Annotated in this window: 45 protein-coding genes and 2 tRNA genes (1 of these 47 running past the window's edge); 43 read left to right on the top strand and 4 right to left on the bottom strand. The window is 56.6% G+C overall.

Annotated elements, in window-relative coordinates:
• The 11 genes from thrS to ABG996_RS00360 all read left to right on the top strand — a co-directional run.
• On the top strand, positions 1-1,441 hold the 3' portion of the coding sequence (thrS, locus tag ABG996_RS00410; protein ID WP_215693767.1) for a threonine--tRNA ligase. 323 nt of this gene lie to the left of the window's left edge; 1,441 of the gene's 1,764 nt are visible here — the last part of the coding sequence; its start codon lies off the left edge, out of view; it ends in the stop codon at positions 1,439-1,441.
• Between the two features lie 326 nt (positions 1,442-1,767).
• A complete protein-coding gene (locus tag ABG996_RS00405) occupies positions 1,768-2,358 on the top strand; it encodes a hypothetical protein (protein ID WP_347479321.1) in 591 nt (196 codons plus the stop codon).
• Positions 2,359-2,479: 121 nt separating this feature from the next.
• Positions 2,480-3,145: a sugar transferase gene (locus ABG996_RS00400; RefSeq protein ID WP_271747784.1), complete on the top strand. Its 666-nt coding sequence runs from the start codon at positions 2,480-2,482 to the stop codon at positions 3,143-3,145.
• On the top strand, positions 3,146-3,979 hold the full coding sequence (locus ABG996_RS00395) for a glycosyltransferase (protein ID WP_271747783.1): 834 nt from the start codon (positions 3,146-3,148) through the stop codon (positions 3,977-3,979). It abuts the gene before it with no gap.
• Positions 3,980-3,983: 4 nt separating this feature from the next.
• The gene (locus ABG996_RS00390) at positions 3,984-4,976 is read left to right on the top strand and encodes a glycosyltransferase family 2 protein (RefSeq protein ID WP_195239706.1); all 993 of its coding nucleotides are present in this window, start codon (positions 3,984-3,986) and stop codon (positions 4,974-4,976) included.
• Between the two features lie 194 nt (positions 4,977-5,170).
• Positions 5,171-6,286 (top strand): EpsG family protein, encoded by a 1,116-nt coding sequence (locus ABG996_RS00385; RefSeq protein ID WP_271747781.1) that lies wholly within the window; start codon positions 5,171-5,173, stop codon positions 6,284-6,286.
• The gene (locus ABG996_RS00380) at positions 6,279-7,274 is read left to right on the top strand and encodes a glycosyltransferase family 2 protein (protein ID WP_195239710.1); all 996 of its coding nucleotides are present in this window, start codon (positions 6,279-6,281) and stop codon (positions 7,272-7,274) included. The genes ABG996_RS00385 and ABG996_RS00380 overlap by 8 nt, the downstream gene beginning before the upstream one ends.
• A gap of 529 nt (positions 7,275-7,803) precedes the next feature.
• Positions 7,804-8,838, top strand: a complete 1,035-nt coding sequence (locus tag ABG996_RS00375; protein ID WP_271747779.1) for a glycosyltransferase family 2 protein — start codon at positions 7,804-7,806, stop codon at positions 8,836-8,838.
• A gap of 3 nt (positions 8,839-8,841) precedes the next feature.
• Complete coding sequence (locus tag ABG996_RS00370) at positions 8,842-9,918, top strand: polysaccharide pyruvyl transferase family protein (protein WP_195239714.1); 1,077 nt, start codon at positions 8,842-8,844, stop codon at positions 9,916-9,918.
• Positions 9,918-11,321 carry a lipopolysaccharide biosynthesis protein gene (locus tag ABG996_RS00365; protein ID WP_195239716.1) on the top strand — a complete coding sequence of 468 codons (1,404 nt, stop codon included), beginning with the start codon at positions 9,918-9,920 and terminating at the stop codon, positions 11,319-11,321. The genes ABG996_RS00370 and ABG996_RS00365 overlap by 1 nt, the downstream gene beginning before the upstream one ends.
• Positions 11,322-11,336: 15 nt before the next feature.
• Positions 11,337-12,578 carry a Coenzyme F420 hydrogenase/dehydrogenase, beta subunit C-terminal domain gene (locus tag ABG996_RS00360; protein ID WP_347479326.1) on the top strand — a complete coding sequence of 414 codons (1,242 nt, stop codon included), beginning with the start codon at positions 11,337-11,339 and terminating at the stop codon, positions 12,576-12,578.
• On the opposite strand, the gene ABG996_RS00355 is transcribed toward ABG996_RS00360, so the two are convergent.
• From ABG996_RS00355 to ABG996_RS00345, 3 genes are all read right to left on the bottom strand, one after another.
• Positions 12,575-14,455, bottom strand: coding sequence for a transglutaminase domain-containing protein (locus ABG996_RS00355; protein WP_347479328.1), 1,881 nt, complete (start codon positions 14,453-14,455; stop codon positions 12,575-12,577). The two genes, ABG996_RS00360 and ABG996_RS00355, sit on opposite strands and share 4 nt — an antisense overlap.
• Before the next feature lie 196 nt (positions 14,456-14,651).
• Positions 14,652-15,323, bottom strand: a complete 672-nt coding sequence (locus ABG996_RS00350) for a hypothetical protein (RefSeq protein ID WP_347479329.1) — start codon at positions 15,321-15,323, stop codon at positions 14,652-14,654.
• A gap of 228 nt (positions 15,324-15,551) precedes the next feature.
• Positions 15,552-16,274 (bottom strand): hypothetical protein, encoded by a 723-nt coding sequence (locus tag ABG996_RS00345; RefSeq protein WP_347479331.1) that lies wholly within the window; start codon positions 16,272-16,274, stop codon positions 15,552-15,554.
• 62 nt (positions 16,275-16,336) lie between these two features.
• Here ABG996_RS00345 and ABG996_RS00340 point away from each other — a divergent pair, with 62 nt between their 5' ends.
• The 19 genes from ABG996_RS00340 to ABG996_RS00250 all read left to right on the top strand — a co-directional run bounded on the left by ABG996_RS00340 (position 16,337) and on the right by ABG996_RS00250 (position 40,433).
• Positions 16,337-16,906 carry an SLATT domain-containing protein gene (locus ABG996_RS00340; RefSeq protein ID WP_347479333.1) on the top strand — a complete coding sequence of 190 codons (570 nt, stop codon included), beginning with the start codon at positions 16,337-16,339 and terminating at the stop codon, positions 16,904-16,906.
• Positions 16,907-16,920: 14 nt separating this feature from the next.
• Positions 16,921-18,222, top strand: a complete 1,302-nt coding sequence (locus ABG996_RS00335; protein ID WP_347479335.1) for an SMODS domain-containing nucleotidyltransferase — start codon at positions 16,921-16,923, stop codon at positions 18,220-18,222.
• Positions 18,223-18,536: 314 nt separating this feature from the next.
• Positions 18,537-18,848 carry a hypothetical protein gene (locus ABG996_RS00330; RefSeq protein ID WP_347479337.1) on the top strand — a complete coding sequence of 104 codons (312 nt, stop codon included), beginning with the start codon at positions 18,537-18,539 and terminating at the stop codon, positions 18,846-18,848.
• A gap of 440 nt (positions 18,849-19,288) precedes the next feature.
• Positions 19,289-20,296 carry a retron St85 family effector protein gene (locus ABG996_RS00325; RefSeq protein ID WP_347479339.1) on the top strand — a complete coding sequence of 336 codons (1,008 nt, stop codon included), beginning with the start codon at positions 19,289-19,291 and terminating at the stop codon, positions 20,294-20,296.
• The gene (locus ABG996_RS00320) at positions 20,280-21,221 is read left to right on the top strand and encodes a reverse transcriptase domain-containing protein (RefSeq protein ID WP_347479341.1); all 942 of its coding nucleotides are present in this window, start codon (positions 20,280-20,282) and stop codon (positions 21,219-21,221) included. The genes ABG996_RS00325 and ABG996_RS00320 overlap by 17 nt, the downstream gene beginning before the upstream one ends.
• A 343-nt stretch (positions 21,222-21,564) precedes the next feature.
• Positions 21,565-22,782, top strand: a complete 1,218-nt coding sequence (locus ABG996_RS00315; protein ID WP_347479342.1) for an AAA family ATPase — start codon at positions 21,565-21,567, stop codon at positions 22,780-22,782.
• Between the two features lies 1 nt (position 22,783).
• Positions 22,784-23,452: an RloB family protein gene (locus tag ABG996_RS00310; protein ID WP_347479344.1), complete on the top strand. Its 669-nt coding sequence runs from the start codon at positions 22,784-22,786 to the stop codon at positions 23,450-23,452.
• Between the two features lie 345 nt (positions 23,453-23,797).
• Positions 23,798-25,936, top strand: coding sequence for a DUF4118 domain-containing protein (locus tag ABG996_RS00305; protein WP_347483840.1), 2,139 nt, complete (start codon positions 23,798-23,800; stop codon positions 25,934-25,936).
• A complete protein-coding gene (locus tag ABG996_RS00300) occupies positions 25,933-26,838 on the top strand; it encodes a tetratricopeptide repeat protein (protein WP_347479348.1) in 906 nt (301 codons plus the stop codon). Before ABG996_RS00305 ends, ABG996_RS00300 begins: the two co-directional genes overlap by 4 nt.
• Positions 26,835-28,715 carry a DUF2194 domain-containing protein gene (locus ABG996_RS00295; RefSeq protein WP_347479350.1) on the top strand — a complete coding sequence of 627 codons (1,881 nt, stop codon included), beginning with the start codon at positions 26,835-26,837 and terminating at the stop codon, positions 28,713-28,715. The genes ABG996_RS00300 and ABG996_RS00295 overlap by 4 nt, the downstream gene beginning before the upstream one ends.
• Positions 28,712-30,139 (top strand): GT4 family glycosyltransferase PelF, encoded by a 1,428-nt coding sequence (pelF, locus tag ABG996_RS00290; RefSeq protein WP_347479351.1) that lies wholly within the window; start codon positions 28,712-28,714, stop codon positions 30,137-30,139. The genes ABG996_RS00295 and pelF overlap by 4 nt, the downstream gene beginning before the upstream one ends.
• A gap of 3 nt (positions 30,140-30,142) precedes the next feature.
• Positions 30,143-31,687, top strand: coding sequence for an exopolysaccharide Pel transporter PelG (gene pelG / locus ABG996_RS00285; protein ID WP_347479353.1), 1,545 nt, complete (start codon positions 30,143-30,145; stop codon positions 31,685-31,687).
• On the top strand, positions 31,677-33,446 hold the full coding sequence (locus tag ABG996_RS00280; protein WP_347479355.1) for a CotH kinase family protein: 1,770 nt from the start codon (positions 31,677-31,679) through the stop codon (positions 33,444-33,446). Before pelG ends, ABG996_RS00280 begins: the two co-directional genes overlap by 11 nt.
• The gene (locus ABG996_RS00275; RefSeq protein ID WP_347479357.1) at positions 33,433-34,224 is read left to right on the top strand and encodes a polyphosphate polymerase domain-containing protein; all 792 of its coding nucleotides are present in this window, start codon (positions 33,433-33,435) and stop codon (positions 34,222-34,224) included. The genes ABG996_RS00280 and ABG996_RS00275 overlap by 14 nt, the downstream gene beginning before the upstream one ends.
• A 3-nt stretch (positions 34,225-34,227) precedes the next feature.
• Entirely contained in the window at positions 34,228-34,893 is a 666-nt protein-coding gene (locus ABG996_RS00270; RefSeq protein ID WP_117745996.1) for a DUF4956 domain-containing protein, read from the top strand.
• A 248-nt stretch (positions 34,894-35,141) separates the two neighbouring features.
• A complete protein-coding gene (locus ABG996_RS00265; RefSeq protein WP_347479376.1) occupies positions 35,142-36,113 on the top strand; it encodes a LacI family DNA-binding transcriptional regulator in 972 nt (323 codons plus the stop codon).
• Positions 36,114-36,295: 182 nt separating this feature from the next.
• Entirely contained in the window at positions 36,296-37,696 is a 1,401-nt protein-coding gene (locus ABG996_RS00260) for a PTS transporter subunit EIIC (RefSeq protein WP_347479359.1), read from the top strand.
• A gap of 107 nt (positions 37,697-37,803) precedes the next feature.
• The gene (locus ABG996_RS00255; RefSeq protein ID WP_343001445.1) at positions 37,804-39,345 is read left to right on the top strand and encodes a glycoside hydrolase family 32 protein; all 1,542 of its coding nucleotides are present in this window, start codon (positions 37,804-37,806) and stop codon (positions 39,343-39,345) included.
• 95 nt (positions 39,346-39,440) lie between these two features.
• Positions 39,441-40,433: a PLP-dependent transferase gene (locus tag ABG996_RS00250; protein WP_347479360.1), complete on the top strand. Its 993-nt coding sequence runs from the start codon at positions 39,441-39,443 to the stop codon at positions 40,431-40,433.
• Here the strand turns inward: ABG996_RS00250 and ABG996_RS00245 are convergent, their stop codons facing one another.
• The gene (locus tag ABG996_RS00245; RefSeq protein WP_271748275.1) at positions 40,434-40,781 is read right to left on the bottom strand and encodes a winged helix-turn-helix domain-containing protein; all 348 of its coding nucleotides are present in this window, start codon (positions 40,779-40,781) and stop codon (positions 40,434-40,436) included. It lies immediately after the preceding gene.
• A gap of 193 nt (positions 40,782-40,974) precedes the next feature.
• Here ABG996_RS00245 and ABG996_RS00240 point away from each other — a divergent pair, with 193 nt between their 5' ends.
• The 13 genes from ABG996_RS00240 (at position 40,975) to ABG996_RS00180 (ending at position 57,670) form a co-directional block, all read left to right on the top strand.
• Positions 40,975-42,486 carry an IMP dehydrogenase gene (locus ABG996_RS00240; RefSeq protein WP_035138103.1) on the top strand — a complete coding sequence of 504 codons (1,512 nt, stop codon included), beginning with the start codon at positions 40,975-40,977 and terminating at the stop codon, positions 42,484-42,486.
• 370 nt (positions 42,487-42,856) lie between these two features.
• Positions 42,857-45,433, top strand: coding sequence for a leucine--tRNA ligase (gene leuS, locus ABG996_RS00235; RefSeq protein ID WP_347479363.1), 2,577 nt, complete (start codon positions 42,857-42,859; stop codon positions 45,431-45,433).
• A 258-nt stretch (positions 45,434-45,691) separates the two neighbouring features.
• A complete protein-coding gene (locus tag ABG996_RS00230; RefSeq protein ID WP_347479365.1) occupies positions 45,692-46,186 on the top strand; it encodes a ribosome maturation factor RimP in 495 nt (164 codons plus the stop codon).
• 1 nt (position 46,187) lies between these two features.
• Positions 46,188-47,435 (top strand): transcription termination factor NusA, encoded by a 1,248-nt coding sequence (gene nusA / locus ABG996_RS00225; protein WP_347479367.1) that lies wholly within the window; start codon positions 46,188-46,190, stop codon positions 47,433-47,435.
• Positions 47,436-47,526: 91 nt separating this feature from the next.
• Positions 47,527-50,241 carry a translation initiation factor IF-2 gene (gene infB / locus ABG996_RS00220; protein WP_035138110.1) on the top strand — a complete coding sequence of 905 codons (2,715 nt, stop codon included), beginning with the start codon at positions 47,527-47,529 and terminating at the stop codon, positions 50,239-50,241.
• Between the two features lie 11 nt (positions 50,242-50,252).
• The gene (gene rbfA / locus ABG996_RS00215; protein ID WP_006234038.1) at positions 50,253-50,663 is read left to right on the top strand and encodes a 30S ribosome-binding factor RbfA; all 411 of its coding nucleotides are present in this window, start codon (positions 50,253-50,255) and stop codon (positions 50,661-50,663) included.
• Entirely contained in the window at positions 50,656-51,699 is a 1,044-nt protein-coding gene (locus tag ABG996_RS00210; RefSeq protein WP_347479370.1) for a DHH family phosphoesterase, read from the top strand. The genes rbfA and ABG996_RS00210 overlap by 8 nt, the downstream gene beginning before the upstream one ends.
• A 15-nt stretch (positions 51,700-51,714) precedes the next feature.
• Positions 51,715-52,647: a tRNA pseudouridine(55) synthase TruB gene (gene truB / locus ABG996_RS00205; protein WP_347479372.1), complete on the top strand. Its 933-nt coding sequence runs from the start codon at positions 51,715-51,717 to the stop codon at positions 52,645-52,647.
• Positions 52,644-53,651 (top strand): riboflavin biosynthesis protein RibF, encoded by a 1,008-nt coding sequence (ribF, locus tag ABG996_RS00200; RefSeq protein WP_347479373.1) that lies wholly within the window; start codon positions 52,644-52,646, stop codon positions 53,649-53,651. Before truB ends, ribF begins: the two co-directional genes overlap by 4 nt.
• A complete protein-coding gene (dnaG, locus tag ABG996_RS00195) occupies positions 53,644-55,752 on the top strand; it encodes a DNA primase (protein WP_347479374.1) in 2,109 nt (702 codons plus the stop codon). Before ribF ends, dnaG begins: the two co-directional genes overlap by 8 nt.
• Positions 55,753-55,862: 110 nt before the next feature.
• Complete coding sequence (rpoD, locus tag ABG996_RS00190) at positions 55,863-57,212, top strand: RNA polymerase sigma factor RpoD (RefSeq protein ID WP_055286388.1); 1,350 nt, start codon at positions 55,863-55,865, stop codon at positions 57,210-57,212.
• A 275-nt stretch (positions 57,213-57,487) separates the two neighbouring features.
• Positions 57,488-57,562, top strand: a tRNA-Asn gene (locus ABG996_RS00185).
• 33 nt (positions 57,563-57,595) lie between these two features.
• Positions 57,596-57,670, top strand: a tRNA-Asn gene (locus ABG996_RS00180).
• Position 57,671 lies beyond the last annotated feature (1 nt).

Genomic DNA, 57,671 nt, shown 5'->3' with positions numbered 1-57,671 from the left:
CAAGGTCGAGCACATCGGCGACCTGGACGACGACGCCCGCATCACCTTCTACCAGCAGGGCGACTACATCGACATGTGCGTCGGCCCCCACATCTGCTACACCAAGGCGCTGAAGGCCTTTAAGCTCACCGGCGTCTCGGGCGCCTACTGGAAGGGCGATAAGGACAATAAGATGCTCACCCGCATCAACGGCGTCGCCTTTGCCACCAAGGAAGAGCTCGACGAGCACATGCACATGCTGGAGGAGGCCAAGAAGCGCGACCACCGCAAGATCGGCCGCGAGATGGACCTCTTTATGATGCGCGACGAGGCCCCCGGCTTCCCGTTCTTCCTGCCTAACGGCATGATCCTTAAGAACACGCTGCTGGACTACTGGCGCGAGATCCACCACAAGGCCGGCTACGTGGAGATCTCCACGCCGCTCATCATGAACAAGCAGCTGTGGAAGACCTCGGGCCACTGGGACCACTACAAGGACAACATGTACTCCACCGTCATCGACGACGAAGAGTACTGCATTAAGCCCATGAACTGCCCGGGTGGCGTGCTGGTGTACGCCTCCAAGCCGCACTCCTACCGCGAGCTGCCCATCCGCGCCGGCGAGATTGGCTTGGTACATCGCCACGAGCTTCGCGGCGCCCTGCACGGCCTGTTCCGCGTGCGCTGCTTTAACCAGGACGACGCCCACCTGTTTGTGCGTCCCGACCAGCTGACCGACGAGATCGTGGGCGTGGTCAACCTCATCGACTCCGTGTACCAGAAGTTTGGCTTTAAGTACCACGTTGAGCTTTCCACCCGCCCCGAGGACTCCATGGGCTCCGACGAGGACTGGGCGCGCGCCGAGGAGGGCCTGCGCACCGCTCTAGAGAAGCTGGGCATGGACTACGAGGTCAACGAGGGCGACGGCGCCTTCTACGGCCCCAAGATCGACTTCCACCTGGAGGACTCGCTCGGCCGTACCTGGCAGTGCGGTACCGTCCAGCTCGACTTCCAGATGCCGCTCAACTTTGACCTTGAGTACGTGGACGCCGACGGCACCAAGAAGCGCCCCATCATGCTGCATCGCGTGTGCTTTGGCTCCATCGAGCGCTTCATCGGTATTCTGATTGAGCATTTTGCGGGCAAGTTCCCCACCTGGCTGGCTCCCGTGCAGGTCAAGGCGCTTCCTGTCTCCGAGAAGAGCCGCGACTATGCCCACGAGGTGTGCGCCAAGCTGGAGGAGGCCGGCATTCGCGTTGTCTGCGATGACCGCGACGAGAAGATCGGCTACAAGATCCGCGAGGCCCGCAGCATCGACCGCGTGCCCTACATGCTCATCCTGGGCGAGAAGGAGGTCGAGGCCGGCAACATCTCCGTCCGCGATCGCTCCAATGAGACCGTTCAGATGAGCGTTGACGAGTTTGTTGCCAAGGTGACCGAGGAGATTAAGACTCGCGCCTAAGGCAAACTTCACAACAATTAACAAAGGCGACCGTCCACACAGGGCGGTCGCCTTTTTTCATGCCGAAATAAGAAAAGCCGCTGGTTGAGCGGCTTTTTTTGTTGCACAAAAAGGTACAGGTTTTTATAGAGGGGTATGGAGATGCACCTACTAGCAGTACATTTTGCGCAATCTGGGCAAACGCTGATTAATTGCTCGTATAATGTCATCAGTTGAAAGATACAAAAACCTGTACTTTTGCGACTGCGCCTAGCTGCGAGCGAGAAGCCTGTTCTAAACGCCCCTGCATTTGCGTGCATCGCAAAACCAAAAGAGGGGGCGAAAACATGGAACAGACGGCACGGCGCCAAGAGCAGCTGCCGGGCGCATTTAACGGCGCTACCACCAACAGCCAGCACGGCCGCGTCCGCTGGTATCTGGTCCACACCCCCAATGGAAAAGAGCGCGAGACCTGCGAAAAGGTCCGCTGCATTATCCCGCACGAGTTGATGCAGGACGCTTTTGTGATGCAAAAGGAGTTCTGGTTTAAGCGGGACGGCGCCTGGTCGCTCCAAACCAAACCCATGTACAAGGAATATTTCTTCGTCGCTACGCACGATGCCGCCGCGCTCGATAGGGCTTTGGCCCAGTTGAGCTTTGGCTGTCGCATCGCCGGCAGTAGGGAGCGGGCGTACATGCCCATGCCGGACGATGCACAGGACTGGTACCGCAGCGTGTTGGACGACGACGGTGTTGTGCGCAACAGCGTAGCGCGCATAGAAGACGGCGTGCTGCACATAGAGCAAGGGCCCTTAGTGGGGCAAGAGGCCCGTGTAAAGAAGATCGACCGTCATAAGCGCTGGTGCCTGGTGGACGTGGGCGAAGGCGACTCCGCTTTTAGGGAGCTGCTACCGCTTGACGTTCCCAGCAAAACGTAAAGGGAGACGTTGTACCGGCTGTTCGTACGCTTTTTTGAATTTACCGATTGGGGGATCCCTGGGGAACGGGGACGTAAGTTTGACTGTGGCTGCTAAGGAAATGACAGAGAGCTGTGCATCAATGGGGGATGCACTAGCTATTAAAGAGATTAAGCCGAGCGGTACGCTTGGTTACCGCTTTATTAAGAGGCTGTTTGATCTGGTGTTCAGTCTTTTGATGAGCGTACTGCTGCTTATTCCTATCGCCATCGTGTGCGTGCTCATTAGTCTCGAATCGCCCGGCAGCCCCATGTATACGCAAGAGCGCGTCGGCAGAGGCGGAAGGACTATCAAGATTATTAAGCTTCGTAGTATGGTCGCCGATGCTGGCGATGTACAGAAGTATCTGAGTCCCGAGCAGCTACATCAGTGGGAAGTCGAACGCAAGGTTGACGATGACCCTCGTATTACCAAGATTGGTCAGTTTATTCGTAAGTGCTCTATCGACGAGATGCCTCAGTTCCTGAACGTGCTTAACGGCGATCTTTCCGTTATTGGACCGCGTCCCATTACAAGGGATGAGCTTGAACAGCACTTTTCCGACGAGGAAAAGGCTGAGCTGCTCTCTGTTCAGCCCGGTATTACTGGTCTGTGGCAGGCAACCGATCGTAACGAGGCAACCTTCGAGAGCGGCCTGCGCCAGAAGATTGAGCTTCGCTATGTCCAAAACCGTTGTTTTGCGATGGATTGGAAGTGCTTTACTGGCACTTTTGGTGCCATGTTTGGAAAGAAGAGAACGGGACGATAGATGCAGACTAACTTTTCTTCTTCTTACAGTGTGTTGATGAGCATTTACAAAAAAGAAAATCCTGCCTTTTTAATTCAAGCTTTAGACAGCATGCTGAATCAAACGGTTTCTCCTGCCGAGATTGTCATGGTCAAGGATGGTCCGCTTACGCATGAGCTTGAAGACGTGCTCCAAGATTATGACTTCCTGCATCCCGGACTGTTCAATTTTGTTTCGTATGAAAAAAACCATGGACTTGGGTATGCACTGCGCCAAGGCATCCTTGCTTGCTCTAACGAAATTGTTGCACGCATGGACACTGATGATATAGCTCGTCCGGATCGTATGGAGAAACAGCTTGCCGCTATTGATAGTGGTCTCGATATGGTCGGAAGCGATGTTATCGAATTCGTCACGACTCCCAATGAACCTGTTGCGGCCACAGATCTTCCCAAGGGCATCGACGCTATACGTTCTTATTCCAAAAGGCGAAATCCCTTTCGTCATCCTCCTATGACGTTTAGAAAGTCGAAAGTCATGGAGGCTGGTAACTACAGTTCCGATTTTCTCTACTTTGAGGATTGGGACCTTTTTAACAGGATGCTCGCATGTGGCTGCAAGGCGGATAACCTGAAGGAACCGCTTGTTGCGATGCGCGTTAGTGGGGATTTCTATGCTCGCAGGGGGGGCTCGCAGTATCTTAAGTACGCTAAAGCATTTAAGCGTGCTCAAGTTGAGCGTGGCTATTTCACAAAATGCGATTATATCTGTTCTTATTTACCGCATGCCGTCGTCTGTCTGATGCCAAATTCCGTTAGAGCGTTGATATATCGTTTTGTTCTCAGGAGGTCTTAGATATATGGCTTCTGATGTTGCTAAGCCTCTGGTTAGTGTCATTGTCCCCATGTACAACGTGGGTATGTTCGCGCTTCCTTGCGTAAACTCATTGCTTGGTCAGACTTATTCGAATATCGAATATATTATTGTGGATGATGGATGTACTGATAATACTATTGATCTTATTGAAGATGCCGTTGGATCAGACACGCGATTTAAGATTTTGCATAAGGAAAACGGCGGTCTTTCTTCTGCTCGTAACTTTGGTACTCAAAGGTGCCACGGCGATTATGTCATGTATGTTGATGGGGACGATTTGATTGATTCGCGAACTGTTGAGTTGATGGTCGAAGCGGCTGACAAGTATCAAGTTTCGCTCGTTATCGGCTCCTTTGCGAAGACGCCTGTTCTTGATAACTATAAGATGGGGCAGAATGTAGAATTCCATGTTGAATCTGGAATTGAGCATTTACGAAAATTACTTTTATTAAGCGGTGAGAGCGGCTCTGCGTGCGGAAAGCTCTTTGAACGATCTCTTATTAACGACCTTGTCTTTCCTGAGGGGCAGCTCTTCGAAGACATGGGCGTAATTGCTAAAATTTGTTCCAAAATTCAAAAGGTTGCATTCTCTGATGCGTGCTTTTATGCATACGTGACGAGACCTGGTTCCATTACAACGCTCAGAAAGCAGGGTTCCAAGCATGCTAAAGACATGGACAGGACTATTGAGACTGTTCGACGATTTGCCGGGTCTGAATTTCAGGGCGAGTTTGAGTGTTTTCAATCATTCTGTACGCTCCGCGTTGCAATGAGGGTTGATCCGGACGGATTTGATAGTAAGGCTGACGCCCAGAAATATTTGAGGAATGCTCGAGGGCTTGCCTGGAGGGCGTCGAGGAACCCATATGCTTGTTCAAAATGGAGGTTACGCTGTGCTCTCTTTTCTATCTCTCCTAGGGTTCATAACGCTTTCTATGCGTTATATGCTGCAATTTCTGGTAAGGCTATCGGGTAACTCCCGTGATAAAAGGTTGATAAGGTGAGTTTTTCTATTAGCGCGCATCTGTTTAACGTTACTGAATGCCATGGCAGCTTTTTGTATAACATCTATTTTCAAGATGTGTTTAACTGCTGTGTTGGTGTTTTCGACGTGGTTTCGACCGGAGGTAAATCGACGGTTTACAAACGATATGCAAAGCAGGTGTAGAGATGCCAATCTATTTCATTGCCTTTGTGTCCCATATTGCATTGCTATATTTTTCGGTAAAGATACCTAATAAGCGCGTCAGTTTTCTTCTAGCGGTTATCGCGGTTCTCCCCCTTTGTTTGGTGGCGGGGCTGCGCGATGCATCTGTCGGTACCGATACCTCGGCATATCCTCTCAGGTGTTTTTACGCCTCGCAGTATTATTCGCTCACAGGTGCTATGGGTGCTTGCTCAGATCAAGAGCCGCTATTCGTAATTCTCTTCTGGATCCTGGGGAGACTGACTGGTGATTTCCACGCTGTTCTTTTTCTTTGTGAAGCCATCGTTCTCCTTCCCTATATTTTAGTTGTTAGGAAGTTGTATCCTCGCGGGTATCCTGTCGTAGGTTTCTTTCTTTGTTTCGTTGTGTTCGGTTATACGTTAAACATAATTAGGCAATGTCTTGCTACTAGTATGCTCGTCATGATGCTCTATGAGCTGTTCCGTGAGAAGCGCGTCCCCGCTATTGTTTATTTGGCTCTTGCAGTTGGCTTTCACAAAATGTCTATCATAGGACTTTTAATTTGGATTATTTATATTTCATGCTTCAACCGCAGACACGAACGTTCATACAAGACCGTTGCACTTCTTGCATGCGTTGGCGTTATCATTTTTGCTATTTGTGTGATTATGATTGGACCGGATGTAATGGAGCTCGTGTCTCTATTTACGTCGTCATATAGCTTTCAGATCAAACACGCTGGAATGGGCTCATTTAATATCACAATGCTTATTTATTTTCTATTTTGCCTTGCTATATGGATGTTGGGTAGTAAGGGTTTGACCACGAGCATTGATCGATGGACACTTAATTTTTATACGAGCTGTGGCATAATTTCTTCCTTATTCGCTCAATTTGCGAGCATCAGTCCTGAGCTAATTCGACTCAGTTTCCCTTTTCTTTTCATTTCAGGTTTGGTTTACCCCTTTTTATCTGAAAACCTTGGTAGAGAGCGGTTTCTAACTGGAACTCTGGGCTTTTTATTTTTCGTGTTTTATTTTGTCATTACGTTTGTATATGGCGGCAGCTGCGATCTTTTTCCGTATTCGTCGGCGCTATTAGGAGTTATTTATGCATGACGAAACGCCTGACATCAGTATTGTTGTACCGGTATATAACACCGAGCGTTTTCTTCCCGCTTGTCTGGAATCTATTGATATTCAAGGGACCGGCTCTTTTGAGGTGATTCTTGTGGATGATGGTTCCACCGATGGATCTCCCGAGATTTGCGATGCTTATTGCGATAAGCGTGAGAGAGCCTTCGTTATTCATAAGGACAACGAAGGTCTTCTCGCTGCACGTCGAGACGGTCTTCGTAAGGCGAGTGGGCGTTATATTCTTTCGCTCGACTCCGATGACGCTCTTCTTGAAGGCTGCATCAAAAAGGTATGCGATGTAATTGCCTCGACTGGTGCTGATATCATTTCATTTGACTTTACCATGGGATTGATGCCTATTAAACCCTCGTTAAAAGTTGATATCTGTTCTGGTATGCATACGGGCGAATCTTTTGATGCTGTTAAAAACCTGTTGTGCGGATGCGATTTCAATAGCGTTTGGAATAAGGTCATTCGGAGAGATTTGTTTGCCAGTGATGAGTGGTACTCGAAACGAGTTGGCCTTATGCACGGTGAGGATCTTTGTCAACTTCTTCCTGTTTTCGATATTGCAAAGAGTTTATTTCACATTGACGAGCCGCTTTACTACTATCGTCAGCATGGCGCTAATAGTACGAAGCAGTTTAAAGAGGATCAGATAACTGATTGGAGCTTTGTAAGCGACGAGTTGATTCGTTATGCGAGTGAATGGTCGAGCGATTCAGTAAAAAATGCCAAAAGGGGTATCTGTCGACACTATTGTGATCTTGATGAAGTTCTTTGGCATTGTGAAGTGGATAAAGAGGTGAAAAGGCAATTTGATAAAACAATTAAAAGCGAGTATCAGAGTCGAATCAGCAATTGTCCGGACTTAGTTCATAGTCTTGTTTTGTCAAATTGCAGTATCGTTTCTTTTTCTGCTCGGCACTTACTAAGCTGCTTTAAATGTCTCCGTCGTCTATTTGTATAATGCAGGTCATTATTGCTTTTTTCTAATATATTTAGTTGGAGCATTATTAGTCCTGACCGAGCTTGTCCTTAGCTTTCAATTAAGTGACAAGAATTTACGATTGAACCGATATCAAAGGTTCAGTCTTGTCGTGCGGTGTATTCATTCCTTGGGCTTTAGTTATTTCGGTCGATGCTTAGAAGCTGGTCTTTGCACGTTTTTTCAAAGAAGTTCTTCAACGCCCCCATGGTCTGGGTGAGTCAATAGACGCTTTCGTTTGTGATTTATTGTTTGTAGTCTATTCCTCTATGGGGTGCCGTCTGCGATTGGTCTTGTTGATTGCATGTTGGGGCATCATAACTTAAATGTCCGAATTGATGGAAGCGCATATTTATTCGACTTTGAAGATGGGAGGAGTCAGTTGTTGCATATTCTTTATTTAATTAAGAAGGCTATAAAACTTCTACTTTCTAGCCCTATTTATGATGGCTTACTTAGGTTATGTCGTCGTTCCGATGCTATATCCTATGCGTCTAAGGCGAAGCTTAGCATGGTTTCCAAGAGACCATCCAATATGTTCATGCCTATTGTTTTTAAGGAAGGCATATCTTACGACATTTCTATTATTGTGCCTGTATACAACGTTGAAAAATACCTCAAACCTTGCCTTGATTCCATTGTGACACAGGAGTTTTCTGGCAAGTTTGAGGTTATTATTGTAGATGACGGGTCTAAAGATGATTCTGGCGTTATAGCCGATTTGTATGGACTAATGCCTAATGTTCTTGTAATTCACCAAATAAACGGCGGCCTTTCCGCAGCACGTAATGCGGGTCTTAGAGTTTCTCGCGGTAAGTACATCATGTTCGTGGATTCTGATGACATGATCGGGCCAGGGTATCTTGAGGATATGCGGAGCAGACTCGATGAAACATCTGCGGATTTCGTTACATCGACTTTTAGATATATGTCTGATGATGGTTTGCTTGGCGAGATAGAGAACGATAGAGCTAGTTGGATGGTGCCGTGGGGCAGGCTATATCGTCGTGAAGTCTGGAATCGACTAGGTTTTCCCGTTGGTGCATGGTACGAAGATCTGATTCATCCGGTATGGATAGATTGTCGCTTTAACGATGAACCTTGTTATGATTTGAGTGGTTATTATTACCGAATCCGTCCTGGATCCATAATGCAGTCTACCCCTACGAATGTTAAAGGGCTTGATTCGTATTGGGTTCTTGATGAGTTGATTTCTTTACGTGCAGAGCTGGGGATTAATTATAGTCAGGAAGACTTCAATCGCATTTTTCCTTTGTTCGGACCGCTCTTGCTTGGGAGAACTGTCGCTCTGGACAACTGCGCTCGTAAGATTTTATTTGCTTGTTGTTGTGACACGTTCAATTCAATTGATGAGTTCAGCAGAGTGAGTACTTCGATGAATGGTAGATGGAAGGATATTGAGAAGGCTCTGCGCACTTCGGATTACAGCCGCTATCTTCTCGCATCGCTTTCTCTAGCTGCTGATGGGGTAACTGGACTCAGCCTTTCAGATGCTATTCATATTTGGGTGAACAGGAACAGATAAATAATGAAGATTGGAACGATTACTTTCCACGGTGCTTTAAATTTCGGGTCTGCACTTCAGTCTTATGCGCTTCAAGAAGTCTTGAAAGGCATGGGGCATGAGGTGCGAATAATCGACTATCGTTCTCGTGACTATGAGCAATATAGGTTTTTCCAACCTCGGCACCCGAAGATGACGCTGCGCGCAATGCGCTGTTGGCGTAAGCAGTCGTCTAGAAAGGCTGCATTCGCGGAATTTTCTAAAAAGTATTTCAGGCTTACAAAGAGACCGTATTTCTGGAAAAAAGAAAGTGATATGTACGAACTCGCTGAGCAGTTTGATTGTTTTATTTGCGGAAGCGATCAAATTTGGAATCTCGATTGCACACAAGGTGTTGTTGGCCCCTATTTCCTTTCATTTGCCGGAGATAGTCGACGAGTTGCTTACGCTCCCAGTCTTGCTCACACTTTCTTTAGACCGGAGAATTTTGATGAGCAACTTGTATCCGATTTACTTTCAAGGTTTGATTTTTTGTCTGTTCGCGAGGAGGAGACGGTTCCGCTATTTCAGCCACTTGTCGATACGCCTATCGACGTTGTTTTAGATCCCACACTTTTGTTGGAATCCGATGACTATACCGACATGGCATCTAAAGATGTCTTGCAAGGTGAATATATTTTCATGTATCTTTTGCGTGAATGTCCTGAGCTTATCGAGAGCACCGTCGCGATGACGGAGGCAACAGGCATGAAGGTGGCTTATATATCTGAGAATAATCTAGATATCCCAAATTCAATTAACCTGTTTGGCGTTGGCCCTGAAGAGTTCGTTTCTCTTATCGCACACGCAGACCTCATCGTTACCAATTCCTTTCATGCAACTGTATTCTCTGTTCTCTTCCATAAGCCCTTCCGCGTATATGCAACAGATAAGTCTGGTGCGCGTATGCGCGACTTGTTGGGCAATATCGGGCTGTCTGACCGTTGCGTCAACGTTATGTGTGCCGACGATGTTCCCCCTTGTGACTGGGGTGATGTGGACTCTCTTCTTGATTCTCTGCGTGAGCATTCGTGGGCTTATCTTAGAAAGGCGCTTTCGTAATGGGAGAGACAAGCCGACTTATCAAAAATACCGGCATTATCGCAGTTGGCGGCATGGCAACAAAGCTCGTGTCGTTTCTTCTGCTTCCGCTCTATACATCGGTTCTTTCCACTGCTGATTACGGCACCGTAGACTACATCAATACTATTGCTTTATTTTGCGTTCCTGCGGTTTCGCTGCTTATGGATGAAGCGCTGTTTCGGTTTCTCATTGACTGCCGTACCGATGAGGATCGGTCTACAGCCGTGACAGCGTCATGCGCTGTACTTCTTGCCGGATGCGTATGCTTTGCAGTCATGGCGATTCTGGTATGGTTGCTTTTTGAGCCTGAAAATCTTGGCTGGGTCGTGGGACTTGTTGTTGCTGGCGCGCTTCTGCAGATGGCTTCTGCTGTCCTTCGTGGTTTTGGGGATACCGTGGGATATTCCGTCATGAACTTTGCCGCGAGTGCTTTTACCATTTTGCTCAATGTTCTCTTTATCGCCGTTCTTCGCTGGGGCGTTGTGGGTATGCTATCTGCAACGGTCATTGCGCAGGGCGGTGTTGCTCTCGTGTTCATGGTAATGCGGAGGCTCTGGCGTTATATCGATCCGTCGGCTCTCTCTATCTCCTATGCTTTAAACCTTCTACGGTATTCATTTCCGCTCATCCCTAATAAGGTTTCCTGGACTATTAATAACTTGCTGGACAGGCTCATTATCATGAGTACGCTTGGGCCTTCTGCTGCCGGCGTGTATGCAGTGTCGTACAAGTTCCCCGGTATCATGGATCAGGTGTATGGCTTTTTCTATCAGTCTTGGAAGGAGAGTTCAGCTCGAGCCCTAAACTCTGATGAGGATGAGTCGGCTTTCTATAACTCTGTGTATCGGGCGCTAAGGCGTTTCATGATGAGCGTCGTTCTGCTTATGTCCGCGCTTATGCCTCTTGTGTATGGCGTCCTGATTAAGGGTTCATTCGGCGAGGGCATGTTGTATGTACCGATATTGCTCTTGGCGACGTACTTCAGCAATATTTCCGGTTTTTATGGCGGTATCTTCACCGCACATAAAGAGACTGGAATTATGGGAACCACTACTGCGGTGTCTGCTGCTCTTTGCGCCCTGCTGTGTGTCTTGTTGATTCCACGCTTTGGTCTATATGGAGCGTCTTTTGCAACCCTCTTGGCGATGATCGTGGTGAATGAGTACCGCAGGATTAAAGTCGCTAAGTTTGCGAAGCTTGTCGAAGACCGGGCTGAGCAGATTCTGACTTTGGTTTCAATTCTTGGAGTGTTCGCCTTTTATTATCTGTCAGCCTACGGTGCTGGCTTTTTGAGCGCTATTGCCTGTCTTGCAATTGCGTTGGCTTTTTTCGGTTATATGAATGCGGACATTCTGCGCAAGTTGCTTTCGGTTCATAAATAGGGGGGGGGTAACTGCATGTCTACTGTGAAAAGGGGAGAAATTCCCACGCTGTTTGAGTCGCCATCGCATTGCTGCGGTTGTGGAGCGTGTGCCGCTAGTTGCCCTAGAGGCGCCGTTACCATGTCCGAGGGTAAGGATGGGTTCGTTCTTCCTGTAATTGATGGTGATCTTTGCATTGGCTGCGGCGCGTGCATTAAGGCGTGCGGTCTTAACCGAGGGATAGGCTCTAATTCCGCCGGACCGTTCTTTGCCGCCGCCGGTAGGGACGATGTCTCGGAGTCCGCCTCCGGTGGCGTTTTTGGTGCATTTGCGCGTGAGCTTATTGCTTCTGGTGGGGTCGCATATGGCGCTGCCTATGAGCGCGAGGGGAGCATCCTTCGGGTGCGGCACCGTCGCGCGGCGAGCGTTGACGGGCTTCGTCCACTGCTTAACTCAAAATATGTGCAGAGTGATGCAGGAGCTTGTTTTGCCGACGTGAAGGCGGACCTTCGCGAGGGGAGGCGGGTTCTTTTCTGCGGTACGCCTTGCCAAGTCGCCGGCCTTAGGGGCTTTCTCGGAGGCGATTATGAGAACCTGACAACCGTTGACCTGGTCTGCCACGGCGTCCCTTCCGGCCGCATGTTCGCGGATTGCGTTGAGGGCTATGGCAGACAGCTTGGGTCTCCCGTGGTTGATTTCCGGTTTAGGTGCAAGCGCGAGGGGTGGGACAACTCTCTTCTTCTATTTCTTCTTCTTGAGGACGGAAGAGAGGTCACCATTCCTGCGGCGAAATCCCCCTACTACGACATGTTCCTGAACCTCAAGACTCTTCGCGATAGCTGCTATAGGTGCCCCTATGCAGGGAGATTTCGCGCCGGCGATCTTACCATCGGTGATTTTTGGGGCGTCGACGTTAATAGGCCCGACGTTTTGAAAGATGCTGAGAAGTTTAATCAGATGAAAGGTGTCTCCTGCTTGCTGGTGAATAACGACCGCGGCAGGGAGTTTATTGAATCCAGCAACGCTCTGGACTTGTACCCTGTCGAATTTGACGATATCGCTAAAGGCAACGATCAGCTCCGCCGCCCGAGCACCCTTCCAAAAGACAGACAGCTCTACATTGACGCATTTGTCGAAGGTGGTTGGCATGCCATTGAGTGTATGTATAAAAGGCGTGAGCGGGGAATATTTTTTTATACTAAGAAAATAGCACGAAGGCTTCTCCCTGAATCATTTCGGGAGATTGTCAAAAAGTATTTGAAAGATCTTGCAGACTAGGTAAGGAGCCACGCCTGGGCGGGCCCCCCGTTGGGCTCGTAGAGCCATACCGTGTTGCCCTCCGAGGTCCGCTGCCCCCGGTCGTCCAGCGCCAGCCCGGAGGCGGACGTGAATGAGTAGCGGCCTCCGCCCAGGGCCGAGACGCGCCACAGCTGCGAGGCGGAGCCGTCCGCCTCGGCCAGCACCGCCCGGTTGCCCGACTCGGTCAGCATCAGGCCGCCCGAGGAGACCCTGTAGAGGCCCGTCGCCCCGTCGCGCTCGAGGGAGAGGGCGCCCGCGCCCGAGGACAGCGAGCAGCCCGATGCGAAGGCCGACACGGCCATCCGGGCGTCGAGGGCGGCCGCGAGGCGGTAGGAGCCGTCGTCTATAACTTTCTCTAATGTTGCGATTCGGTATTTTGCTGCCAGGTCGTACCTAGCGCTCCATTTGCTGTTCGATTCCTTGGTGACGTTTGATGCCGCAGTAAGCTCAACCTTGGCGCCTTGAACTTTCCATTCCCTCTGGTTCATTGCGTACGCAACAGTCCCGTTCTGAATCCCCGAGATGCTCGGCGGGAAGGACTGGTTGTCGGCATCGATGGAAAAGCTCTCTTCCTTGGCATCCAAGTGCTGTTGAATACGGTCGGCATACTTCTCTGCCCATTCATCGGCCTTGCCAGTTCGCACAAAGTAATTGTTGGATAGGTCGGTCGAGCGGTAGTCGTAGTCGTCCTTTTGGTAATTTGTCGTGTGGTCGGAGTGGGCGATTGCCATGAGCTCGTCGGTCAGGCCAAAGTATAGATGGCGCTGGTCCAGGTCTCCGTACCAGTTGTCGCTGGTGTCGTCCCAGGTTAGGTCCATCTGGCACCATTTGCCGTCGATCTTTACGGCGTTCCAGGTGTGGCCGTTGCCGGTGACGCGGCCGTTGGCGATGCCCGCGGCGTCAAGGAGCTTGGAGTAGATGCGCTGGTAGCTCTCGCAGGTGCCCTGGTGGCGCGTGAGGCCGCTTTCGGCCGAGCACCAGTTGAGGCTGTGGTCGTACTCCAGCTGGTCGAGCGTCCAGTCGTGGAGCCAAAGCGCCATGTCGTATTCCGAGCCGTTTGTCTCTTGCCTGCACAGGTCCACGGCGTTGTTGACGATCTGCGTGACGCTTGGGCGGGCGGCATCGTTTACGGTCACCTCCGCCGTTGTGCGCAGGTAGTAGATTCCCTTGTCGTTTTGGGGGTCGTATCTGTCGTTGTCCATAAAGTAGAAGTAGATGCGGTACGTGCCCGATGCCGTGAAGTCAAAGGTAAAGTCGTGGCCGGTGGCGCCCAGGTTGTAGTAGCTGCCCCATGTCGCGCGCGACGGGTCGCAGACGCTTTCCTGGCTGCCGCCGTCCCAGTAAGTGGGCACGTCCATGCGCGCCTTGGCCTGGGACGAGCCGTTGGTCTGGGTTACGTGGAAGGTCGTCGCGGTGCCCGCGGGGGCGTCGTTCCACGAGACGGTGAAGGTGACGCCGTTTTGGGTTGCGGTGGCGGAGTGGGCGTAGGCGGTTTGTGACGTGGTGGAGATTGCCTCGGGAGTGCCGTTGGTTTGGGCGCGGAGGGATGGGGCGGGGGTGGTGGTTGCGGCGGTGGTGCCGGGGGTGGCAGTGTCTGTGGTGTTGGCGTCCGCGGGGTCGGTCTGGCTGGTGCCAGTAGATGTTGCGGTGCTGTCCTCTGCGGAATCTGCTGTCGCATTTGTGTTGGTGCCGTCTTCAGCCTTGCCTGTGCCGCTGCTCGTGGCGTCGGCTTGCGCCTGCTGCGTGGCTGTTGCCTGAGGCTGGATGGCTTCCGCAATGGCTGCCATGGGCATCGTCGCGCTGACCATGGACGTGCACGCGATCGCGCAGAGCAGGTGGTAAAGGGATCGTTTCATAGCGGAGCCTCTCGGTGAGCAGCCAATAGGGTCCGAAGGCAGCTCCAGGCCAGCACTCCGCACATATTTTGTTGCGGCTTATTTTACGGGAACCCCGGTCAACATCAGCGAACTTTCTGGGGAATGTTGGGGAGGGGGGATGGTTGTTGGCTTTCTGTTTCCCCATCTGGCGGCTATGCGGCATGCGTTGGGTTGTCTATGCGTGCTGCGGAAGTTTCAGCGCGAGTCTGTGTTGTTCCTCCGTGAGGCTCGACACGGGCGTCTTCCAGGAAAAGCCTGTGAGTTGGCTACCCAGATCCAGCTCTGCGTGGCCATATTCTTCGATTTTGCATCCAGGGTGCTTGGTATCGGGCCTCAGGCGGCACTCGACCGGGTTCGACCCGATGATTCGATATTCCTGCTGGTAAGCGTACTTGGGCGTTTTGATAAGTAGGTTGCAGATCGTGCCTTGGAAAATTTCCTCGATCAGCTTTGGTCCGGGGATGCCATAGGAGATGGCGCCGTGGGCGTATACCTCCTCGCCGCCGGTGGTGTGGCTGTCTATAAGGCGCGCGAAGCTGTCGTACCGCACTATGCCGATCCATCCGTCTGCACATCCGAACTCCCGGATCATGCGCTTCGGGATTTGGACAGAACCGTCGACGATGTCGTTCTCGCGGACCGTGTACATGCAGTAGATGGGCAGGCGGTAATTGCCGTAGATGCATGCCGGGAGGACCATGGACGCCTCGAGCGGATCGCCCTGTTCGCCAGGCAGGCCATGATAGTAGTCGGCTGCATTCATATAGAGATGTCCGTTCAGCAGGTCGTCGATGTACACCTCCTTGGATGCGAACTTTAGTAGGTATGCGATGTTGTCTTTGAGCATGGCAGCTCCTTTCATGGGTGGTGCCCCGGGCCGCTTTGTGCGTCCGGGTTGCTTGCCACCAAGGTAAGGGCGCTTGGTGGGACCCTCGTGCCGGATTGGCGTGGATTTGCGACGCTTGGGTGTGCTGGCTCATTGGGACTCTGAGGCTTGTACAGCAAAGAACTCTGGGGGCTTTATTCCGACCTGCTGCGAAATGGTCTGCTAGTTGATCGGTTATAGTAACTCAGCTCAGCTTGACTCTGCGATGTTCACTTCCTTGTTTGCTTCAAGAGCAATTCGATACTGGTCTGCGTATCCGAATTCAAGGGATACGCATGTCGATGCATCGAGGTCGAAAACGTAATTGTATCCTGGGACCGAGACGATAACAGATACGAAGTGCCATGAGTGATCTCGGGATTCTTTTTTCATGTTGGAGAGCGCTTCGCGAAGCATTTCCTCGTCAGCAAGAATATTGGATCTGACAAACAACTCGTTTCTCCTAAAGAGTTCGTAGTCACCAGAGTCGAGTCTGTCCAGCTTTTTTCGAAGAGCTTCAATAATCGGCTCGAATGAATCCGTACCATTTGGACCAAACAGGACTCCTTTTTCGAAATGCGCTCCACATTGCTCAATAAGTTCGATTCGGCGTTTTTCCTGAGAAGAATCATTCTCGTATAGGAGTTTGGAATAGAGGGATTCTGCCTTTCTGCTGTCTTGCGATTGGGAAGCTGTTACCTCGATGCCTAGGGACTGCGCCCGATCGATCAGATCCGGTTTGTCGCTGTAAGCCAAATTGCCATATTTGTTGCTATCGATAAATTGCAGAACATGTCTCGCATAACACTCCCAGATATCAATCTTGGTCCTACCAAGGATGGGCTTGACGTAGCTTTCGCTATCAATGGGGCTATGCATATGGCTCACTTCTGGTACTCGAATCTCGGGGTTAATGTCTGCCTTATTGTGCAATATTTTTTGTCCTCGCGGCGTCCTATCCTTTTAGAAAAACACTGACTGTTTGGAGGATAACAATGGAAACAACCGCTGAAGAGTTTGAAGAAAGGCGCAGGGTCTTACTGCAAATAGCTGAGGCTTATGCAAATCTTTTATATACGTATAAGACGCAGCTCGTTGCGGCAGACAGCGCCAACGGACTCAACAACCGTTTATCCGTAATGCAGACTGTTTTGACATCGGTTTCCGCTTGTGGCTTTGTAAGTATCTGGCTATCTGGAATGGAAATTGCGGCGCTGGTTGCCGCCGGGCTATCTGTCATCAGTCTAGCAATAACAATTTATCTTAAAGGGGCAAACTTGAGCGAGAGGGCAAATTGTCATGGCGCTACCGCAGATGCAATTTGGGTGATTCTTCAGGGGTATCTATCACTTCTTGCCGACAGCCGTTCATTTGATTTGGCGGAAATCAGATCTCGTCGCGATTCTCTTCAAAAGGAAGTTGCTTCAATTTACGCAAAAAGCCCTATGACAAATCCCAAAGCCTATTCAAAGGCCCGTGAAAGGATTAAGGCGGGCAACTGTGGGTTTTCTCCGGTAGAGATAGAACAGATTCTCCCTGTTGGATTGAGGGATCTGGTTAGATAACTGAAGGGACCAACATGGACGAAAAGCAATCTTTTGAGAATTTCTTCGAATCAATTTCGCTTGATTCATTGAGTGAGTATCAATCGTCGATTGAGTCATTGACGAAATTATTGAACAAAAAATACTACGATTTGGATTCTGTCGATGATCATTGTCTTGTGGTTGGATCAGTTGGTCGGCAAACTGCTGTTTCCGAAACTAGCGATCTTGACCTTTTGTTTGTACTGCCGCAGGAAGTTTATACGAGATTCAATGCCTATGACTCTAATGGGCAGTCGGCGCTTCTCCAAGAAGTCAAAAAAACAATTAAAAGCCGTTACCCCAAGACTGACATAAAAGGTGACGGACAAGCTGTAGTGATTAACTTCACAGATAGGTTTTATTCGATTGATTTGGTTCCTGCTTTTGAGCAGGACGACGGATCGTTCAAATATCCCGATTCAAATGATGGTGGGTCTTGGAAAAAGACGGATCCTATTCCTGAGCAAGATGCCTGTTCTACTCTATTTGAAAAGACCGATGGAGATGGCAAAAGCCTCTGCAATGCTTTAAGGGTTTGGAAAAATACTCTCGGATTCCATTTCAAGGGACTGCTCATCGATACTCTTGTTAATAATTTTTACAGCCAGGATGACCGCTCAGGTGAACCTTATGATCTTTTGGCTGATCTCTTTGAATTTCTGTCCGAGCAAGATCGCGAACAATCATTTTGGCATGCCCTGGGTAGTAACCAGCAGGTTACAAATGATGATGGCGGGGCGTTTGTGCCAAAAGCCAAGAAAGCTCATGGAAAACTAATCGATGCCACTAGCTCTGATGAAAAAGAGCAAGCTCTCATTGATTTATTTGGAAAGTCATTCTCCGACGCTGTTGTCGATGGTTCTTCCGATAGTGAAGAAGCCCAATTTGCTTCCAAGTATGGCGTGGCCATTGAGGAGCGATTTGTCGAGGATATATTTAAGGTTGACATTCGTCGTTCGATGGATATCGATTGCGAAGTTATACAGCGTGTATTTAGACCCTCATTACTTAGGGATATGTTGTCTAGGCATTGTCCTTTGCTACGAAGGCGTTCGCTTCACTTCTTTGTTGTCAATGCTGCTTCTTTTAGAGATTGCGTTTTTTACTGGAAAGTTCGCAACTGCGGTGAAGCTGCATTTCAGAGAAACTGCATCCGAGGCGAAATTCAACGTGGCAATAAAGATGGCTTTCATGATGAGAAGACTGATTTTGTTGGCCCACATTATGTTGAGTGCTATGCGGTTAGGAGCGGCGTTTGTATAGCACGATCTAGAATTGAAGTTCCTATCAGTTAGCTCAAAGCACGAATTGCGTTCTTTGATCTGGTTTGATTATCGCCCAGCTGGGTCGATAAGCGTCGCTGTAAGATGTTCTCAGTGATATAGCCGTCGTGGACTCTACGTGAGGCGATGACAAAGAAGGGTCGTTGTTCGGTTTTCCGGCAACGGCCCTTTGACGTTTCCGCGACAACTGGATGTTGTCGCGGGCTATCCGCAATTACTTTGCGCCATTTTAGGGGGACTATTGTGGAACGAGATTACTTAATACTAACCGCGTCTTTTGCGATGTTCTGGAATTTGAGGAAAGGCAGCGCTACGGTTTGCGTCCAATGACGGTTTCTGTGACCGGTTCGATATGTGCCATCGAGCTTGGATGGCTTTCTGGAGAGTACTGTTATTGGTCCGATTACAATACAGTTGTATCCTGCCTGAGTGAAAATGATGCCAATGGCGCTAAACTGGTCAGCAAAAATGATGTGAATAAAACTCGGATAACCGAGACGACCTCAAGGCTTAAGGAGCAAGGTGTTTCCGTTCTTGAGGCCAAGTATGTGCCCGGCGCTTCGGCGACCATCGTGTGTATTGGCGATTCCTCTAAGATTTCGAGTACAGCCGGTAGTGACTGGATAGTTGTTGGCTAGGGGATTTAACTCCGCTTTTTGCAAATATTGAAATCGCTTTTGTGGACAGGGCGCATAAATGTGACGTTCACTTGATGATGGAACTTGGTACAACGTTGCGGCTCTGCTGATGTTTGATTCGGGTCTGGTTTAGGACTGTCGCTATTTGTGGTGACGACAAATATAGTCAAGGGCGAGTGCGTATGTCTGCCATGGTATTTAAAGACGGCCAATATCAAGCCTAAGACACATATTGATGGTAAAGTTACTTGAGACAAGGTCGCAGCTAGTCATTGATTGCCCCGATTGGAGCAAGTCCTCTGTTAAAGATGGACTGAGACGTTTTTACCAATTCGGGTCCGTGCATATGGTTATTCCATAGCCACGGACCCGAAACCGTGCCTACGGAATAACCATATGCACGGCCTGTGCGGCCTTGTCCTTATTGGAATCGAGGTGCAATGCTCTGCGACTGTATCAGTAAAACTGATTTGAATATCCTGAGAAATCATCTGAGGGTTTATCGTGACGTCAATAAACTGCCCTTGTTTATCTTTCCCTGCGGCGGTGATCAGAGCCTGCATTCCTCTCGACGATTCTTTAGAGCTTATGTGTCCAACAATCACACCGAGGCTTTAAAAAACGTTTTTTGTCTTACTGCCGAAGACGTAGCGGCGGAAATGGACGGTTCGAGACTTAATTTACTTCAGCAAGAGGCCATGCTTGCCGACATATCTGACTGGATATTGATTTTTGCAGAGAGCTGTGGATCTTTTTGCGAGTTGGGTGCTTTCTCCGCTTTGCCTCATGCTGCTTGGATTACCTCTGTTGCCGTTGGAAAGCAATATAAGGGCTCTCGGAGCTTCTTGATTGATGGGCCAGTGAAAGAAATAGCCACGGGCGACTCTTCGCTTAACAAAGTCTTTTACTTAGACTTAAATAACCCGATGTCTTCGCCTGACTTGTACCGCTTTGTTTCTGAACTAAGACTCCTTATTGGTGTTAATGCTACTAAGCGGGGCAAGGCTGGCTTAAAGGCCGCTAGAAAGAAGATCAATCGAGACGAATCCGAGATTAACGTGGGCTCACTCGTCCATGAGTTACTTGATTTGCTTCAAATATTGGGGCCCATGTCAGAGACCGATTTACGAACGATATACTGTGCGGCCAAAGGTTTCCGTGCTAGTAAGCTCAAAATATACTCACCCATTTTAAATGCGGATATGAAAAATGCCGGCGTTCCGATATCTTGGTCGGATGTTTGCTGCATGATGAGAGCTACCGGTCTTGTTTCTAAAGTGGGATGCAACAAGGGTTCGGACTCCCTGATTAAAAGCACGATACACCTCGATTCCTATTTCATGTTTAAGGGAAGCGAAGACCAAGATTTCTCAAACATGAGGGCGCGGGTAATCCTTCGCAAGAGATCAATGTGGTATGGAGGCGTTGCCGGTGTCTATTGCGGATAGAATTTGCTTCGATCTTGGAATGACAAATCGCCAGCTACTGGACCTTGCGAGCTCAACGACAGATAAGTATCACTGTTTTTCTGCCGGCGGGAGAAAGATCGTTGCGCCTCAACCAGATTTGAAGCTCGTTCAGTGTTGGATATCGGACTATATAAATACGGAGTTTGATATAGATCTTCCTTACGCTACAGCCTACGAAAAGGGCTCAAGTGTCTGCCGTAATGCCGGGCTCCATGCTAAGAGCAGTCATTTTCTTCTGCTTGATATTTGCCATTTCTTTGAGTCCTGCACTCAGCAAATGGTCAGGAATTTGTTTTCAGGGGGAACGTATCGGTCGACAAACGCTGAATCTCGCTCGCGTCTTACTGCAGACGATATCGATCTTCTCGTAGCTTTATCATGTTATCGGGGTTCTCTTGCAACGGGTTCTCCGTGTTCGCCCTTTATTGCCAATCGCATAATGGCTTCGTTTGACCAAGAGATTGCAGCTAGACTAGGCGAAGGATTCGTCTACTCACGATACTCTGACGACATCTGCATTTCATCATCTGAATGGATAAACTCTGCGGAGATTTCAACTTTTGTTGGTAATCGCCTACGGCAAAAGGGTTTTGATTTGAATAATGACAAAACTCGTTGTTTTGGGCGAGGGCACCTTCGTAAAATCACGGGTATCTATCTTGACTGCGATGGCGTCCTTCGACTGGGGCCTCAAAGAAAAGCAGAGCTAAAGCGCTCGTTATACCAGGTGCTTATGCGCGAGTGCGATCCTAATCACGCCCATCGCGTTTTAGGCCATCTGAGCTTTTGCAAACAGGTTGAACCGGATTATTGCAATGCACTTTTAGCCAAGTACGCGAGCTATGGTAAGGCTGTGTCCAGCGGAGGCGTTATGCCGGCGTTAATAGAGCTCGCCTATGGGTAACTGTTGGGTGATTTGCTGGGGGTCACGTGACGGTTGTGTCGGTTTGCTTTTTGAATCACTCTCGAATTGGTTGCATATTCTATATAGCAATATACAAAAGCTCTTTGGGAGCTTTAAGGGTGACGCCTTCTGTTAGAGAGTGTTGCCCTTATTTCATGCATGTAATGTGTGACGTGCTAGCTAAACGCCATTCCGGCAATGGGATGGTCGAGTATGGGCGGTTTGGCACCGTGCGCTTGCTGTCATTGGTGTAGCAAGCACTTGATTTAGACTACTTAAAGTCTATAATCAAAGAAAAACTCTGATATATCTTTTCAAAATAATGAAAGGAATGTTGAGTACCATGCTTTGTCAGTTCACCTTTAAGAACTATCGGTCCTATCGCGACGAGGCTGAGCTTTCCATGCAGGCGACGCCGATGAAGGAGTTTGAGCGTTCCCTCATCGAGTGCTCCGACGGGCAGAGTTTCCTTCCGGTGGCTGCGGTGTACGGGCCCAACGCTGGCGGTAAGTCTAACCTGCTCGAGGCTCTTGATTACGTTCGTTCGGCGGTGGCCAGACCAATTAGATTGCTGTCTGCCAGCGCTGATGCGCCAGCGGGTGATCGCCCTTTGATAGCCCGTTGTTCGGCGTTTGAATTTGATGACGTGTCTGCTGCCGAGCCCACCGAGTTCGAGCTCTATTACCGCGCGGGCGAGCATGAGTACCGCTATGTTCTGTCTGTACACGCCGATGAGATCGTGTCCGAAGGGCTGTGGCGGCGTAAATTGGGAGCGTCGCGTACGGCGATGCTGTTCGAGCGCGAGGATACAAAGGTTGAACTCGGCCCCACACTGCGTAAGCTTGTGACGGCTGCGAGGTTCAACCCGAGCCTGCCGTACCTATCGTTCCTTTGCATCAACTTCGATGCGCCGGTGGTCCAGGAGGCGGCCAGCTGGTTTCTCGACGCTGTGTTTCTCAACTACAACAGTTCCTACCTTGAGCGGATGCTCGAGCAAATGCTCGACGAGGGCGACTCGCGCGAGGTCACGCGTTTTTTGCGCGCCGTTGATGTGCGTATTGATGGCTTCAGAGTGGAGAGGGCGCCGGAGTGGCGCGGCCAGCGCGTCTTCGTGAGGCACAAGGTGAGCGGCAAGGCGTACGAGCTGCGTTTATCCGAGGAATCTGCCGGTACCCAGAAGCTCATGGGGTTGGCTGCGTATCTGATGACAGCGCTTGAGCGTGGTGGCACCGTTGTGGTAGACGAGCTCGACGCCAAACTGCACCCGAAGCTTCTTCGCTATGTGATTCTGCTGTTTAAGGATCCTGAGGTCAACAAGAGTGGCGCGCAGCTCATCTTCTCGTCCCAGGATGTGTCAACCATGCGAAACGATGTGTTCCGCCGTGACGAGATATGGTTCGCTGCACGCGGCGAGGGGGAGGCGAGCCAACTGTGGTCTCTCGCCGATATCCACGAGGCAAACGGTAATCTGGTAAGCAAGAACGCGGCTTTCGACAAGCAATACCTGTCCGGTCGCTACGGCGCCGATCCGTACCTCACCCGCATCGAGGAGTGGGATTAGCATGGTGGCGAAGAAGTCGAAGGGCTGGCGTAGCGGCAAGCGAGAGGGCCGCTCGCGCATGGTTCAGATGACGCGTCATCTTGTAGTGAGCGAGGGCAAGGAGACCGAGCCTCGCTACTTTGAGGGCGTGCGTGCGGCGTTGGGCGCGGCGAACGAGCGCAAGGTTGCCATTGTCGTTAAGGGGACCGGCAGACACACGCTTGACCTGCTTGACTTCGCCGTCGAACACTGTCGCTATGCGCCCGAGACGTTCGATCACGTGTGGCTCGTGTATGACAAGGATGACTTTCCTGCGTCCGACTTTGATGCGATGAAGCGCAAATGTGACGAGCTCTCCGATGGTTCGAGGACCTTCCATGCGTTGTGGTCGAACCCCTGCTTCGAGCTGTGGCCGCTTTTGCACTTTCGCTACACGACCGCGCATATGTCCGCGTCCGACTGCCAACATGCCCTCGCGCAGGAGATGTCGAAGAACTTGGGCATCGAGTACCGCAAGAACCTGGACGGGATGTTTGGGGCAGTTGATGATAGGCGAGGCGAAGCATTGCAGCGTGCTGGGCGCCTCGTCGCATACCATAGGGAACTGGGTAACATTAAGCCATCTGCGCAAAACCCTGCAACTAAGGTGGGCGAAATTTTCGATGTAATCGGGCCGTATCTGGTTGGCTAGGCGAGTCGCTGGATTGGCTTTCCGGTTAGTGCGATTGGCGGATTGTACTGCGCTATTGCGAGTCCGGTGCGTAGGAGAAGTGCGGGGAAAATCGAAACTCGCCGAGCGCACACCGATTTTTGCCAACAAAACTGCAGGTCGCGGATGCTCAAAACAGGGGCCTGTTTGACAGATCTCGGTTTTTCACCGCACTTCTGGATTGGGTGCTCATTTAGCACTCTCGATGTCCCCACATCCCCTAAAAAAGTTCTTAAAACAGCCTTAAAGGCGTTCCAACTCGCGTTGACAGCGTAAAATACGCATGTTAGACTATGACAAATGTGGAATTAAGGGGAGGGGTGCGCCATGGAGGTGCTGGTTGTTGGCAACACCGCATATGTTGACGATGACTTTTGTGCCAAGGCGTTCCCCGGGGACCATGTGCAGGTCGTAGCCGCGCAGGACGCGTACCGCGACGAGTCGTCGCCCCATTCCTCGTGGAAAGAGCTTCTGCAACACCTGGATCAGGCCTACGAGTTCGACCGCATGGTCTACCTGTCTAATTACCTTACCCCGCATACCGATACCGTGGGCGATATCGAGCTGTTGCGCTCGGTCTTTCGTGCGTGCGCGGGTCGCCGGGTCCAACTGCTGTATGTAGCGGGGCCCGCGGGTGCCGAGGGTGCCACCGACGCCGCGGGGCGAACGGGCAAGGGCATTATCGCCCGCGCAGCCAACGACCTGTGCCGCTACTACGCTGCTCGCGAGGGCGTTCAGACCAAGATCCTGCGCGTGCCCTTCCTGTACACTGCCTCCGCCGCGCTGGAAGATCCGTTTTTGGTGCCGTTGTTCGACGCGTGCTCAACCGGATCGGTCGCTCTGCAGGGCGCGCAGGATGCGGCGTTTCCCCTGCTGTGTGCCGAGGAGCTTGCGGTGCTGGTACGCCGTATCTTCGATAGCTGGGATGGTAACTTTGAGACGCTCGACGTAGCCGATACCTTCCATCACACGGCGGGTGAGGTGGGCGACGCCCTCAGGGCGCTGTTCCCCGGCCTTGCCGTTGCCTATGGCGATTCTGCCGGCTACGCCCTGCCCGCCAGCGACGTCGCTCGCGTGCGCTATGGCTGGTTTCAGCGCTACGACTTGCTGCGCGATCTCTCGACCATTCAAGCTCGCTGGGGCGCTGGACGCATCAAAAAGATCAACCCGCTGCGTGCCGCCATCGACCGCATCCAAATGCGCACGCTGCCTATTAAATGCCTAGAGACGGGCGTTGCCTGGGTCCTGTTCGAGGTGCTGGAGCATCTGTTCTCCCAATCGGCCCAGCTCAACGTGCTCGATTATCGCCTGCTCTACGTGGTGCTGATCGGCACGCTGTATGGCTTGGACTTTGGCCTGGTTGCGGCGCTGCTGGCGTCGGTGGGTTTGGCCGCGAGCTACTTTACTCAGTACGGCTATACCTTCCAGGGCCTGTTCTACGAGCCGTCCAACTGGCTGCCGTTTATTGCGTACTTTGTGGTGGGTGCCGTGTGCGGCTATGTGCAGCTGCGCAACAGCGAAGCCATTAGGGCAGAGCGCGATCAAAACGAGCTCGTGCGCAACCGCAATACGTTCCTTACGCAGCTCTACCACGACGCGATCGAGGACAAGCGCGCGTACAGGCGCCAGATCGTGGGTCGCCACGACAGCTTTGGCAAGATCTTTGCCGTGACGCAGGAGCTCGACGTACTCAACCCACGCGACATCTATCGCAAGTGCTGCGAGCTTCTGGGCGAGATTCTCGAGAACGATTCGGTGGCGATCTACCATGTTTCGGGCGGGGCATTTGCACGCTTGGTGGCAGCAAGTCCCGCGATTGCCGAAGATGCCGCACGCTCGCTCACGCTTGAGCAGCTTGCACCTCTTTTGGGCGACGGGGGTCGTTCGAACCTGTGGGTGAACCGCGAGCTGACGCCGGGGCTTCCCATGTTTGGATACACGATCGAGCGCGACGGGGCACCCGCCGTGTTGATCTTTGTGCGTAGTGCGGCCGAAAACCAAATGACCCTCTATTATCAAAACCTGTTCCGCATCTTGTGCGGGCTGGTCGAAAGCGCGCTGGGCCGTGCCTTTGACTATGAGGCGGTGGCGCAGGATAAACGCTGCGTTGACGGCACTTGCGTGCTCAAGCAGGCGGCCTTTGGCCAAGAGCTCGCGGCGGAGCAGGCGCTGGCAGATAGCAAGATGGGGAGTTTTTTGCTCCTGCGCGTGGTACCGGGCATGGAGCCTGTCGGCGAGCTGGTGGGCGCAATTGGGTCGGCAATCCGCGAGAGCGACGCGGCGGGCTTGGTCGACGGCGACGTGCTCTACCTGCTTATGCGCCAGGCAAAGGCGTGCGATCTGCCCATTATCCGCGAGCGCCTGAGCGCAAAGCATATTGCGGTGGAGCCCGTCGACGGCGAGGACATCGTGGCGCTGCTGCAGCACATCGCTTACACCGGTGACGGTGAGGGGGGTGCCGCTTGATCTCGCTTGTCGTTGCTGCCGTCTTGCTGCTGATTCATGCGCTGGTTTGCCTGATGCTGTGGACGCTCATGAAGCTGGGCCTGCTGCCGGTGCGCGGGCACATGCTGGCTGTGATAGTGCTGGTGCCGCTGTGGGGCCCGTTGCTGGTGGTTCTGCTATCGGTCTGCAGCGCGGTGTTTGGCGAGGGGCTGAAAGAGTCTGCGCTGGAGTCGCTGCGCTTCAACGACGACCTGCATCGCAGCATCCTGGTGCACGACCGTGACACCGATGCGGGCGTGGTCCCGCTCGAGGAGGCGCTCATCGTCAACGACCCGGCATACCGGCGCCGCCTAATGCTCTCCATGCTCACCGAGGAGCCCGACGCGTACCTGGCGCAGCTGCAGGCGGCTAAGCTTAACGACGACGTTGAGGTGGCGCACTATGCCGCGACGGCGGTGGCGCAGATCTCCAAGGAGTCCGACCTTAAACTGCAGCAGCTGGAGCGTTCCTTTAAGACGGACCCGAGTGCGCAAAACCTCAACGAATACTGTGATTTTCTTGGTGAATACTTGGGCTCGGGCTTGGCCGAGGGGCGCGTGGCTCAGATTCAGCGCCAACAGTACGCGCGCCTGCTTGCGCGTCGCTGCGAGCGCGAGGATACCCTTGAGCTGCGCATTCGATACGCGACGGCGCTGGCCGATGTCGGACAGATCGACGAGGCGCAGGCCGTGACCGACCAGCTGGTGCTCGACGTGCCCGACGAGCAGGAGGTTTGGATGCTTTGCCTGCGGCTGGCCGTGATGCGCCGCGACGGTGACGAGGTTCACCGTGTGATCGATGCGATTGACAAGCAACATGTGTATTTGAGCGCCGACAACCGCGAAAAGTTGGCGTTTTGGCGCGACGGGGAGGAGGCCAGATGAGCGTGGTGCAACATATCCGCGACCGTGCGGGCCGCTTTCGTTGGATGGGACTCCTCGTGGTGTGGGCGGTCTTTATTGCCATGGCCGCCGTGCTGCTGGTGGAGCGTGCCGGCGTGCAGTACAGCGCTGGACAGCACAAGCTGGGGATGCTTGCTGCCAACGATGCGGTGCCGGCCTCCTCGGCAATCTTTGGCCAAAAGCCCACGTGCCTGGTCATTACCGACTCGGACCAAGATAGCGTCGACGACGTTAAAGACCAGTTCGACCAGATTTTGCTGGACATGAAGATCGCCCATCGCGATGTTGATATTGCCACCGACGGTGCGGACGCGATCCCATCGCTCACGTCGTTTGATCGCGTGATTGTGCTTATGCCCTCGCTTGACGGACTGGGTGCGCATCTGACCGATCTGATGAGTTGGGTGAGTGCGGGCGGCTCACTCATGCTGGGCATGACGCCAGATAACTCGAACTATCTGCAGGCCATTGCTTCCAAGCTTGGGATCGAATCGGCCGGATATGACTATGCGACAGCCGAAAGTATCGTTCCGAGCGAGGACTTTATGTTGGGCGGAGGAGAGCGCTACGAGTTCTCGGGTCCCTTCGATTCTTCGCTCTCGGTTTCATTGCGCGAGACGGCGCACGTGTGGGCTAAGACCGGCGACACGGGCACGCCGCTCATTTGGTCTAACGATTGCGGCAGTGGTCACACCGTGGTGTGCAACATTGGCATCTACGACAAGGTCATGCGTGGGTTCTATGCTTCGGCCATAAGCTTGCTGGGTGATGCCACGGCCTATCCAGTCATCAACAGCGCCGTGTTCTTTTTGGACGACTTTCCTAGTCCCGTGCCCTCGGGCGACGGCACCTACATCAAGCGCGACTACGGGCTTTCCATTGCCGACTTTTATACCAAGGTCTGGTGGCCCGATCTGCAAAAGCTTGCGCAAAAATACGGCATTCGCTATACCGGCGTGATGATCGAAAACTACGAGGACGCGGTCAACCAGACCGAGCCCGCGCGCCAAGCCGATACCACACAGTTCCGCTACTTTGGCGGCATGCTGCTGCAGATGGGCGGAGAGCTGGGCTTTCACGGCTACAACCATCAGCCTCTGGCACTCTGGGACACCGACTATGGCACGCTGTACGACTACAAGACGTGGAAGAACAAGGAGACGCTCGTCGCATCGCTCAACGAACTTATCGCGTTTCAGGACGAGGTCCTGCCCAATGCTCATGGCTCGGTTTACGTGCCGCCGTCGAATATCCTTTCGGCCCGCGCGCGCAAGCTTATCGGTACCGATGTTCCGCGCATTAAGACCATTGCCAGTACGTATTTTAAGGATGGCACCGACCTGCCGTACGTGCAGGAGTTTGGCGTGGCGAGCGATGGCATTGTGGAGCAGCCGCGCATTGTTTCGGGCGGCATGGTCGACGATTCCTATATGCGCCTGGCAGCCGTGTCCGAGCTCAGCATGCACTACGTGAGCACGCACTTTATGCACCCGGACGACCTTTTGGACCCCGATCGCGGAGCCAAGGAGGGCTGGGAGGTCTACAAGGGCGGCCTGGTCGACTACCTGGAGTGTCTTACCAAATCCGCGCCCGACCTGCGGCGCCAGACGGCGTCGGAGTGCTCCGGTGCCATCCAGCGCTTTTCGTCGGTTACGGTAAGCGTGGATACCAGCGCGGATGCCTGGACGCTCAGCCTGGGCAATTTCCACGACGAGGCGTGGCTCATGTTCCGCGCCAATAATGGCGAGCCGGGTGCGGTGACGGGTGGCGAACTGACGCACCTTACGGGCAATCTGTATCTGCTCAAGGCAAATGATAAGACCGTGACGATCGAGCGCAAGGAGGGTGGCGATAAATGAGAATCTGCTTGGTACTCGAGGGTTGCTACCCCTATGTGCACGGCGGCGTATCTACCTGGATGCATGGCTACATTACGGCCATGCCCGAGCACGAGTTTGTGCTGTGGGTGATCGGCGCGCATGCTGCCGACCGTGGCAAGTTTGTCTACGAGCTGCCCGGCAACGTGGTCGAGGTGCACGAGGTGTTCCTGGACGATGCCCTGCGGCTTTCGGGCGAGCAGCATGAAGCCAGTTTTAACGACCGCGAGCGCGAGGCGCTACGTCGTCTGGTGTCGCTCTCCAATCCGGACTGGGACGTGCTGTTCGATATCTTCCAGCGCCGTCGCGTGCACCCGCTCTCGTTTTTGCAGAGCCGCACGTTTATGGATATCTTTCGCGACATGTGCTTGGCCGAGTACCCCTACACGCCCTTTGCCGATGCGTTCCACACCATGCGCTCAATGCTACTGCCCGTGCTCTACCTGCTGGGCAGCAAGGTGCCGGTGGCCGATGTGTACCATGCCATCTCGACCGGCTACGGTGGCCTGCTCGCCTGCCTGGGCTCAAGCGTTCACCATGCGCCGGTGCTGCTGACCGAGCATGGCATCTATACCCGCGAGCGCGAGGAAGAGATCATTCGCGCCGATTGGGTGGTGCCGTCGTTTAAGGACCGCTGGATTCGCTTTTTCTACCTGCTTTCGGAGGAGATCTACCGCCGCGCCTTCCGCGTGACGAGTTTGTTCCATAATGCCCGCAAGACGCAGATTGATATGGGCTGCGATGCGGACAAATGCCTGGTCATCCCCAACGGCATCCAGTTCGATCGCTTTAAGGGCATTCCCTTAAAGCCCGATGACGGCTGGGTGGACATTGGCGCGGTGGTGCGCCTGGCGCCCATAAAGGATGTTAAGACCATGATTTATGCCTTCTTTGAGCTGCACGAGCGCCTGCCCAAGGTGCGCCTGCACATCATGGGCGGCGTGGACGACGAGGAGTACGGCGCCGAGTGCCACGCGCTGGTCGAAACCCTGGGCGTGCGCGACCTGATTTTTACCGGCCGCGTCAACGTGGTCGAGTACATGGAAAAGCTCGACTTTACCATTTTGACGAGTATCTCCGAGGGCCAGCCGCTCAGCGTGCTGGAGTCGCTTGCAGCGCGCCGTCCCTGCGTGACGACCGAGGTGGGCTGCTGCCGTGAGCTGCTCGAAGGCGCCCCGGGTGATGACTTTGGCGTGGCAGGTTTTGTGACGCCGCCTATGTATCGCAAGGGCTTGGCCGATGCCATGGAACGCATGTGTGCGAGCCGCGCCCGGCGTATCGAGATGGGTGAGCGCGGCCAGCGTCGCGTTGCCACGTACTTCTTGCACGAGCAGATGCTCGCCAACTATCGCGCGTTGTACGACGAGACGGCGCAAGCGTTTGACCTGCCCAGAGAGGGGGAGTAGCCGGTGGCCGGAATCGGTTTTGAGCTCAAGCGCCTGTTTAGGCGCAAGGGTCTGTTTGCCACGATGCGCGCCTATGGCTACGCCGGCATTGTGTGTACGGGCCCCATGCTGCTGGGCGTGCTGCTCCAGGTGGGTATCTTGGTGCTGTGCGGTCTGTGGGGTGTGGGCCGTGCCAACCAAGATCTGCTGGTGTGCATGGTGACCTATACGCTGCTGGCGTCGCTCACGCTCGCGAGTTTTTTCTCTATGCCGGTCACGCGCTTTTTGGCCGATATGCTTTTTGCCGAGCGCGAGGATGAGATCCTACCTTCGTTTTGGGGCTCCAACGCCATTATGCTCGTTGCGGGCACGGTGCTCTACGGCGTCTTTTTGCTGTTCTCGGGCGCCACGCTGCTGCAGGGGCTGCTGTGCCTGTGGCTGTTCAACATTATGATCGTCAACTGGAACGGCATGAGTTACCTCACGGCCATCAAGGATTACCGCGGTATCCTGTGCAGCTTTGCGGCTGCCATTGGCGTGGCGTGCCTGTGCGCCCTGGCCGCGCTGGCGCTGGGACTGCCGCCGGTCGAGGGGCTGTTGGCGTCAATTGCCCTGGGCTACGGCGTCATGCTCGTCTGGGACGTGGTACTGCTGTACCGGTATTTTCCGCAGAGTGACCGCAGTCCCTGGCCCTTTTTGCAGTGGCTCGATCAGTTTATGCCGCTGGCGCTCACGGGCCTGTTAACCAATCTGGGACTCTTTGCGCACCTGGTGATTATTTGGGCTGGTCCCATTGGCGTTCAGGTCAAGGGCTTGTTTTATGGTGCGCCCTACCACGATGTGCCGGCGCTCATCGCGTTTTTGACGATCCTGGTCACGTCCGTCAACTTTGTGGTCTCGGTCGAGGTCAACTTTTATCCGCGCTACCGCGACTACTACAGCCTGTTCAACGACGGTGGCGTGGTGGGCGACATTGTGGTGGCCGAGGAGGAAATGCTTGCCACGCTCAACCGAGAACTGCGTTTTTGTGCGCTCAAGCAACTGTTTGTGACGGCGGCGGTCATCTCGCTCGAGACCACGGTGCTGTCGGCCCTACCGTTGGGCTTTAACAACCTGATGCACGGGTATTTCCGCACGTTATGCGTGGGCTATGGCCTGTATGCCGTGGGCAACACGATCCTGCTGATCTTGCTGTACTTTACCGACTACAAGGGGGCCGTGCTGGCTTCGGGACTGTTTGCCGGTGTGGCCGGGCTGGCGACTGCCGTTTCTCTGCTCTTGCCGCAGCAGTTTTACGGCTTTGGCTTTTTGTTGGGTGCAGCGGTGTTTTTTATCGTGGCGCTGCTGCGGCTCGATACCTATACCGCCAACTTGCCGTATCGTATCCTGAGCCAGCAGCCCATTGTGGCTACTGACCAAACGGGCTGGTTTACCGAACTTGGCCGGGTGCTCGACCGTGTTGAGCAACGCTACGAGGACAAACGCGTGGGCGGTGAACCGCGCAGTGCGTTTGAACGTATGGTGGTTCGCCTGTACCAAAAACATTGGGGAGGTTCTGATGATCGATAAGTTGATGTCTCGCCGCTGCCTGATCGAGGTGGCTGCCGGCGCGCTGTTGCTTTCGGGCTGCTCGTCTCAGGACGAATCCTCGACTAAAAAGGTCAAAAAGCAGGACAAGATTAAAAAGGCCGAGGCCTCCGACCAGTCCAAGCACCTGCGCGATAAGGACGAGCTGTACGAGGTCTACGACGACTCGGGCATTGTGACCATGTACCTGACGGTCTCGCGCGGCAACAGCTCCGAGAACACCGACCACAGCTGGGCCGAGATCAATACGTACTCGGTGTATGACTATGCCGACATGGGTGTGACGCGCTATCAGGTTATGGGCCTGCTGCAGCCGGGCGACGAAGACGGCCCGGTGGCCGGCGAGGTTGGCTATGGCGAGGAAGCGCCCAATGCTACCGTGCAGGTGCGCGGCCAGACATCGAGCATGAACTCGCAAAAGAATTACAAGGTGGAGCTCAAAAAGGGCAAGGGTACCTGGCGCCAACAGCGCGCGATTGCGCTCAACAAGCACATGGGCGAGGGCATGCGTTTTCGCAACAAGATGGCCTACGATCTTATCCGCGGGATTCCCCAGATGATGGGCCTGCGCACGCAGTTTGTGCATCTGTGGGTGTGCGACCAGACCGAAAAGTCCAACGATACCTTTGAGGACTATGGCTTGTTTACACAGGTGGAGCAGCTTAACAAGACGGCGCTTAAGGCACATGGCCTGGATAAAAGCGGGCACCTGTACAAGGTGAACAGCTTCGATTTTCATCGCTACGAGGACACCATTAAGCTTGCCGATGATCCCGACTACAACCAGGCAAACTTTGAGGGCATGCTCGAGATTAAGGGCGATACGGACCACACCAAGCTCATCGAGATGCTCGATGCGCTCAACGACGAATCGCAAAAGATAGATAACGTGCTCGACACCTACTTTGATACCGAGAACCTGGTCTATTGGCTGGCGTTTCAGATCCTTACGGGCAACTGCGATACGCAGAACCGCAACTGTTATCTGTACAGCCCGCTCAACTCAAATACCTGGTACTTTTTGGATTGGGACAACGACGGCATGCTGCGCAAGCTGGAACTTTCTCTTACCGGGTTTTCGGACTACGCGAGCTGGGAGCGCGGCGCAAGCAACTACTGGGGCAACGTGCTGTTTAACCGCGCGTTGCGCAGCAAGGCGTTCCGCGGTGAGCTCGATCGCGCCGTCAAGGACCTGCGTACGTATTTGACCGAGACGCGCCTGACCAAGATGATCAAGCATTATCGCGAGGTTACCGAATCGCTAGTCTTTGCTTCGCCCGATATCGATAATCTGCCTGTCACCAAGGACCAATATGAGCAGATCGCCGCGGCGATTCCCTCCGAGATCGAGGAGAACTACAAGAGCTTTCGCGAGAGTTTTAAAAAGCCCATGCCTTTCTACATCGGCGTGCCGCAGATCGATAACGGCAAGCTGCGCATTAACTGGGATGCGTCCTACGATTTTGAGGCGCGCGACATTCGCTACACCGTTGAGCTTGCGCGCGACTATGCCATAAGCGACGTGGTCTTTAAGGCCGAGGATGTGCTGCTTCCCGAGGTGACCTGCGATGCGCCCGATACCGGCCAGTATTTTGTGCGCGTGCGTGCCACCAACTCCGACGGCTATACGCAAGATGCGTTTGACTACTATGTGACCGACGACGGCAAGCACTACGGCATGAAGTGTTTTTACGTGCAAGACGGCGGTAAGGTCGTGGAGGATACGTATGAGGAGGGCTAGCGCGCTGCTTGAGCGCCTGGCGGCACCGCCTGTGCGTGCCACGCAGAAGCGTTACCGCCACGAGCTCAAATATCTCATTAACGAGGGCGAGCACGCCGCGCTTGCCTGTCGCATGGCGCCTGTATTTAAGCTAGACAAACATGCGCGGGCGGGCGGTTACACCATTCGCAGCCTGTATTTTGACGACTACTGCAACTCGGCCTACGAGGAAAAAGACGCCGGCATTCTCATGCGCAAAAAGTATCGCGTACGCATCTATAACGGCAGCGACAAGGTGATTAAGCTCGAGCGCAAAAAGAAGTACGGTAGCTGGATCTATAAGGAGGACGCGCCGCTCACACGTGGCGAGTTTGAGCAGATTCTGGCTGGCGACTACGGCTTTTTGCTGAGGAGCCCTTATCCGCTCTGTCGCGAGTTCTACATCGAGTGCATCTGCAACATGATGCGCCCACGGACCATTGTGGACTACGAGCGCGAGCCGTGGGTGATGGACGAGGGCACCGTGCGCATTACGTTTGACATGAATGTGCGTGCCGCGGTGGGAAGCTTCGATATCTTTGACGTGACGCTGCCCGCGTTGCCGGTCCTGGAGCCCGGTAAGCTGGTGATGGAGGTCAAGTTTACGGAGTTTTGCCCGCAGCTGGTGCGCGATATGGTGCCGCCGGGCGCGGCCGAACTCACGGCGGTCTCTAAGTACTGCCTGTGTTATGACAAGACCGCCTACCTGCGCGGATTTAATTACTGGGAATCGGATTTTGGGAACCGAGGGGATATTTAGACCATGAGCACCAGGGACTTTTTTAAGAACTCCGTCTTGGAGGCGTTCGGTCAGGTCGACCCTGCCAAGATTGGCCTTTCGCTGCTCGTGGCGCTCGCCATGGGCATCCTGATCTATTACGTGTACAAGCGCTTTTTTACCGGCGTGGTGTATTCGCGTAGCTTTGCCGTGACGCTCGTGGGCATGTGCGTGCTCACCTGCATGGTCACGCTCGCGATCTCGACCAACGTGGTCATCTCGCTCGGTATGGTCGGTGCTCTGTCCATCGTCCGCTACCGTACGGCGGTCAAGGACCCGCTCGACCTGCTGTATCTGTTTTGGGCCATTACCACGGGCATTACGGCAGGCGCCGGCATGTATGCGCTCGTGGGGCTTACGGCAGTGGTGATCGTGGTGATGATCGCCGGCTTTGCGAGCCACCAGGACAAGGCGCGCGTGTACATGATGGTCATCCACTACACGGGCCAGACCACCGGCGACGATATCGTGCGCGCGTTTGGGCGCACCAAGTTCACCGTCAAGTCTAAGACGATGCGCGGCGACAAAGTCGAGATGGCCGTCGAGCTCTTCTCGGACGGCGTTGACATGCCCTATGCGGACGCTATTCGCGCGCTTGACGGCGTGGAGGACCTCACACTCATCCAGTACAACGGCGAATACCACGGCTAATTATGTTCCGGCGTTTTAACAAACGCCGGACCGCTCGACGCTGCGCGGGCATCTGCCGGGCGATCTGCCGCTCAAACCGTCGCTCGCGTACATAAAGTACGCTTCGCTCCTCTTTCGCGGCACCTCGCCACGGCAGTTGCCCGCTCGCTGACGTTTGCTCGACCTGGGTGGGCCGATTTTGTTCGGATGCCGTCTTCACGGGTATTATGGTGAAAGCGATTTCAATGACAGGGGTGCTCGTGGTAAAGATGAAAGATGTGGCCGAGTTGGCCGGCGTTTCGAGCGCCGCCGTCTCGCGCTACCTCAACGGCGGATATATCTCGGCGGACAAGGCCCAGCGCATTAAGCAGGCGATTGAACTGACCGGATACGTGCGGTCCAGTCAGGCTCGCGCGCTGCGCACCGGCTCCACCAAGCTCATCGGCGTCATCGTGCCTAAGATCAACTCGGAATCCGTGAGCCGCATTACCGCCGGCATTGGCCAGGTGCTCGGTCGCCGTGGCTACCAGATGCTGCTTGCCAATACCGATAATGCGGCCGATCGCGAGCTCGAATACCTCGATTTATTCCAAAACCATCCGGTTGACGGCATTGTGCTGGTGGCAACCATGATCACCGACGAGCACCGTCGCGCGATTGACTCGTGCCGTGTGCCCATTGTGCTGATCGGTCAACATGTCGAGGGCGCGGCGTGCGTGTATCACGACGATTACGAGGCCGCTTTTGAGCTGGGCCATGCGCTTGCGGGTCGCGTGGACGGCAAGATCGCTTACATTGGGGTTACCGAGGAGGACCGCGCGGCTGGTTATGACCGCCGTCGCGGTTTTGAGGCCGGCTTGCGCGCCGCGGGTAACCCGCTCGATGCCGCCTTGATTCGTCTGGGCTCGTTTACGCTCGACTCGGGCTATGGTGCGGCGCGTGAACTGCTTTCTGCCGCTCCCGATGTTTCGTTTATCGCGTGCGCGACCGATACCATGGCGGCGGGCGCGCTTCGTGCCATCGATGAGGTTCGCGGCATGGGCGAGGGTATACACCGCGTGAGTGGTTTTGGCGACAACGCGTTTTTGCGCGCGCTGACGGGCGGCATTCCCACCGTGCATTATGGCTACCTGACCAGTGGCGTCGAGGCGACCAATATGTTGCTCAACACGCTCGATGGCGTGGAGGGGGAGAGCGGTCTAAAGACGCTCAAACTCGGCCATCAGCTTGTGAATGTCTAGGCCTTGGACGTCTGCCTGCCTCTGAGTCGTCTGTTTTTGCCTTAAAACTACCATTCGCCGGCCTATTCCTACCGTTCACCCTAAAGTGAAAACGATTACAGACATATGAAACTGAAATCGTTTACAGTGTAAGTATCAAAGATGGCCGGGTGTACATGCGCCCGTTGGAGGAAAGGGAAGTCATGGACTACCGTAAATCAGCCCAAGAGGTGCTCGACAACGTCGGAGGCGCCGGCAACGTTGTTTCGGCCGCACACTGCGCCACGCGTCTGCGCCTGGTGATTGCCGATAACGCCAAGGTCGACACGGAGGCCCTCGAGAATATCGACGGCGCCAAGGGCGTCTTTGAGGCCCAAGGCCAGCTCCAGATTATTTTTGGCACTGGCACCGTCAACAAGGTCTACGACGAGTTCATTGCGGTCAGCGGCGTCGAGGCTGCCACCAAGGCCGAGGTCAAGGAGGCCGCGGCGCAGCAGCAGAACATCTTTATGCGTGCCATTAAGGTGCTCGGCGACGTCTTTGTCCCCATCATCCCCGCCATCGTGGCTTCGGGCTTGCTGCTGGGCATTATGAGCGCCCTCAACTTTATGGCCTCCAACGGCTTTATCGCGCTCGACACCAATAACTTTATCTACAAGATCGCCGACCTGGTCTCGGGCACGTCCTTCGGCATTCTGCAGATCCTGATCGGCTACTCCGCCGCAAAGGCCTTTGGCGCCAACCCGTATCTGGGTGCCGTCGTCGGCGGTGCGTTCATCAACTCCTCGCTGCAGAGCGCCTACACGGTTGCCTCCGAGGGCGTGCAGACCATGGTCACCGTCATTCCCGGCGTGTACAGCTTTGAGTGGGTCGGCTATCAGGGGCATGTGATCCCCATCGTTATCGCCTGCGCCATTCTCGCCTTCCTCGAGAAGCGTCTGCACAAGATCGTTCCCGAGATGTTTGACCTCTTTGTGACCCCGCTCGTCTCGGTGTTCGTGACCGTGCTCGTGACGCTCGTTGCCGTCGGCCCCATCTTTGTCTGGGCCGAGAACGCCATCCTCGGTCTGATCCAGGCCCTGCTGACCCTGCCCTTCGGCATCGGTTCCTTTATCGTCGGCCTGTTCTATGCCCCCACGGTCGTTACCGGTATCCACCAGATGTACACCGCCATCGACCTGGGCCAGCTCGCCCAGTACGGCGTGACCTATTGGCTGCCCATCGCCAGCGCCGCCAACATCGCTCAGGGTGGTGCCGCGCTCGCCGTTGCCTTTAAGACCCGCGATGCCAAGATCAAGGGACTGGCGCTTCCTTCGGCCCTGTCCGCCTTCATGGGCATTACCGAGCCTGCCATCTTTGGTGTGAACCTGCGCTTCTTTAAGCCCTTCATCGCCGGCTGCATCGGCGGCGGTTGCGGTGCCCTGGTCTGCGCGCTCACTTCGCTGGCTGCCTCCGGCACGGGCGTTACCGGTATCTTCGGTATCCTGCTGTGCCTGGCCCAGCCCGTGCAGTACGCGATCATGTTTGCGGTCGCCGCGCTGGTTTCCTTTGCTATCTCGTTTGTCCTGTACAAGGACGAGCCCAAGGCTTCCGAGCAGGCCTAAGAGCTTTTGATTGAGGGGATGCCCGCGGGTCGTATGCTCGCGGGCGTTTCTCGTATCTGGTGCCGATCTCTGGTGCCTTGTTGCTTTCGATCCGTTAGGACTTTGATATGTCTAATGCACTTGGTCGCGACCTTGCAAAGCTGGTCGCCGCTGTTGACGCCGCCGCCTCTGAGTGCGGCCATGGCGCGTATGGCCAGCGCTTCCATATAATGCCGCCGGCGGGCTGGCTCAACGACCCCAACGGTCTTTGCCAGGCAGGCGGCGTGTTCCATGCCTATTTTCAGTATGCGCCGTTTGATGTCGAGGGTGGCGTTAAGGCCTGGGGCCATGCGACGAGCCGCGACCTTATGACGTGGGACTATGTTGGCGCTCCGTTGCTGCCCGACGAGCCGTTCGATTGCCACGGTGTGTATTCGGGCTCCGCGCTTGCCGAGGACGGTCGCATTCGCGTGCTCTATACGGGCAACGTTAAGCTTCCCGATGCGGACGGCACGTACGACTACGTCAATACCGGCCGCCGCGCCGATACTGTTTATGTCGAGAGCGTTGATGGCCTTGCCGGTCGGGAGTTCAGCCAAAAGCGCGTGGTGCTGGCGTCCGAGGATTATCCCGAGGATTTGACCTGCCACGTGCGTGACCCCAAGGTGTGGCGCGATGATGATGGGCGTTACCACATGGTGCTGGGCGCGCGTCGTCGCGTGGACGGTCCGCATGTCGATAGTCGATTTTGCGCCATGCACGGCGAGGGTGCCGGGCGCGATGTGGGTGAGATCCTGGTGTATGGCTCGGCCGATATGCTGAGTTGGGAGCTCGAGAGCCGTGTGTCTACGCCCGAGCGCTTTGGCTTTATGTGGGAGTGCCCGGGATACCTTGAGCTTGAGGCGGATGGCGGTGTACCGGCGAAGTGGCTGTCCTTCTCGCCCCAGGGCCTCAAGGGCGGTCGTTGGGACCGCGGCAATGTATATGCAGCGGGCTACATGCCTGTAACGGGCGACATTACGGGCGGCAATGACGCTTATGAGCTGGGCGAGTTCCGCCTGTGGGACGCCGGTTTTGACTTCTATGCTCCGCAGGAGTTCACGGCCGAGGACGGTCGCCATATTCTAATCGGCTGGATGGGCATGCCCGATGAGCCGACCTATGGCAACGACCCCACCGTGGCGTGCGGCTGGCAGCACTGCATGACGGTGCCGCGTGAGCTTACAGCCGGTGCTGGCGGCGTGGTACTGCAGCAGCCGGCGCGCGAGATCGAGCGCCATTATGCCTCGGTGCGTGTGGGGGAGGGCTCGTTGGAGGTTGCCGGCGATACCTGTTTTGACGTTGTTGTTGACGGTGTCGACGGCGCGTTTACCGCGACCGTTGATGGCGAGCTAAAGCTGGTGCTTGTTCCCGCCGAGGGCGAACTGCCCTCGCGCTTTGAGATGCGATTTACCGATGAGAGTCGCGCTTCTGCCGGCTGCGGTCGTACCGTGCGTTGGGAGTCCGTCGACGAGGTTAGTAACGTGCGCATTGTTGGCGATGTTTCCTCGGTCGAGGTGTTTGTGAACGATGGTGCGCTCGTGTTCTCGACGCGCATCTATCCCGAGGCCTATGGCGTGACCGTTGACGCTCCGGGCGCGAATGTGACCTACCACGCGCTCAACATCTAAGCGATTCGTCGCATATCGGCGCTATACTGCAGCCGTAGCCCACGATGCGGGAAACATCCGCATCGTGGGTTTTTGTTATGGAGGGAAGGTGCCGTATGGGCGTACAGCAGCTAGAAGAGGCCTGGGCTTTGAGGGCCAGCGCGCGTGAGGCGCGGTTGCTTGCGGCGTCGCATGTGCCGGCAGCGCTGTCGTTGCTGGGGATTGTACGGCCCGGCGATCGTCTGGTGGCCTTTGCGGATGACTTTGCCGATGCGTTTGCGAGCGGCTTTGATGACTGCGATGTTGTGCTCGTGGGCTCGCCGTCCGCCGAGGCGTTTGCCGCCGCATCCGAGGGCTTTGATGCTGCGTTTGATGCCGAGGGTCCGCACCTGTGGTGGTTCGTCAACTCCATCGGCGGGTTTGGTCTGCGTGTGCCCGATCTGCGTGCGCTGGGTCGGGCGGCGCGTGAGGCCCATGCGCTGCTGGTTGTTGACAACACCGTGGCGTCGGCTTTTGGCTGCGATCCGCTGCGGCTGGGTGCTGCGCTGTCGTTCGAAGCGCTTGACCGTGTGTGCGCCGGTGAGGCTCCACGCAAGCTCGTTGCTGCTTCGGTGGCGCGCTCGCAGCTCAAGCGCCATCGTGTGGATGCCGCTGCCGAGTGCGCGCACGTATTGTTTGCAGGCTGCGGTGCGTCGGCGCTCGACCTTTCTGCCGAGGAGACCGACGTGCTGGAGCGTGGGCTTTCCTCGCTCGACGCCCGCATGCAGGCACACTTCGATCGCGCGCGTGCACTGGCCGAGTATCTGGCCGCCAACGAGATGGTGTGCAACGTGTGCTATCCCGGACTGAGCTCGCATCCCGACCATTCGGTTTCAACGGGAATCCTCGAGCACGGCTTTGGTCCGGCAGTTGAATTTGACCTTATCGAGCGTAGCGCGGATGATCTGTTCGACGCTTTGCCCGACGAGTTCCGCATATCGCCCGCCGGCGGCGCAACGACGCGCCTTTCGGCCCCACGCGGCAAGCAGGGGAGCACCGTCCGCCTCTTCGCCGGCACCGACAATCCCTTGATAGTTGCGGCCACCCTGGACAACGCCCTCCGTAAGTAGCTACTTTTTGGTGATGCTGGCGATGAGGTCGTTGGCCTTTGCGGCAATTACTTGGTTGATGTCGGCCTGCAGCTCCTCGTAGACCGCTATGGCTCGCTCGCCGGCGGGGGTGAGGCTGGACCCGCGGGCGCCGTCGCGCTCGATGAGCTTGCAGCCCAGCTGTCCTTCGGCCTCGTTCACAATGCGCCAGGCTTTGGAGTATGCCATGCCCATGCTCTTGGCGGCGCGGTTGAGCGAGTGCTCGCGGGCGATGCCCTGCAGCAGCAAGACGCAGCCGTGGCCGAACACGCCCGGCAGATCCTTGTCGCACGCTTGAATGACCAACTTTGCCGTCGTCTTGTACTCCATGTGCTCCACGTCTCCCCGCTAAAGTGTTTGCTGGGCAAACGCAAAGCCTGCGTCAAACCCTCGTGTGCTCTTCTTAAATCATGCATTGTAGCAGTCAAAGTGCGTTAAGATACTTCCCCAGTATTGGGCGCCCAAGGTTGGGCTGGGTCCTACGAGGCCTGCAGCCGACCGGTCGCATGGAAAAAGGAGAAACATGGCTACGTTCTTTCCCGGTGAGTCCCACACGTTTTCGGAGTATCTGCTGGTCCCTGGTTACTCGTCCTCGCAGTGCATCCCCAACAACGTCTCTCTTAAGACGCCGCTAACCCGCTTTAAGCGCGGTGAGAAGCCGGCAATCACCTTGAACATCCCCATGGTTTCCGCCATCATGCAGTCCGTCTCGGGCGTCGACATGGGTGTCGCGCTCGCTACCGAGGGCGGCCTGTCCTTCATTTACGGTTCCCAGAGCGCCGAGTCCGAGGCCGCCATGGTCAAGGCCGTCAAGGATCACAAGGCCGGTTTCGTTCAGTCCGATTCCACGCTGACCCCTGACATGACCATGGAGCAGGTCATCGAGCTCAAGGAGAAGACCGGCCACTCCACCATGCCGGTCACCGACGACGGCACTCCCAAGGGTAAGCTCCTGGGCATCGTCACCAGCCGTGACTATCGCCCCAGCCGCGATGACCACCAGACGAAGGTCTCCGAGTTCATGACCCCGCGTGAGCAGCTCATCGTGGGCGACAAGAACATCAGCCTTAAGGTTGCCAACGACGTCATCTGGGACAATAAGCTCAACGCCCTGCCCATCGTCGACGACTACGATCACCTCATGGGCATCGTCTTCCGCAAGGACTACGACAGCCACAAGACCAACCCCAACGAGCTGCTCGACGGCGACAAGCGCTACATGGTCGGTGCCGGTATCAACACCCGCGACTATGCCGAGCGCGTGCCCCTGCTCATCGAGGCCGGTGCCGATGTCCTGTGCATCGACTCTTCCGAGGGCTTCAGCGAGTGGCAGAAGCGCACCATCGAGTGGATCCGCGCCAACTACGGCGAGGACGTCAAGGTCGGTGCCGGCAACGTCGTCGACGCCGAGGGCTTCCGCTTCCTGGCCGACTGCGGTGCCGACTTCATCAAGGTTGGTATCGGCGGCGGCTCCATCTGCATCACCCGTGAGACCAAGGGCATCGGCCGTGGTCAGGCCACCGCGCTGATCGACGTCTGCCGCGCTCGCGACGAGTACTACGAGGAGACCGGCGTCTACGTGCCCGTGTGCTCCGATGGCGGCATCGTCTACGATTACCACATGACGCTCGCCCTTGCCATGGGTGCAGACTTTATGATGCTGGGCCGTTACTTCGCCCGCTTTGACGAGAGCCCGACCGAGCGCGTCAACGTGAACGGTCAGTACATGAAGGAGTACTGGGGCGAGGGTTCTGCGCGTGCTCGCAACTGGCAGCGCTACGACCTGGGCGGCGCCGCGAAGCTTAGCTTCGTCGAGGGCGTCGACTCCTACGTTCCCTACGCCGGTTCCCTCAAGGACGGCGTGGGCGGCACGCTCTATAAGGTCAAGTCCACGATGTGCAACTGCGGTGCCCTCTCGATCCCCGAGCTCCAGGAAAAGGCACGCCTGACCCTGGTGAGCTCGACCTCAATCGTTGAAGGCGGCGCCCACGACGTAGTCGTCAAGGATTCCCAGCAGAGCGTCAGCTACCGCTAAGCGGCTTTCCCAAGCACCGCACCTTGCCGTTCAAACCGTCGCTCGCGTACCAAAGTACGCGTCGCTCTTCTTTCACAGCAATCTGCGGCACTTGGAAAGCCCGACCATGCTTGGGCGGGTGACAATTTGTGGTTGATTCAAAACCACGTTATTTAGATAAAGCGAGATGCCCGCAAGTCGCAGGCATCTCGCTTGTCGTATTTGCTATCATCAGTCAAGTTAACCTTAGGGTCGGTCGGCTTAGCTTTGTTCGCTACAAGTTCCGCACGCAAAGAAGAGCACTAAATGTGCTCTTCGTCTTGCGCAGGACTGTCCTCAGTAGCGAATAAAGCTAAGCCGACCGACCCCAGCTAAGATTAAAGGAGCTGATATGTGCGATTGCACAGATCATAAGGACGAGATTCCTGCCTACGACGCGCAGGCCATTGAGTCCAGGTGGATGAAGGCCTGGGAGGACTCCAACCTCTTTGCCGTTGACACCGACGACAGCAAGCCCAAGAAGTACGTGCTCGAGATGTTCCCGTATCCGTCGGGCGACCTGCACATGGGCCACGCGCGCAACTATACCATCGGCGATGCCATGGCCCGTCAGGCCCGCATGCGCGGCTACGACGTGCTGCATCCCATCGGCTTTGACGCCTTTGGCCTTCCTGCCGAGAACGCCGCTATCAAGCACAACACACAGGCTGCCGCCTGGACGTATAAGAACATGGACCAGGCGCTCGCCACGATGAAGCGCATGGGCTTCTCCTACGATCTGGATCGCATGGTCAAGACCTGCAGCCCCGACTACTACCGCTGGGGCCAGTGGATCTTTGAGAAGATGTGGGAAAAGGGCCTGGTCTACCGTAAGAAGAACCCGGTCAACTGGTGCCCCACCTGCAAGACCGTTCTGGCCAACGAGCAGGTTACCGAGGGCAAGTGCTGGCGCTGCGGCACCGAGCCCGAGAAGCGCGACCTGGAGCAGTGGTACTACAAGATTACCGAGTACTCTCAGGAGCTGCTCGACGACCTGGAGAAGCTCCCCGGCTGGCCCGAGCGCGTCAAGCAGATGCAGGCCAACTGGATCGGTCGCTCCGAGGGCGCCGAGGTCGACTTTACCCTGTGCGACCAGGATGGCGAGCCCATCGAGGGCGATGAGGGCAAGATCACCGTCTTTACCACGCGTGCCGATACGCTCTTTGGCGTTTCCTTCTTTGTCCTGGCTCCCGAGTACGCCCGTCTACACGAGCTCGTCGAGGGCACGGAGTACGAGGAGGCCGTGACCAAGATCGTCGAGGACTCCAAGCATATCTCTGCCGTCGAGCGTGCCCAGGGCACCATCGAGAAGCACGGCGCTTTTACCGGCCGCTACGTGGTGAACCCCGTGAACGGCGAGAAGGTCCCCGTGTGGGTTGCCGATTATGTCGTTGCCGACTACGGTACCGGTGCCGTCATGGCCGTTCCCTGTGGCGACCAGCGCGACTTTGAGTTCGCCCGTAAGTACGACCTGCCGATCGTGCCGATCATCCTGGACGATGACGATCGCGCTGCCGTCGAGGCCAGCGGTGAGACCATCGATACCTTCCATGCCGAGACCGTCGACTGGGATTGCGCTCACGCTGCCGAGGGCACGCTCGTCCAGTCCGGCAAGTACACCGGCATGCGCGGCGGCAAGCACTCCGAGGGCGAGGCTGCGATCGTGGCCGACCTCGAGGCCATGGGCTGTGGTCGTCGCAAGGTCGAGTTCCGTCTGCGCGACTGGCTCATTTCCCGCCAGCGCTATTGGGGCAACCCCATCCCGGCCATCCACTGCGAGCACTGCGGCATCGTGCCCGTGCCCGAGGATCAGCTGCCGGTGACGCTGCCCGAGAACCTGGACCTGGGCGCCGGCGAAACCCTTGCCGAGTGCAAGGACTTCTACGAGACCACCTGCCCGGTCTGCGGTCGCCCGGCCAAGCGCGAGACCGATACCATGGACACCTTTACCTGCTCCAGCTGGTATTACCTGCGCTATACCGACCCGCACAACACCGAGCTGCCCTTCTCCCGCGAGGCCGCCGACCGTTGGATGCCCGTCGATAACTACATCGGCGGCATCGAGCACGCCATTCTGCACCTGCTCTACAGCCGCTTCTTTACCAAGGCACTTCGCGACTTGGGCCTGCTGAGCGTGGACGAGCCCTTCACTAACCTACTGTGCCAGGGCATGGTCAAGGACGAGAACGGCGACACCATGTCCAAGTCCAAGGGCAATGTCGTGCCCCCGAGCTCGGTCATCGAACCTTACGGCGCCGACACCATGCGTTTGGCGATCCTGTTTATCGCCCCGCCCGAGAAGGACTTCGACTGGGATCCCAAGGCCGTCGAGGGCGCCAACCGCTTCATCAAGCGCGCCTGGCGTATCGTTTGGCAGCTCGTCCAGTCTGGCGACGCCAACGTGGCCTTCGACAAGTCCGCGCTCGACGAGTTTGCGATGAAGCTCTATCGCGAGCGTCACCGCACCATCGCCAAGTGCACCGAGGACTTCGATCGCGGCCAGTTCAACACCGCGATCTCGGCCGTCATGGAGCTCGTCAACGCGGCGAGCGCCTATCTCAACGCCACCGAGGGTACCGCCCGCGACAAGGCGCTGTGCTACGGCGTGGCTAAGGATATCGTGAGCGTCCTTGCCCCCATCTGCCCGTTCTGGGCCGACGAGCTGTGGCACGAGGCCCTCGGCTGCGAGGGCAACGCCTACACCGCCGCCTGGCCCGAGTTCGACCTGGCCGAGTCCGTTGAGGACACGGTGCAGATCGTCGTCCAGGTGCTCGGCAAGGTCCGCGGCCGCGTCGACGTTGCCCGCGATGCCTCCAATGAGGATATGCAGGCTGCCGCCGAGGCCGCCGTCGCCAAGTGGCTCGAGGGCAAGACGGTTGTCAAGGCCATCTGCGTGCCCGGCAAGCTGGTCAACCTGGTGGTCAAGTAAGCACTGCGCGCATAGCTGACATGCAATAAACGAGGGACGGTCCGTGTGGGCCGTCCCTCGTTTTGCATGTACCTGCCTAGGTGTCTTCGGTCAATTGTCCTATTCTTGTGGAGAAGCTGTGCGCACGCTGACCTGCAGATTCGTACTGTGCTTGCACGTTTCCGCAGCTATTGGTATAGTTTGCTTGCAAATGAAGTTGTAATTGAAAGAAGTGGGGTTTCGGCCCCGCTTCTTTTTTGTATGGATGGAGGTGCCGCAATGGTCAAGACCAAGACCGAGCAGGCGATCATCGACGCGCTCGAGGCCGTCGCTCCCCAGCACGATGTCGACATCGTCGACGTCGAGCTCGTGGGTGCCACCAAGGCCCCCTGCGTGCGCGTGCGTATCGAGGGTGCCGAGGGTCAGAGCCTGTCGCTCAACGACGTCACGGCCAACACCAAGTGGGTCGGCGATGTGATTGAGGAGCTCGACCCCATCTCTTCGAGCTATACGCTCGAGGTGTCGAGCCCGGGTATGGCGCGCCCGCTGCGCCGCCCGAGTGACTTTGCCCGCTTTGTGGGCGAGAACTGCGAGCTCACCTCCACCGCCACCGAGGGCCGTCGCAAGTACGCCGGCAAGATTGCCGCCGCCACCGAGACGAACGTGACCCTCGAGCTCGAGGACGGCGAGTTCGTCACTCTTGATTTCTCTGATGTTAAAAAGTGCAAGTTGAAGCCCACCTACGACTTCAAGCCCGCGAAGGAAGGAAAGTAAGATGGCAGCATCCGACATGATGTCCGCCCTGATGGAGCTTTGCCAGGAGAAGCACATCGACCAGCTCTACCTGATCGACCGCCTGGAGCAGTCGCTCGCCAAGAGCTATGCCGAGATCCTGCATCTTGAGTGGGGCGCCAAGGTGACCATCGACCGCACCACCGGCAAGATCTACGTCTACCGCCTGGAGCCGATCGACGATTCCATGGACGAGGAGGGCAACTTCACCGAGTTCGAGGAGATCGACGTCACCCCCAAGAACACGAGCCGCATCGCTGCCCAGCACGCCAAGGCCGAGATCAACGCCATCGTTCGTAACTCCGCCCGCGAGCAGATCTACGAGGAGTTCTCCGGCCGCATCGGTGACCTCATCAGCGGTACCGTGCTGCAGTCCACGCCCGACTTCACGATCGTCAAGATCCGCGAGGGCGTCGAGGCCGAGCTGCCGCACTTCGATCAGCGCCGTTACGAGAACGAGCGCAACGAGCGTCCGATGGGCGAGCGCTACCTGCACAACCAGCACATCAAGGCCGTGATCATCGACGTTCGCGACCCCAACTCCAACCTGCAGCCGGTTCGTGGCGAGCACAGCCGTCCGCCGATTGTCATCTCCCGTACCCACCCCGAGCTCATGCGTCGTCTGTTTGAGCAGGAGGTGCCCGAGATCTATGAGGGCACCGTCCAGATCAAGTCGATCGCCCGCGAGCCCGGCCAGCGCTCCAAGGTCGCCGTCCACTCGCTCGACGACCGTCTAGATCCCGTGGGCGCCTGCGTCGGCCCCAAGGGCAGCCGTGTTCGCGCTGTCGTGGGCGAGCTCCGCGGCGAGCGCGTCGACGTCATCCTGTGGGATGCCGATCCTGCCGTCTACGTCGCTAACGCCCTGTCGCCCGCTAAGGTCACCCGCGTCCTCATTGACGAGGAGAAGGCCTACGCCGGCGTCATCGTACCCGACGACCAGCTGTCCCTCGCCATCGGCAAGGAGGGCCAGAACGCCCGCCTCGCCGCGCGCCTGACCGGCTGGCACATCGACATCAAGTCCGAGACGCTTGCCGCCGACATCCTCAAGAACGTTCCCGTTCACGAGGAGCCCGCCGCCGACCTGATCGGTGACGAGGGGGACGAGGACGTCCGCCGCTGCGAGTACGTGTCCGAGGACGGCATCCAGTGCCGCAACCAGGCTCGTCCCGGCTCCCGTTTCTGCGGTGTCCATGACACCGACGCCTTCGATGATGCGGAGGACCTGATCTAGCGCGCGGTTGCGCCGGGCGGGTCCCGGCGCGTCTCCCACGCTCGTTCAGTCTCTAGGCACCCAAGGTGCCAGAAAGGGTAGGTGAAGTCATATGGCAAAAGTCCGTGTGTCCACCCTGGCCAAAGAGTTCGGCATGACCTCCAAGGAACTGATGGGTCATCTCGCCGATATGAAGATTCCCGCTAAGTCCGCTTCCTCCACCCTGGAGGACGCCTACGTTGCCATGGTCCGCAAGCAGCTCGCCTCGGTGATCGAGGCCCGCGCCCAGGAAGTCGAGGCCGCCAAGCAGGCCGAGGAGCAGGCAGCTGCCGCCGAGGAGGCCGCACGCGCCGCCGAGGCCGAGCGCGAGCGCATCGCTGCCGAGAAGGCACGCGAGGAGGAGCGCCGCCAGTTTGCCGCAGCCCAGGCTGCCGAGGAGGCCGCCCGTGCCGAGGCCGAGGCCAAGAAGAAGGCCGAGCAGGAGCGCCTTGCCCGCGAGAAGGAGGAGGCTGCCCGCGAGGCTCAGCGCCGCGCCGTTCCCGCTTCCGACTCCGGTTCGCGCTTCCGTTCGCTGCTCGACCAGATCGCCGCACAGGAGACCGTGCTCAAGGAGAAGAAGGACGCCGAGGACAAGGCCAAGGCCGAGCGCGCCGCTGAGCGCGGTAACCGTCGTGGCGGCAACAACGACCGCCGCGGTGGCCGTCGCAACGATCGCAACGCCTCCGACAACAACTCCGAGCGCAACGCTTCCGAGAGCCGTCCGCACAGCCATCGCACCAACGCCAGCAACAACGTCGCTGCCGGCATGGACTTCCCCAACCCCGATAAGCAGGGCAAGGGCAAGAAGCGCAAGGGCGGTCACAACAACGAAGAGGACCACTACAGCCGCATGGCTCGCGAGGCCGAGGAGTACAGCCGCGAGAAGGTGCTCGAGGAGGCTCGTGCTGCCGTCGAGGAGGCCTCTCGCGAGTCCACCGGTCGCCGCAAGAAGCGCAAGGAGAAGCGCGAGCGCGAGGCTGCCAAGGCTCAGGAGGAGCGCAAGATAGAGGAGGCGCTGGCCCAGGGCGTGAACCCCGAGGACCTCGACGCCATCAAGGTCTCCCAGGGCGTTACCGTCCAGGAGCTTGCCGAGGCGCTCGACGTTCCGGCCAACGACATCATCAAGCGCCTGTTCCTGCTGGGTACGCCGCTCACCATGACGCAGTCCATGTCCGACGACCTCGTCGAGCTCGTTGCCGACGACCTGGGCCGTCAGATCAAGATCATCACCCCCGAGGAGGAGAACACCTTCTCGTTCTACGACGATCCCGCCGACCTTAAGCCGCGTGCCCCGGTCGTCACCGTCATGGGCCACGTCGACCACGGCAAGACGAGCCTCCTCGACGCCATCCGTCACACCGGCGTTGCTGCCGGCGAGGCGGGCGGCATTACGCAGGCCATCGGCGCTTCGCAGGTCATGATCAACGACCGCAAGATCACCTTCATCGATACCCCGGGCCACGCCACCTTTACGGCTATGCGTGCCCGTGGCGCCAAGGTGACCGACATCGTCATTCTGATCGTGGCTGCCGACGACGGCGTCATGCCCCAGACCGTCGAGTCGATCAACCACGCCAAGGCCGCCGGCGTACCCATCGTCGTCGCCGTCAACAAGATCGATAAGCCGGGCGCCAACCCCGACCGTGTGCGTCAGGAGCTCACCGAGTACGGAGTCATCCCCGAGGAGTGGGGCGGACAGAACATGTTCGTCAACATCTCGGCTAAGCAGAAGATCGGTATCGACGAACTTCTGGAGACCGTGCTGCTCCAGGCCGACGTGCTCGAGCTCAAGGCCAACCCGGACACCTTTGCCTCCGGCAACGTCCTCGAGGCTAAGCTCGACAAGGGCCGCGGCTCGGTCGCTACCGTGCTCGTGACCCGCGGTACCCTGCACGTGGGCGATACGCTGGTCGCCGGCCTTACCTACGGCCGCGTCCGCGCCATGCTCGACCCCAAGGGCCGCGCCGTCACCGAGGCCGGTCCCTCCGACGCCGTCGAGATTCTGGGCCTGCAGTCCGTGCCCAACGCCGGTGACGAGTTCCGCGTGTTCGAGGACGAGCGCGAGGCACGTGCGCTGGCCGACGAGCGTTCGCTGAAGGCCCGTATCGAGGAGCAGAGCCGCGTCAAGCACGTCACGCTCGAGAACCTCTTCGAGACCATTGCCGACGCCGAGGTCAAGGAGCTCAACCTGATCATCAAGGCCGACGTCCAGGGTTCCATCGAGGCCCTTCAGGACTCGCTCGACAAGATGGATCAGTCCGAGGTTCGCATCAACACGATCCACTCCGCCGTTGGCGCCATCAACGAGACCGACGTCGTCCTGGCCGACGCCTCCAACGCCATCATCATCGGCTTTGGCGTCCGTCCCGACGGTAAGGCCCGCTCCGCTGCCGAGCGCGAGGGCGTCGAGATCCGTTGCTACGACGTCATCTATAAGTGCCTCGAGGAGCTCGACGCCGCCCGTATCGGCATGCTCAAGCCCACCGAGGTCGAGGTCGCCACGGGTACCGCGACCGTCCTGGACACCTTCAAGGTGCCCAAAGTCGGTATCGCCGCCGGTGTCCGCGTCGAAGAGGGCGAGATCGCCGCGACCGATTCCGTGCGCCTGGTGCGCGACGGCATCGTGGTCTTCAACGGCAAGATCGCCTCGATGCGTCACTACAAGGACGAGGCCAAGAGCCTCAAGAGTGGTTCCGAGGGCGGCATTGGCCTGGAGAACTTCCAGGACATCAAGCCCGGCGACCAGATCGAGGGTTACCGCATCGACCAGGTTGCCCGTACCGAGTAGGGGGTAGCTCTATGAAGCAAACGCAGGCAACCCGCCGTCTGGGCGAGCAGCTTCGCGAGAAGCTCGGTTATATCCTGCTCTTTGAGGTTTCTGATCCGCGTCTCGACCTGGTTACTTTGACTGCGGTCGAGGTCGCGGTGGACCGTTCGTTCGCGCGCGTGTACGTGTCGTGCGATGCGAGCCGCTACGACGAGGTCATGGAGGCGCTCGCAAGCGCCAAGGGCCGTATTCGCAGCCTGTTGGCTCGCTCGCTCGATTGGCGTGTCACGCCCGAGCTCGATTTTCGCATCGATCGCTCGACCGATGAGGCCGAGCGCATCACGCGTGCGCTGGAAAACGTTCCCGCCACGCTTGCGATCGAAAAGGACGAGGACGGCTATCCGATAGCGGATGCCGCCCAGGAGGCAGCTTTAGATGACTAATTCCGCCGACCTCGCCTCGTGCGAGTCTGCAGATATTCAGCGACGCATCCTCGAGCTCATCGAGGGTGCGTCCTCCATTGCGATTTCGGGACATACTTCTCCCGATGGCGATGCCTTGGGCTCCGTATTGGGTCTGGGCCTTTCGCTCATGAAGTTTTTCCCCAACAAGGACATTGCGCTGCTGCTGGCAGACGATGACCCGGTTCCGCGTATCTACCGCTTTATGGAAGGCTCCGATCGCCTGGTGCCGGCATCTGCGTACGCTGGCAATCCTGACCTGTTCATCTCGGTGGACGTGCCGGTCGTCGAGCGCCTCAACAACTCGGCTGAGGTGCTTCGGCGCTCCAAGCATGTGGTGTGCTTCGATCATCATCCGGCTCGCGAGGAGTTTGCCGAGCTCAGTCTGAGGCGCGTCGAAGCTGCAGCCTGCGCTATGATTATCGACCGCTTCTTGGACAATTGTGGCATTGTCGCCCGTGATGGCGTCGCGACTTGCTTGCTGTGCGGCTTGGTGACCGACACCGGTCGTTTCCAGTACCAGAACGCCGATGCTGCTGCGTTCCATGCGGCCTCGCGACTGGTTGCCCACGGTGCCGATCCGGCGCGCGTTGCGCTCGAGGTTTACCAGAGCATGCGTGTTGAGTTTTTGCACCTCAAGTCCATTGTCATGGGTCGCATTAAGACGGTCGCGCATGGGCGCGTGGCGTATAGCTATGCCTACCAGAGTGACCTTGAGGCTTGCGGTGTCACCTCGGATGAGTGCGATGGCCTGGTTGACGTGGTGCGCTCGGTGATGGGCGTGGAGGTCTGTCTGTTCCTGAAGGGTATTGAGGGCGATACCAAGGTGCGCGGCAACCTGCGCTCCAAGGGCGACCTCAACGTGTCCGAGATCGCTGCTGCCTTTGGCGGAGGCGGACATTCCGCTGCCGCCGGTTTCTCCAACAACGGAACGATTCTCGAGACGCTCACCGTGGCACTTCCCATGCTGGCCGAGCTGGTAGGGGAGGATCCCGCTTCTGTGACCGTCGAGCTTTAACTTTTTGGATGGTACATGGCTCGTCGTACGCCTTCACAACTGAATATGCTGCTCGCCGTCGATAAGCCGGTGGGCTGCACGTCCCACGATGTGGTTTCACAATGCCGGCGCGCCCTCCATGAGCGGCGCGTCGGCCATGCCGGCACGCTCGACCCCATGGCATCGGGTGTCATGGTGGTGGGCGTAGGCCAGGCCACCCGTCTGCTGGGTATGCTAACCCTCGATACGAAAAACTACGTCGCTGACATCTCGTTTGGTGCCGAGACCAATACCGATGATGCGGAGGGCGAGGCGGTCCGCACGGTGGCCGTTGCCAACGAGCTCCGCGATCCTGCCTATGCCCGTGAGCACTTGGCCGCCATGCTGGGTCCGCAGATGCAGGTACCGCCGGCGTTTTCGGCTATCTCGGTCAATGGCGTTCGCGCCTACAAGTCTGCTCGCGCGGGTAATGCGGTGGACCTACCTCCGCGCCTCGTCGAGGTCTATGCCGCTGACCTGATCGCCGTGGGTGGCGAAGGTGATACATGTGTGTGGACGGTGGCGTTCTCGGTGAGCAAGGGCACCTACATTCGTGCGCTCGCTCGCGACCTGGGCCGTGCTTGTGATAGCGCCGCGCATATTTCCGCGCTTCGTCGCACCGCATCCGGTGTTGTTTCCATTGGCGCCTGTCATGCGGTGGAGGAGCTTTCTCCCGAGTCCGCCGCTGGCTTTGCCCTGGATCCCATTGCAGCCCTGGGCGCCACGCGTGTTGACTTGCCGGGCAATCTTGCCGACGACCTGCTCTGCGGCCGACGCATTCCCGTTGAGCGTGCGCTTGCCGATTTCGATTCCTCGAAGGCGCCGTTTGCGTTGGTGCTCGATGGGGGACTCAAGGCGCTCGCCCGCATTGAGGGCGGCCGCTTTGTCATGGAGCACGTGTTTCCGCAGGCAATCGGCGGTGTTCGATGATGTTGTCCGCTCGCGAGCTCGCGCGTGTCTTTTTCGCGGGCGAGTCGGACGAGGCTCGCATCGTTGCTGCCGATACGTTTGATGAGTGTGAGCACTTGGGTGCCGCTTCAATCGCCATTGGCGTGTTCGACGGCGTTCACCGTGGACACCAGGAACTCATCGAAGCGCTTGTCCGTGATGCCCGTGCCCATGGCTGTAAGGCGGTCGTGGTTACCTTCGATCCCGACCCGGACGTTGTGGTGAGCCCTTCGCCCGCTCAAAAATTGATGACGACGGCCGACCGTCTGCATGCCTTGGCTCAAACCGGGGTCGATGCGGTGGTGGCCGTTCCCTTTACGCCTGAGGTTGCGGCACTCGACCATGTCGGTTTTCTCGCACTGCTGTCACGCGTAGTCGACATTCGCTCGATTCGCGTTGGCAGTGACTTTAGGCTGGGTCGTGGCGGTGCTTCTGGTGTTGCCGAGATGCGCTCCTGGGGTTCCGAGCACGGCGTTGACGTGTATGGTCACGACCTGCTTTGCGAGGGCGGTGAGGCCATTTGCGCCACCCGCATTCGTCATGAGCTGGGACAGGGCCATGTGGAGCTTGCTGCTGAGTTACTCGGCCGTCCGTATATGGTGCGTGGCGGTGTTATTCGCGGCCGTCACGAGGGTTCTGGCATGGGCTTTCCCACGGCAAACTTGCAGGTTCCCGACGGCATTCAGGTGCCAGCCGATGGCGTGTATGAGGGTCTGGTGCTGGTCGATGACACCGCGTGGCCCGCTGCCGTGAACGTCGGCCTGCCGCCAACGTATGCTGACGATGCGGCATCTGCGCATCTCGAGGCTAATTTAATTGGTTATACGGGCGACCTGTACGGCGCTTCCGTTTCGCTGGCGTTTACGCGCTGGCTGCGTCCGTCGCGCGTGTTCGATTCGCTGGATGAGTTGATCGCGACCGTCGAGGGTAATATCGAGGACATTCGTCACAACTTGGGTGAGCAGGGGGTGAGCATCCGTGATTAGCGATGAGGAGAAAGACCAGGTACGTGCTGCGTCCGATCTGGTTGCCATCGTGCAGGAAACGGTTGAGCTCAAGCCCCGCGGCCATGAGTTTTGGGGCTGCTGCCCTTTTCATGGCGAAAAGACGCCGTCCTTCCACATTATCCCCGCCACGCAGGTGTGGCATTGCTTTGGCTGCGGCGAGGGTGGCGACGTCTTCACCTATATCATGAAGCGCGAGAACCTGAGCTTTCCCGAGTCAATCCGTTATTTGGCCGATCGCGCAGGTATTGAGCTGCATGACACCGGAGATCGCCGCGAGCGCGGTACCAAGCGTGCCCGAATCTACGATCTGTGCGCCGAGACCGCCCAGTTCTACCACACCATGCTTATGCGCGGTAAGGACGGCCGTCCGCGCGAGTACTTTGCCAGCCGCGGCATGGGCGGCGACGTCTGCCGCCGCTACTGTCTGGGCTTTGCGCCGGGCCGCAATATGCTGGTGTCGCACCTGTCCCAGGCGGGTTTTACCCCGCAGGAGATGATCGACGCCAATGTTGCCGTGAGCCGTGGGCGCGGGCAGCTTGCCGACCGCTTCTACGACCGCGTGATGTTTCCCATCTTTGACGAGCAAGGTCACAACATTGCCTTTGGCGGGCGCATCATGGGTGACGGCCAACCCAAGTACCTCAACACCGCCGAGACGAGCGTGTTTCATAAAAAGCGAAACCTCTACGGCTTTAATTGGGCCAAGGAGTTTATCGTCGCGCTGGATACCGCTATTGTGGTGGAGGGCTATACCGACTGCATCGCCTGCTGGGAGGCGGGGATTAAAAACGTCGTCGCCACGCTGGGCACCGCGCTCACGGAGCATCACGTCAAGACGCTCACCCGCTTTGCCAAGCGCATCGTGTATATGTTCGACGGCGATGCCGCGGGCCAGAAGGCCGCCCGCCGTGCGATTCAGTTTATTGAGCAGGATTCGATGGATCTGCGTTGCGTGGTGCTGCCCGACGGTAACGATCCCATGGAGTTCATCACGGCGCATGGTGGCGAGGCACTACAGGCGCGCATCAACGCTGCCGAGCCGCTTATGGACTTTGTTTACCGTTCGCTGCAGGAGTCGAGCGACATCACCACGCCGGGCGGTCGCGCCAAGGCGCTGGAGGATGCGCTGACGCTCATCTATCCGCTGCGCGATAGCTATATGATCGACACGTACTTTATCCAGATTGCCGATCTGCTGGGTTTGGATCTGGAGACAGTGCGTGCGAGCTCGGGCCGCGTGTTTCGCGATGTCGCCAAGCGCGAGGATGCGGAGCGACGTCGTGAGCAAAACTATGAGCGCCAGAGGGCGCAGGCCGAACGCTTTGGAAATGCGGGCGGTCGGGCATCGGTTTCTCGCGATGCCGGTCGCGGTACTTGGGCATCGGGCGCGACGCCGCCGGTGTCCGCGCCGGTCGAAGAAGAGCCGTACGACTACGTCCCGCTCGATGCCTACGGTGCCGCGCCCGTGGAGGTCGTCGACGACCTGCCGCCGATCGATATGCCTGATGGTATGGGCGCTGTGCCTGCGGCTGACGGTTCGGGCGCACCGGCTGCGGCGGCGCCGATGGTTTTGACCGATCTAGAGCGCAAGTCCTTGGCAGGGGAGCGCGAGCTGTTGACCATGCTCACGAGCTACCCCGACCTGTTCCGCACGTATGCCGACCGCATCTGCTCCATCGAGTGGGTTGACCCACGTCACGAGTCCATCGCATGGGCCGTTCTGGCAACGCCGCCGGGAACCGATCCTGCAGCCTGCATGGATGCGGCGCGCTCAGTGTGTCCCGAGGCGGCAACGCTTGTGAGTGCCGGGCGCATCTCGGCGACGAGCAAGCACCCTACCGAGACGAACATCGTGTTTATGCTCGATACGCTCGAGCTCTACACCATCAAGCGCCGCATGCGTGCCGCACAGGCCAAGCTGCGCCAGGACCGTTCGCTCGATGATGAGGCCCGTCGTGCGCTGACCGTGCAGGCCGCGCAGGATTCGCAGCGTCAACGCGAGCTGCAAAAGTCGATCGGCGGCGTGGCGGACCCGTTCCGTTTGATCGGTCTCGAGGCCGCAGGCACCGAACAGGCCTAGATGTTGTGGTCAACCAGCGTATTCTCGCCTATATCCAGTCCTCTTTTTGGGTATAGACGTCAATGTGTGTGCTAAAGTATTGAGTCCTGTGGACTATGAAGGGAGAATCTGTGCCAAAAAAGACTGAGAGCACGGGTACTGGGCTGGAATCCTACGTTGCAAAGCTCATGGGCAACGGCTCAAACAGGACTTCGGTAACCGAGGACGAGATTCAGGTCGCCCTGAAGGATATCGATGTTTCTGACGAGCAGCTCACCGCGGTGTATTCCGCGCTGCGCAACAGCGGCATCCAGATTATCTCCGCGAGCGGTAACGACGACGCCCCCATGGACGTCGACGATGACGATAACGATACCGATACCGACGATTTCGATGACGACGATGAGCACGATTCCGGCTCGCTCGACGATCACGAGCTCAAGATGGCCCGTCAGGCCGACGCCGAGATGGGTTCTTCCAAGAGCAAGAAGAAGCGCACCGTGCGCACGTCCCGTTCACGCTCCCGCGTGCGTGGCATCGATGCCTCCACGGTGATGCTGACCGGCGATCCGGTTCGTATGTACCTCAAGGAGATCGGCAAAGTCGACCTGCTGACCGCCTCCGAAGAGGTCGATCTGGCCATGAAGATCGAGGCCGGTCTTGAGGCCACCGAGAAGCTCGAGGCTGCCGATGCTGGTGAGCTCGAACTCACGCGTGCCGAGATGCGTCGTCTTACGCGCATTGAGAACGTTGGTCTTGAGGCCAAGCAGGCGCTCATCAGCGCAAACCTGCGTCTGGTCGTCTCCATTGCCAAGCGCTATGTCGGTCGCGGCATGCTGTTCCTGGATCTGATCCAGGAGGGCAACCTCGGTCTGATCCGCGCCGTCGAGAAGTTCGACTACCAGAAGGGCTTTAAGTTCTCCACGTACGCCACGTGGTGGATCCGTCAGGCCATCACGCGCGCTATCGCCGACCAGGCCCGTACCATCCGTATTCCCGTGCACATGGTCGAGACCATCAACAAGCTCGTCCGCGTGCAGCGCCAGCTTCTCCAGGACCTGGGTCGCGACCCGACCCCCGAGGAGATCGGTGCCGAGATGGACATGAGCGCCGACCGCGTCCGCGAGATCCAGAAGATTTCGCAGGAGCCCGTTTCGCTCGAGACCCCCATCGGCGAGGAAGAGGATTCCCAGCTGGGCGACTTTATCGAGGACTCCCAGGCCATCGTTCCGCCCGATGCCGCCAGCTTCTCCATGCTGCAGGAGCAGCTCACCCAGGTGCTCGACTCGCTTGCCGATCGTGAGCGCAAGGTTATCGAGCTGCGCTTTGGCCTTGTCGACGGACATCCCCGCACGCTCGAGGAAGTCGGCCGCGAGTTTGGCGTCACGCGCGAGCGCATCCGCCAGATCGAGTCCAAGACCCTGGCCAAGCTCCGCCACCCGAGCCGCTCGAGCAAGCTCAAGGACTACATCGAGTCTTAGTAGTTACGGCGTTTTACCAAACGCCGTAACTGGTCGACGCTGCGCGGGCACCAGAGCGACAACTTGTCATTCAAAGAGGACGGCATGACCAGAAGGTCTATGCCGTCCTCTTTTCATGCCAATTTGTTCGCTCTGGTAGTCGTTGGGGACGTTCTTGAATGACTAGTCGTTTAAGAACGTCCCCAATGACTAGGTCGAAAAATTCTTAAAAAAGTTCTTGCCCTTAGCTGATTCGTCCGTATAATAAACTTCGTTGCTTGAGAGCACGCACCTATTCCTCGGTAGCTCAATGGTAGAGCACGCGGCTGTTAACCGCGCTGTTGTAGGTTCGAGTCCTACCCGGGGAGCCAGAATTTTCCAGCCCTTTCCGTTGGGCTTTAAATTCCTCGGTAGCTCAATGGTAGAGCACGCGGCTGTTAACCGCGCTGTTGTAGGTTCGAGTCCTACCCGGGGAGCCAG

Origin of the sequence: Collinsella aerofaciens (assembly GCF_039836695.1) — a bacterium.
GTDB lineage: Bacteria > Actinomycetota > Coriobacteriia > Coriobacteriales > Coriobacteriaceae > Collinsella > Collinsella aerofaciens_BD.
The sequence above is the reverse complement of the archived record's forward strand: the minus strand, read 5'-3'. Positions and strand labels throughout refer to the sequence as shown.

Coding starts and splice junctions, on each gene's coding strand:
- ABG996_RS00405 (WP_347479321.1), top strand. CDS start 1,768: ATGGAACAGACGGCACGGCGCCAAGAGCAGCTGCCGGGCGCATTTAAC.
- ABG996_RS00400 (WP_271747784.1), top strand. CDS start 2,480: ATGGGGGATGCACTAGCTATTAAAGAGATTAAGCCGAGCGGTACGCTT.
- ABG996_RS00395 (WP_271747783.1), top strand. CDS start 3,146: ATGCAGACTAACTTTTCTTCTTCTTACAGTGTGTTGATGAGCATTTAC.
- ABG996_RS00390 (WP_195239706.1), top strand. CDS start 3,984: ATGGCTTCTGATGTTGCTAAGCCTCTGGTTAGTGTCATTGTCCCCATG.
- ABG996_RS00385 (WP_271747781.1), top strand. CDS start 5,171: ATGCCAATCTATTTCATTGCCTTTGTGTCCCATATTGCATTGCTATAT.
- ABG996_RS00380 (WP_195239710.1), top strand. CDS start 6,279: ATGCATGACGAAACGCCTGACATCAGTATTGTTGTACCGGTATATAAC.
- ABG996_RS00375 (WP_271747779.1), top strand. CDS start 7,804: ATGGTTTCCAAGAGACCATCCAATATGTTCATGCCTATTGTTTTTAAG.
- ABG996_RS00370 (WP_195239714.1), top strand. CDS start 8,842: ATGAAGATTGGAACGATTACTTTCCACGGTGCTTTAAATTTCGGGTCT.
- ABG996_RS00365 (WP_195239716.1), top strand. CDS start 9,918: ATGGGAGAGACAAGCCGACTTATCAAAAATACCGGCATTATCGCAGTT.
- ABG996_RS00360 (WP_347479326.1), top strand. CDS start 11,337: ATGTCTACTGTGAAAAGGGGAGAAATTCCCACGCTGTTTGAGTCGCCA.
- ABG996_RS00355 (WP_347479328.1), bottom strand. CDS start 14,455: ATGAAACGATCCCTTTACCACCTGCTCTGCGCGATCGCGTGCACGTCC.
- ABG996_RS00350 (WP_347479329.1), bottom strand. CDS start 15,323: ATGCTCAAAGACAACATCGCATACCTACTAAAGTTCGCATCCAAGGAG.
- ABG996_RS00340 (WP_347479333.1), top strand. CDS start 16,337: ATGGAAACAACCGCTGAAGAGTTTGAAGAAAGGCGCAGGGTCTTACTG.
- ABG996_RS00335 (WP_347479335.1), top strand. CDS start 16,921: ATGGACGAAAAGCAATCTTTTGAGAATTTCTTCGAATCAATTTCGCTT.
- ABG996_RS00330 (WP_347479337.1), top strand. CDS start 18,537: ATGACGGTTTCTGTGACCGGTTCGATATGTGCCATCGAGCTTGGATGG.
- ABG996_RS00325 (WP_347479339.1), top strand. CDS start 19,289: ATGCTCTGCGACTGTATCAGTAAAACTGATTTGAATATCCTGAGAAAT.
- ABG996_RS00315 (WP_347479342.1), top strand. CDS start 21,565: ATGCTTTGTCAGTTCACCTTTAAGAACTATCGGTCCTATCGCGACGAG.
- ABG996_RS00310 (WP_347479344.1), top strand. CDS start 22,784: ATGGTGGCGAAGAAGTCGAAGGGCTGGCGTAGCGGCAAGCGAGAGGGC.
- ABG996_RS00305 (WP_347483840.1), top strand. CDS start 23,798: ATGGAGGTGCTGGTTGTTGGCAACACCGCATATGTTGACGATGACTTT.
- ABG996_RS00295 (WP_347479350.1), top strand. CDS start 26,835: ATGAGCGTGGTGCAACATATCCGCGACCGTGCGGGCCGCTTTCGTTGG.
- pelF (WP_347479351.1), top strand. CDS start 28,712: ATGAGAATCTGCTTGGTACTCGAGGGTTGCTACCCCTATGTGCACGGC.
- ABG996_RS00280 (WP_347479355.1), top strand. CDS start 31,677: ATGATCGATAAGTTGATGTCTCGCCGCTGCCTGATCGAGGTGGCTGCC.
- ABG996_RS00275 (WP_347479357.1), top strand. CDS start 33,433: ATGAGGAGGGCTAGCGCGCTGCTTGAGCGCCTGGCGGCACCGCCTGTG.
- ABG996_RS00270 (WP_117745996.1), top strand. CDS start 34,228: ATGAGCACCAGGGACTTTTTTAAGAACTCCGTCTTGGAGGCGTTCGGT.
- ABG996_RS00265 (WP_347479376.1), top strand. CDS start 35,142: ATGAAAGATGTGGCCGAGTTGGCCGGCGTTTCGAGCGCCGCCGTCTCG.
- ABG996_RS00260 (WP_347479359.1), top strand. CDS start 36,296: ATGGACTACCGTAAATCAGCCCAAGAGGTGCTCGACAACGTCGGAGGC.
- ABG996_RS00255 (WP_343001445.1), top strand. CDS start 37,804: ATGTCTAATGCACTTGGTCGCGACCTTGCAAAGCTGGTCGCCGCTGTT.
- ABG996_RS00250 (WP_347479360.1), top strand. CDS start 39,441: ATGGGCGTACAGCAGCTAGAAGAGGCCTGGGCTTTGAGGGCCAGCGCG.
- ABG996_RS00245 (WP_271748275.1), bottom strand. CDS start 40,781: ATGGAGTACAAGACGACGGCAAAGTTGGTCATTCAAGCGTGCGACAAG.
- ABG996_RS00240 (WP_035138103.1), top strand. CDS start 40,975: ATGGCTACGTTCTTTCCCGGTGAGTCCCACACGTTTTCGGAGTATCTG.
- leuS (WP_347479363.1), top strand. CDS start 42,857: ATGTGCGATTGCACAGATCATAAGGACGAGATTCCTGCCTACGACGCG.
- ABG996_RS00230 (WP_347479365.1), top strand. CDS start 45,692: ATGGTCAAGACCAAGACCGAGCAGGCGATCATCGACGCGCTCGAGGCC.
- nusA (WP_347479367.1), top strand. CDS start 46,188: ATGGCAGCATCCGACATGATGTCCGCCCTGATGGAGCTTTGCCAGGAG.
- infB (WP_035138110.1), top strand. CDS start 47,527: ATGGCAAAAGTCCGTGTGTCCACCCTGGCCAAAGAGTTCGGCATGACC.
- rbfA (WP_006234038.1), top strand. CDS start 50,253: ATGAAGCAAACGCAGGCAACCCGCCGTCTGGGCGAGCAGCTTCGCGAG.
- ABG996_RS00210 (WP_347479370.1), top strand. CDS start 50,656: ATGACTAATTCCGCCGACCTCGCCTCGTGCGAGTCTGCAGATATTCAG.
- truB (WP_347479372.1), top strand. CDS start 51,715: ATGGCTCGTCGTACGCCTTCACAACTGAATATGCTGCTCGCCGTCGAT.
- ribF (WP_347479373.1), top strand. CDS start 52,644: ATGATGTTGTCCGCTCGCGAGCTCGCGCGTGTCTTTTTCGCGGGCGAG.